The 55,661-nt window shown below is 46.3% G+C and carries 67 protein-coding genes and 1 tRNA gene; 43 read left to right on the forward strand and 25 right to left on the reverse strand.

The genetic code is table 11. From position 1 onward, the window contains the following. Positions 1-80: 80 nt before the first annotated feature. The 3 genes from GXP22_01130 to GXP22_01140 are packed head-to-tail and all read left to right on the forward strand — an operon-like array spanning position 81 to position 1,338. A complete protein-coding gene (locus GXP22_01130) occupies positions 81-317 on the forward strand; it encodes an antitoxin (protein NOX08088.1) in 237 nt (78 codons plus the stop codon). Then, positions 314-730, forward strand: a complete 417-nt coding sequence (locus GXP22_01135) for a PIN domain-containing protein (protein NOX08089.1) — start codon at positions 314-316, stop codon at positions 728-730. The genes GXP22_01130 and GXP22_01135 overlap by 4 nt, the downstream gene beginning before the upstream one ends. Continuing rightward, the gene (locus GXP22_01140; GenBank protein NOX08090.1) at positions 727-1,338 is read left to right on the forward strand and encodes a DNA-3-methyladenine glycosylase I; all 612 of its coding nucleotides are present in this window, start codon (positions 727-729) and stop codon (positions 1,336-1,338) included. Before GXP22_01135 ends, GXP22_01140 begins: the two co-directional genes overlap by 4 nt. Positions 1,339-1,358: 20 nt before the next feature. Here GXP22_01140 and mgtE read toward each other — a convergent pair whose 3' ends face one another. The 15 genes from mgtE to GXP22_01215 form a co-directional block, all read right to left on the reverse strand. After that, a complete protein-coding gene (mgtE, locus tag GXP22_01145; GenBank protein ID NOX08091.1) occupies positions 1,359-2,720 on the reverse strand; it encodes a magnesium transporter in 1,362 nt (453 codons plus the stop codon). Between the two features lie 12 nt (positions 2,721-2,732). Then, positions 2,733-4,466, reverse strand: coding sequence for a phosphoenolpyruvate--protein phosphotransferase (gene ptsP / locus GXP22_01150; protein NOX08092.1), 1,734 nt, complete (start codon positions 4,464-4,466; stop codon positions 2,733-2,735). Between the two features lie 10 nt (positions 4,467-4,476). Continuing rightward, positions 4,477-4,746 carry an HPr family phosphocarrier protein gene (locus tag GXP22_01155; GenBank protein ID NOX08093.1) on the reverse strand — a complete coding sequence of 90 codons (270 nt, stop codon included), beginning with the start codon at positions 4,744-4,746 and terminating at the stop codon, positions 4,477-4,479. 12 nt (positions 4,747-4,758) lie between these two features. Beyond that, positions 4,759-5,154: a PTS sugar transporter subunit IIA gene (locus GXP22_01160; GenBank protein NOX08094.1), complete on the reverse strand. Its 396-nt coding sequence runs from the start codon at positions 5,152-5,154 to the stop codon at positions 4,759-4,761. Beyond that, complete coding sequence (gene rapZ, locus GXP22_01165) at positions 5,151-6,032, reverse strand: RNase adapter RapZ (protein ID NOX08095.1); 882 nt, start codon at positions 6,030-6,032, stop codon at positions 5,151-5,153. Before rapZ ends, GXP22_01160 begins: the two co-directional genes overlap by 4 nt. After that, positions 6,029-6,976 carry an HPr(Ser) kinase/phosphatase gene (gene hprK / locus GXP22_01170; protein NOX08096.1) on the reverse strand — a complete coding sequence of 316 codons (948 nt, stop codon included), beginning with the start codon at positions 6,974-6,976 and terminating at the stop codon, positions 6,029-6,031. The genes rapZ and hprK overlap by 4 nt, the downstream gene beginning before the upstream one ends. Next, complete coding sequence (gene ptsN / locus GXP22_01175; protein NOX08097.1) at positions 6,973-7,443, reverse strand: PTS IIA-like nitrogen regulatory protein PtsN; 471 nt, start codon at positions 7,441-7,443, stop codon at positions 6,973-6,975. The genes hprK and ptsN overlap by 4 nt, the downstream gene beginning before the upstream one ends. A 22-nt stretch (positions 7,444-7,465) precedes the next feature. After that, entirely contained in the window at positions 7,466-7,819 is a 354-nt protein-coding gene (hpf, locus tag GXP22_01180; protein NOX08098.1) for a ribosome hibernation promoting factor, read from the reverse strand. Positions 7,820-7,844: 25 nt separating this feature from the next. Continuing rightward, positions 7,845-9,305 (reverse strand): RNA polymerase factor sigma-54, encoded by a 1,461-nt coding sequence (locus GXP22_01185; GenBank protein ID NOX08099.1) that lies wholly within the window; start codon positions 9,303-9,305, stop codon positions 7,845-7,847. Positions 9,306-9,413: 108 nt separating this feature from the next. Next, positions 9,414-10,139, reverse strand: a complete 726-nt coding sequence (gene lptB, locus GXP22_01190) for an LPS export ABC transporter ATP-binding protein (protein ID NOX08100.1) — start codon at positions 10,137-10,139, stop codon at positions 9,414-9,416. 11 nt (positions 10,140-10,150) lie between these two features. Next, positions 10,151-10,666: a lipopolysaccharide transport periplasmic protein LptA gene (lptA, locus tag GXP22_01195; protein ID NOX08101.1), complete on the reverse strand. Its 516-nt coding sequence runs from the start codon at positions 10,664-10,666 to the stop codon at positions 10,151-10,153. 5 nt (positions 10,667-10,671) lie between these two features. Continuing rightward, a complete protein-coding gene (gene lptC, locus GXP22_01200; protein NOX08102.1) occupies positions 10,672-11,253 on the reverse strand; it encodes an LPS export ABC transporter periplasmic protein LptC in 582 nt (193 codons plus the stop codon). Between the two features lie 2 nt (positions 11,254-11,255). Further along, entirely contained in the window at positions 11,256-11,792 is a 537-nt protein-coding gene (gene kdsC / locus GXP22_01205; protein ID NOX08103.1) for a 3-deoxy-manno-octulosonate-8-phosphatase KdsC, read from the reverse strand. Next, a complete protein-coding gene (locus GXP22_01210; GenBank protein NOX08104.1) occupies positions 11,793-12,764 on the reverse strand; it encodes a KpsF/GutQ family sugar-phosphate isomerase in 972 nt (323 codons plus the stop codon). Between the two features lie 20 nt (positions 12,765-12,784). Further along, positions 12,785-13,750 (reverse strand): calcium/sodium antiporter, encoded by a 966-nt coding sequence (locus GXP22_01215; GenBank protein NOX08105.1) that lies wholly within the window; start codon positions 13,748-13,750, stop codon positions 12,785-12,787. A gap of 107 nt (positions 13,751-13,857) precedes the next feature. Here GXP22_01215 and GXP22_01220 point away from each other — a divergent pair, with 107 nt between their 5' ends. The 12 genes from GXP22_01220 (at position 13,858) to GXP22_01275 (ending at position 24,631) form a co-directional block, all read left to right on the forward strand. Then, positions 13,858-14,664, forward strand: a complete 807-nt coding sequence (locus tag GXP22_01220) for an ATP-binding cassette domain-containing protein (GenBank protein NOX08106.1) — start codon at positions 13,858-13,860, stop codon at positions 14,662-14,664. 17 nt (positions 14,665-14,681) lie between these two features. Further along, entirely contained in the window at positions 14,682-15,464 is a 783-nt protein-coding gene (mlaE, locus tag GXP22_01225; GenBank protein NOX08107.1) for a lipid asymmetry maintenance ABC transporter permease subunit MlaE, read from the forward strand. Between the two features lie 6 nt (positions 15,465-15,470). Then, positions 15,471-15,935: an outer membrane lipid asymmetry maintenance protein MlaD gene (mlaD, locus tag GXP22_01230; GenBank protein NOX08108.1), complete on the forward strand. Its 465-nt coding sequence runs from the start codon at positions 15,471-15,473 to the stop codon at positions 15,933-15,935. 2 nt (positions 15,936-15,937) lie between these two features. Next, on the forward strand, positions 15,938-17,299 hold the full coding sequence (locus tag GXP22_01235; protein ID NOX08109.1) for a TolC family protein: 1,362 nt from the start codon (positions 15,938-15,940) through the stop codon (positions 17,297-17,299). After that, the gene (locus GXP22_01240) at positions 17,299-17,919 is read left to right on the forward strand and encodes an ABC transporter substrate-binding protein (protein ID NOX08110.1); all 621 of its coding nucleotides are present in this window, start codon (positions 17,299-17,301) and stop codon (positions 17,917-17,919) included. Before GXP22_01235 ends, GXP22_01240 begins: the two co-directional genes overlap by 1 nt. Further along, positions 17,903-18,229: an STAS domain-containing protein gene (locus tag GXP22_01245; protein NOX08111.1), complete on the forward strand. Its 327-nt coding sequence runs from the start codon at positions 17,903-17,905 to the stop codon at positions 18,227-18,229. Before GXP22_01240 ends, GXP22_01245 begins: the two co-directional genes overlap by 17 nt. A gap of 2 nt (positions 18,230-18,231) precedes the next feature. After that, positions 18,232-19,158: an ABC transporter ATP-binding protein gene (locus tag GXP22_01250; GenBank protein NOX08112.1), complete on the forward strand. Its 927-nt coding sequence runs from the start codon at positions 18,232-18,234 to the stop codon at positions 19,156-19,158. 1 nt (position 19,159) lies between these two features. After that, positions 19,160-19,924, forward strand: coding sequence for an ABC transporter permease (locus tag GXP22_01255; GenBank protein ID NOX08113.1), 765 nt, complete (start codon positions 19,160-19,162; stop codon positions 19,922-19,924). A 23-nt stretch (positions 19,925-19,947) separates the two neighbouring features. Next, positions 19,948-21,207: a UDP-N-acetylglucosamine 1-carboxyvinyltransferase gene (gene murA, locus GXP22_01260; protein ID NOX08114.1), complete on the forward strand. Its 1,260-nt coding sequence runs from the start codon at positions 19,948-19,950 to the stop codon at positions 21,205-21,207. Between the two features lie 116 nt (positions 21,208-21,323). Beyond that, positions 21,324-21,962 (forward strand): ATP phosphoribosyltransferase, encoded by a 639-nt coding sequence (locus GXP22_01265; GenBank protein ID NOX08115.1) that lies wholly within the window; start codon positions 21,324-21,326, stop codon positions 21,960-21,962. 238 nt (positions 21,963-22,200) lie between these two features. Beyond that, positions 22,201-23,505 (forward strand): histidinol dehydrogenase, encoded by a 1,305-nt coding sequence (gene hisD, locus GXP22_01270; GenBank protein ID NOX08116.1) that lies wholly within the window; start codon positions 22,201-22,203, stop codon positions 23,503-23,505. Continuing rightward, positions 23,495-24,631 carry a histidinol-phosphate transaminase gene (locus GXP22_01275; protein NOX08117.1) on the forward strand — a complete coding sequence of 379 codons (1,137 nt, stop codon included), beginning with the start codon at positions 23,495-23,497 and terminating at the stop codon, positions 24,629-24,631. The genes hisD and GXP22_01275 overlap by 11 nt, the downstream gene beginning before the upstream one ends. A gap of 23 nt (positions 24,632-24,654) precedes the next feature. Here GXP22_01275 and GXP22_01280 read toward each other — a convergent pair whose 3' ends face one another. Further along, positions 24,655-25,803: a trypsin-like serine protease gene (locus tag GXP22_01280; protein ID NOX08118.1), complete on the reverse strand. Its 1,149-nt coding sequence runs from the start codon at positions 25,801-25,803 to the stop codon at positions 24,655-24,657. Positions 25,804-25,893: 90 nt separating this feature from the next. On the opposite strand from GXP22_01280, the gene GXP22_01285 reads away from it, so the two are divergent. The 6 genes from GXP22_01285 to GXP22_01310 all read left to right on the forward strand — a co-directional run bounded on the left by GXP22_01285 (position 25,894) and on the right by GXP22_01310 (position 30,511). Continuing rightward, positions 25,894-26,637: a Nif3-like dinuclear metal center hexameric protein gene (locus GXP22_01285; protein NOX08119.1), complete on the forward strand. Its 744-nt coding sequence runs from the start codon at positions 25,894-25,896 to the stop codon at positions 26,635-26,637. Positions 26,638-26,953: 316 nt separating this feature from the next. Continuing rightward, positions 26,954-27,547, forward strand: coding sequence for a ubiquinol-cytochrome c reductase iron-sulfur subunit (gene petA, locus GXP22_01290; GenBank protein ID NOX08120.1), 594 nt, complete (start codon positions 26,954-26,956; stop codon positions 27,545-27,547). An 11-nt stretch (positions 27,548-27,558) separates the two neighbouring features. Continuing rightward, positions 27,559-28,773, forward strand: coding sequence for a cytochrome b (locus tag GXP22_01295; protein NOX08121.1), 1,215 nt, complete (start codon positions 27,559-27,561; stop codon positions 28,771-28,773). After that, positions 28,770-29,495: a cytochrome c1 gene (locus GXP22_01300; GenBank protein ID NOX08122.1), complete on the forward strand. Its 726-nt coding sequence runs from the start codon at positions 28,770-28,772 to the stop codon at positions 29,493-29,495. Before GXP22_01295 ends, GXP22_01300 begins: the two co-directional genes overlap by 4 nt. Then, entirely contained in the window at positions 29,495-30,121 is a 627-nt protein-coding gene (locus GXP22_01305; protein NOX08123.1) for a stringent starvation protein A, read from the forward strand. Before GXP22_01300 ends, GXP22_01305 begins: the two co-directional genes overlap by 1 nt. Then, entirely contained in the window at positions 30,122-30,511 is a 390-nt protein-coding gene (locus tag GXP22_01310) for a ClpXP protease specificity-enhancing factor (protein NOX08124.1), read from the forward strand. A 10-nt stretch (positions 30,512-30,521) separates the two neighbouring features. On the opposite strand, the gene GXP22_01315 is transcribed toward GXP22_01310, so the two are convergent. The 3 genes from GXP22_01315 to GXP22_01325 are packed head-to-tail and all read right to left on the reverse strand — an operon-like array spanning position 30,522 to position 32,585. Beyond that, on the reverse strand, positions 30,522-31,385 hold the full coding sequence (locus GXP22_01315) for an HDOD domain-containing protein (GenBank protein NOX08125.1): 864 nt from the start codon (positions 31,383-31,385) through the stop codon (positions 30,522-30,524). A gap of 10 nt (positions 31,386-31,395) precedes the next feature. Further along, positions 31,396-32,232, reverse strand: a complete 837-nt coding sequence (gene nadC / locus GXP22_01320) for a carboxylating nicotinate-nucleotide diphosphorylase (protein ID NOX08126.1) — start codon at positions 32,230-32,232, stop codon at positions 31,396-31,398. Next, positions 32,232-32,585 carry an FKBP-type peptidyl-prolyl cis-trans isomerase gene (locus tag GXP22_01325; GenBank protein NOX08127.1) on the reverse strand — a complete coding sequence of 118 codons (354 nt, stop codon included), beginning with the start codon at positions 32,583-32,585 and terminating at the stop codon, positions 32,232-32,234. The genes nadC and GXP22_01325 overlap by 1 nt, the downstream gene beginning before the upstream one ends. A gap of 168 nt (positions 32,586-32,753) precedes the next feature. Here GXP22_01325 and GXP22_01330 point away from each other — a divergent pair, with 168 nt between their 5' ends. The 6 genes from GXP22_01330 to arsC all read left to right on the forward strand — a co-directional run bounded on the left by GXP22_01330 (position 32,754) and on the right by arsC (position 36,083). Next, positions 32,754-33,455: a DUF1538 domain-containing protein gene (locus GXP22_01330; protein ID NOX08128.1), complete on the forward strand. Its 702-nt coding sequence runs from the start codon at positions 32,754-32,756 to the stop codon at positions 33,453-33,455. Continuing rightward, on the forward strand, positions 33,455-34,237 hold the full coding sequence (locus GXP22_01335; protein NOX08129.1) for a DUF1538 domain-containing protein: 783 nt from the start codon (positions 33,455-33,457) through the stop codon (positions 34,235-34,237). The genes GXP22_01330 and GXP22_01335 overlap by 1 nt, the downstream gene beginning before the upstream one ends. A 20-nt stretch (positions 34,238-34,257) precedes the next feature. After that, the gene (locus GXP22_01340; protein ID NOX08130.1) at positions 34,258-34,608 is read left to right on the forward strand and encodes a P-II family nitrogen regulator; all 351 of its coding nucleotides are present in this window, start codon (positions 34,258-34,260) and stop codon (positions 34,606-34,608) included. Further along, on the forward strand, positions 34,605-35,012 hold the full coding sequence (locus tag GXP22_01345) for a CBS domain-containing protein (GenBank protein NOX08131.1): 408 nt from the start codon (positions 34,605-34,607) through the stop codon (positions 35,010-35,012). Before GXP22_01340 ends, GXP22_01345 begins: the two co-directional genes overlap by 4 nt. Positions 35,013-35,161: 149 nt before the next feature. Continuing rightward, positions 35,162-35,725 carry an elongation factor P-like protein YeiP gene (gene yeiP / locus GXP22_01350; GenBank protein ID NOX08132.1) on the forward strand — a complete coding sequence of 188 codons (564 nt, stop codon included), beginning with the start codon at positions 35,162-35,164 and terminating at the stop codon, positions 35,723-35,725. Between the two features lie 7 nt (positions 35,726-35,732). Then, positions 35,733-36,083, forward strand: a complete 351-nt coding sequence (arsC, locus tag GXP22_01355) for an arsenate reductase (glutaredoxin) (GenBank protein NOX08133.1) — start codon at positions 35,733-35,735, stop codon at positions 36,081-36,083. Here arsC and GXP22_01360 read toward each other — a convergent pair. Beyond that, a complete protein-coding gene (locus GXP22_01360) occupies positions 36,076-36,615 on the reverse strand; it encodes a DNA mismatch repair protein MutS (GenBank protein ID NOX08134.1) in 540 nt (179 codons plus the stop codon). The genes arsC and GXP22_01360 overlap by 8 nt on opposite strands. Positions 36,616-36,677: 62 nt before the next feature. Between GXP22_01360 and surE the strand changes: the two genes are divergently transcribed. The 5 genes from surE to rpoS are packed head-to-tail and all read left to right on the forward strand — an operon-like array spanning position 36,678 to position 40,423. After that, positions 36,678-37,424: a 5'/3'-nucleotidase SurE gene (gene surE, locus GXP22_01365; protein NOX08135.1), complete on the forward strand. Its 747-nt coding sequence runs from the start codon at positions 36,678-36,680 to the stop codon at positions 37,422-37,424. Next, positions 37,424-38,083 (forward strand): protein-L-isoaspartate(D-aspartate) O-methyltransferase, encoded by a 660-nt coding sequence (locus tag GXP22_01370; protein ID NOX08136.1) that lies wholly within the window; start codon positions 37,424-37,426, stop codon positions 38,081-38,083. The genes surE and GXP22_01370 overlap by 1 nt, the downstream gene beginning before the upstream one ends. Before the next feature lie 18 nt (positions 38,084-38,101). Next, positions 38,102-38,677, forward strand: a complete 576-nt coding sequence (locus GXP22_01375; protein NOX08137.1) for a DedA family protein — start codon at positions 38,102-38,104, stop codon at positions 38,675-38,677. Between the two features lie 12 nt (positions 38,678-38,689). After that, the gene (locus GXP22_01380) at positions 38,690-39,490 is read left to right on the forward strand and encodes a peptidoglycan DD-metalloendopeptidase family protein (GenBank protein NOX08138.1); all 801 of its coding nucleotides are present in this window, start codon (positions 38,690-38,692) and stop codon (positions 39,488-39,490) included. 15 nt (positions 39,491-39,505) lie between these two features. After that, complete coding sequence (rpoS, locus tag GXP22_01385) at positions 39,506-40,423, forward strand: RNA polymerase sigma factor RpoS (GenBank protein ID NOX08139.1); 918 nt, start codon at positions 39,506-39,508, stop codon at positions 40,421-40,423. Here rpoS and GXP22_01390 read toward each other — a convergent pair. The 4 genes from GXP22_01390 to GXP22_01405 all read right to left on the reverse strand — a co-directional run bounded on the left by GXP22_01390 (position 40,412) and on the right by GXP22_01405 (position 43,162). Then, entirely contained in the window at positions 40,412-41,944 is a 1,533-nt protein-coding gene (locus tag GXP22_01390) for a hypothetical protein (protein NOX08140.1), read from the reverse strand. The two genes, rpoS and GXP22_01390, sit on opposite strands and share 12 nt — an antisense overlap. A 123-nt stretch (positions 41,945-42,067) precedes the next feature. Further along, positions 42,068-42,445: a type II toxin-antitoxin system death-on-curing family toxin gene (locus GXP22_01395; protein ID NOX08141.1), complete on the reverse strand. Its 378-nt coding sequence runs from the start codon at positions 42,443-42,445 to the stop codon at positions 42,068-42,070. Next, positions 42,442-42,654 carry a hypothetical protein gene (locus GXP22_01400; GenBank protein NOX08142.1) on the reverse strand — a complete coding sequence of 71 codons (213 nt, stop codon included), beginning with the start codon at positions 42,652-42,654 and terminating at the stop codon, positions 42,442-42,444. Before GXP22_01400 ends, GXP22_01395 begins: the two co-directional genes overlap by 4 nt. A gap of 112 nt (positions 42,655-42,766) precedes the next feature. Further along, on the reverse strand, positions 42,767-43,162 hold the full coding sequence (locus GXP22_01405) for a hypothetical protein (GenBank protein ID NOX08143.1): 396 nt from the start codon (positions 43,160-43,162) through the stop codon (positions 42,767-42,769). An 81-nt stretch (positions 43,163-43,243) separates the two neighbouring features. On the opposite strand from GXP22_01405, the gene alaC reads away from it, so the two are divergent. The 7 genes from alaC (at position 43,244) to recJ (ending at position 51,591) form a co-directional block, all read left to right on the forward strand. Continuing rightward, on the forward strand, positions 43,244-44,443 hold the full coding sequence (gene alaC, locus GXP22_01410) for an alanine transaminase (protein ID NOX08144.1): 1,200 nt from the start codon (positions 43,244-43,246) through the stop codon (positions 44,441-44,443). After that, on the forward strand, positions 44,440-45,750 hold the full coding sequence (locus GXP22_01415) for a homoserine dehydrogenase (GenBank protein ID NOX08145.1): 1,311 nt from the start codon (positions 44,440-44,442) through the stop codon (positions 45,748-45,750). Before alaC ends, GXP22_01415 begins: the two co-directional genes overlap by 4 nt. 58 nt (positions 45,751-45,808) lie before the next feature. After that, positions 45,809-47,002 (forward strand): GGDEF domain-containing protein, encoded by a 1,194-nt coding sequence (locus tag GXP22_01420; GenBank protein NOX08146.1) that lies wholly within the window; start codon positions 45,809-45,811, stop codon positions 47,000-47,002. A gap of 74 nt (positions 47,003-47,076) precedes the next feature. Beyond that, a complete protein-coding gene (locus GXP22_01425) occupies positions 47,077-48,303 on the forward strand; it encodes a hypothetical protein (GenBank protein ID NOX08147.1) in 1,227 nt (408 codons plus the stop codon). Then, positions 48,293-49,372: a hypothetical protein gene (locus tag GXP22_01430; GenBank protein ID NOX08148.1), complete on the forward strand. Its 1,080-nt coding sequence runs from the start codon at positions 48,293-48,295 to the stop codon at positions 49,370-49,372. The genes GXP22_01425 and GXP22_01430 overlap by 11 nt, the downstream gene beginning before the upstream one ends. A 269-nt stretch (positions 49,373-49,641) precedes the next feature. After that, complete coding sequence (locus GXP22_01435; protein ID NOX08149.1) at positions 49,642-49,851, forward strand: hypothetical protein; 210 nt, start codon at positions 49,642-49,644, stop codon at positions 49,849-49,851. Positions 49,852-49,872: 21 nt separating this feature from the next. Next, complete coding sequence (gene recJ / locus GXP22_01440) at positions 49,873-51,591, forward strand: single-stranded-DNA-specific exonuclease RecJ (GenBank protein NOX08150.1); 1,719 nt, start codon at positions 49,873-49,875, stop codon at positions 51,589-51,591. A gap of 49 nt (positions 51,592-51,640) precedes the next feature. Here recJ and GXP22_01445 read toward each other — a convergent pair whose 3' ends face one another. Beyond that, positions 51,641-53,287, reverse strand: a complete 1,647-nt coding sequence (locus GXP22_01445; protein ID NOX08151.1) for a LysM peptidoglycan-binding domain-containing protein — start codon at positions 53,285-53,287, stop codon at positions 51,641-51,643. Positions 53,288-53,352: 65 nt separating this feature from the next. Between GXP22_01445 and GXP22_01450 the strand changes: the two genes are divergently transcribed. The 4 genes from GXP22_01450 to GXP22_01465 all read left to right on the forward strand — a co-directional run bounded on the left by GXP22_01450 (position 53,353) and on the right by GXP22_01465 (position 55,587). Next, positions 53,353-54,132 carry a class I SAM-dependent methyltransferase gene (locus GXP22_01450; protein ID NOX08152.1) on the forward strand — a complete coding sequence of 260 codons (780 nt, stop codon included), beginning with the start codon at positions 53,353-53,355 and terminating at the stop codon, positions 54,130-54,132. Next, complete coding sequence (rnhA, locus tag GXP22_01455) at positions 54,125-54,571, forward strand: ribonuclease HI (GenBank protein ID NOX08153.1); 447 nt, start codon at positions 54,125-54,127, stop codon at positions 54,569-54,571. Before GXP22_01450 ends, rnhA begins: the two co-directional genes overlap by 8 nt. 116 nt (positions 54,572-54,687) lie before the next feature. Continuing rightward, the gene (gene dnaQ / locus GXP22_01460; GenBank protein NOX08154.1) at positions 54,688-55,407 is read left to right on the forward strand and encodes a DNA polymerase III subunit epsilon; all 720 of its coding nucleotides are present in this window, start codon (positions 54,688-54,690) and stop codon (positions 55,405-55,407) included. A 103-nt stretch (positions 55,408-55,510) separates the two neighbouring features. Continuing rightward, a tRNA-Val gene (locus tag GXP22_01465) sits at positions 55,511-55,587 on the forward strand. Positions 55,588-55,661 lie beyond the last annotated feature (74 nt).

Here is a 55,661-nt window from a genome sequence, read left to right on the forward strand (position 1 = left end):
CTAAAAATCATCGTATTATTGACGTGCAATCTATCAGGACGTATTATTAAATAATTAATATACGTCAAGAGGTTCGTGCTATGCAGACTAAATTAACGCTTCGATTAGAAAATACACTAATTAAACAAGCAAAAAGTTATGCAAAACAACATGATAAGTCTCTGTCTCAAGTTGTGTCTGATTATTTTCAAATATTGACACGGAAAGATAAAATAGCAGAAGTGCCACCTATTACCAGATCATTGATAGGGATACTCGAATCCAGCTACATTGAGGAAGATGATTATAAAAGGCACTTAGAGGAAAAATACCTTTGAGAATCTTATTCGACACAAATATTATCCTCGATGTTTTGCTAAACAGAAAAGAATTTGTTGAGACCTCTGCAAATCTTGTTGGAATGGTTGAAAATAATAATCTTGATGGTTATTTGTGTGCAACCACAATTACTACTCTGGATTATCTCATATCAAAAGCAATAAATAAAAAACAAGCAAAAATTGAAATTCAAAAATTGTTAACTCTTTTTGAAATTGCTGATGTCAATGCAGTCGTTCTAAAGTTATCGATAAACTCAGAGTTCGGTGATTTCGAAGATGCCGTTCAATACTATTCTGGTGAATGTTGTAAAGTTGAAGGTCTTGTAACTAGAAATATAAAAGATTACAAAAATACCGACTTTCCTGTTTACACCCCTGATGAGTTATGGGGAATTATTAAAATAAAATGAGTGAAAAAACAGTAAAGGGGGCTGATGAAAAATCGCGTTGTAGTTGGTGCAGTGTCGCGCCTGATTTCCTTGATTATCATGATAACGAATGGGGCTTTCCTGTTGATGATGACCAGCGCCTATTTGAAAAGATATGTCTGGAAAGTTTTCAGTCGGGTTTGAGCTGGCGCACAATACTGGCTAAGCGCGAGAACTTCCGCGAGGCTTTTCATGGTTTTAACTTTAATGAAATGGCTGGTTTTACTCAACAAGACGTTAATAGCTTGCTTGAAAATAAAGGTATCGTGCGTCATCGCGGTAAGATAGAAGCTGTTATTAATAATGCTAATCGCGCGAAGGAACTTGTCAAAAAGGAAGGTTCACTCGCTGCATTTTTCTGGCGTTATGAACCTGATGAAAAGAGGCTTGCGGAACCTCAAGCGGTATCAACTTCTGAAGAATCAGTGGCTCTCGCAAAAGAACTAAAAAAGCAAGGTTGGAAATTTGTCGGGCCAACAACGGCTTATGCTTTTATGCAAGCAATGGGATTAATAAATGACCATGTAAAGGGGTGCATCATCAGAAAAGAAGTCGAACTTGCCCGTAAAAATTTTAAGAGACCCTGTTGAGAGCAGCTCACAGATGATCTTTAACTGAGATACAATGCGCCGAGTCCGAGGAAGGTTAAAAAGCCAATCACATCTGTCACCGTGGTCAGTAATACCGTTCCAGCCAGTGCGGGATCAATCCCGGCACGTTGCAGGCCGAAGGGGATAAAAAATCCGGCAATCGCGGCAACCATCAGGTTGGTAATTAGGGCGGCCGCAATAATCAAACCAATATCCAGGCTCTGGAACCAGGCGATGGTGATGGCAGCAACGACTATGGCCCATATAATACCGTTTAGACTACTGACCAGTAATTCCTTGACCATTACCTGCCGTGCGTTACTGTTACCAATTTTTCCAAGCGCCATGCCGCGTATCACAATGGTTAATGTCTGACTCCCGGCAATGCCTCCCATACTTGCAACAATGGGCATTAGTACCGCGAGGGCGACGAATTTTTGCAAGGTCATTTCAAACTGTCCAATCACCCATGAGGCAAGAAAGGCGGTAAAGAGGTTGAGTCCAAGCCACAGGGCGCGGCGTTTGGTGCTGAGTACAACGGGGGCAAAGATATCATCCTCTTCATCCAGTCCGGCCATGCTCATTAGCGAGTGGTCGGCTTCATCCCTGATGACATCAACGACGTCATCAATGGTAATGCGACCTAAGAGCTTGCCCTTGTTATCAATAACCGCAGCGGAGACCAGGTCGCGTTTTTCAAATAGTTTGGCGACATCAACATCTGATATATCGGCATGAATGCCATCGGCATTGTGATCCATGACATCTTCAACGCTAACATCCTGATCGGATGTTAGCAGAACGGATAACGGGAGTAGTCCCAGATAGTGATCAAAGCGATCAACGACGATCAGACTATCTGTTGAGCGCGGGATGTTTCTGCGTTGGCGCAGATAACGCTGGACGACATCGAGGATGACATCGGCACGAACGGTGATCATATCCAGATTCATCAGACCACCGGCGGTATCTTCTGGATAGGTAAGAACCGATTCAAGGCGCTGCCGGTTCTGTTTGTCCATGGAGAGTAAAACTTCATGGATCACAGCGCCTGGCAGGTCACTGATCAGATCAGCCAGATCATCGGTCGCCAGTCCTTCGGTGGCAGCAATCAGTTCCTCGGTTTCCAGTTCGCTAATCAGGCCCGCTCGTACATCATCATTAACATGGAGCAGGATCTCACCATGCAGGTCTGCGTCAACGATCTCCCATAACAGTTCTCTGGGGCCGTGTGGAGTGGATTCCAGCAGGTGTGCAATCTCGGCAGCATGAAGACTGCTGGTTAACAGGCGAATTTGGTCAAAGGCACCCGCTTGTACCGCATCGGTTAATATCCTGAGATGATTTTGCGTGTCAATATTGTCAGGGCCGCTGGCTACCATGACGAACTTCCTTTATTCATTATTCAGAATTTCCTCTAACAGGGCGTTAATTCTATCCTGATTGTTGCTGCGTAACAATTTTCGAGTGAGTTTAGACAGGTGTTCGGTATCACTTTTGTTGATGATGGCCTTAACCTCAAGTAAAGAGGATGCAGGCATACTGAAGTGAGTCAGCCCGAGCCCTAATAATAGGCGTGTATAGTGTGGGTTACCTGCCATTTCCCCGCATAAGGCGACATTGGTTTTTGTTTTTTTGCCGGCACTGATAGTGCGATGAATTAATTCAAGTACGGCGGGATGGAGCGGGTCGTACAGGTAATTGACCTCATCATCAATACGGTCGATAGCAAGGGTGTATTGAATCAGGTCATTGGTGCCGATGGATAGAAAATCGAGTTGTTGGGCAAACATATGAGCGGATATTGCCGCAGCAGGTGTCTCTATCATGCCACCAATAGCCATATGTGGATCGAAACCAATACCCATGTTTTCCAGTTCTCGTTGGGTTTCCCTGATTAATTCCCGCACCTGCTGGACTTCATGGATGTTGGATAACATAGGGATCATAAGACGCACCGGGCCATACGCTGATGCTCTCATGATAGCGCGTAACTGGGGTTTGAACAGGGATGGATTGTTCAGACAGAGGCGAATTGCCCTTAGACCCAGGGCAGGGTTAGGACTGATTTTATCCGATATTTGCGTGTTTTCTACGTTTTTATCAGCACCCAGATCCAGTGTGCGTATGGTCAGTGGTAGGCCCTTTAATGATCGAATAACCTTTCGGTATTGGGATAACTGTTCCTCTTCATCAGGGATATCATCACGATTCATATAGAGAAATTCGGTACGATACAGGCCGACACCTTCAGCCATAACCTTATGAATGGTTTTGACATCCTCAGCTAACTCAATATTGGTTTGCAGATGAATAACCTGGCCATCACGGGTAATGGCGGGCTGTTTCTTTATCTGTTGCAGATTTTTTTTATATTGAATCAGTTCTTTCTGACGTTTATGGTAAAAATGTTTGATCGTGTCATCGATATCAGCGATAAGAACACCCTGCTGACCATCAATGATAATGGTGTCGTTATCCTTGATGTAGTGGCGTGCATTCTTGATGCCGACAATAGCAGGGATACCCAGGCTACGCGCAATAATTGCGGTGTGAGATAATGGGCCACCTGATTCGGTAATAAATCCGATGATACCCTGGTGTTGCATGAGTATGGTATCGGCTGGTGTAAGATCATCAGCCAGTAGTATACGGCCTTTAACATCTTCATCTTGCTGAGGAGTGTCCCGGTTAACCAGAACGCGTTGAATACGTTTGACGACATGGTGGATATCATCTTTGCGTTTGCAGAGATAAATATCATCCATTTCCTCAAATACCTGCGCCAGATTATTACCTTGTATCTGTAGTGCCCATTCCGCATTGCATCGACGTTGTTTGATAATGTCTTCGGTGGTATTTATCAGGGTAGAATCACTTATCATCAGGATATGTGCATCAATAAAGGCAATGACCTCAGCATTTTTCTGATCGATAATTTTTTGGCGAATACTGTTTAATTGATTTTTAGCGGTTATTGCTGCTTGTTTGAAGCGATGGATCTCATTATTAATATGTTGTTCCGGTATGGCATATTCAAGCACCTCAAGTTCATCCCGTTGTAGCACCAGAGCATCGCCAATAGCGATGCCTCGAGAAACACTGATACCTGATAATTGTAATGCCATAAGAGGGTTCCTATTGATCTTCTCCAAAACGATCCTTGATTAAGGCCTCAAGTTCTGACAAAGCCTTTTTTTCATCATTACCTTCTATTTTTAATGTGACACTACTCCCTTTCGATGCCGCCAGCATCATAATTCCCATGATGCTTTTTCCATTGATTTCGTTATTGTTTTTAATGACCTGGATATCACAGTTAAACTGCGAGGCTAAGGTAACAAATTTAGCCGCTGCACGTGCATGTAGTCCAAGCTTGTTTATGATCGTAATTTCTTTTTGTAACATAATTCCGGTTTTTTATTCGGTGGGACAGACGAATATACCTTGTTGTCCTCCGTTAGTCACTTTTTCAGCAAGTTGTTCAATGGGTAAGGTATTCGCATAGTTAAACGCCTTGATCAGCATGGACAGGTTAATTCCGGTAATAATGCGGATTCTTTTTTGTGCTGAAATACGATTAACAATATTGCACGGGGTGGCTCCGTAAAGATCAGTCATGATCAGGATATCATGTTTTTTATCAATACTTTCAATTAGTTTTGAAATTGTATCGAGGATTTTATCGGGGTTATCGTGGTGGGTGACGGAGATGTTATAGACAGGAATATCCTGTTTTCCCAGTATGGTACCGGTCGAATGTAATAATTCCTTGCCAATAAGGTCATGGGTGACAATAACCAGTGAGGTACTCACGTTAGATCCCGATGTCGAATCAGTATGGATGTCTTTGAATGTTTGTTTAATGTTTGTGTATTGGATGAAAAATATTTCCCCAGAGCTTCGACCAGGTAGACAGAACGATGTTTTCCTCCGGTGCAACCAATGGCAATACTCAGGTAGCTACGGTTTTCCTGTTGAAACTGGGGTATCCATTTGTCCATAAAATGGCAAATATCATTAAACAATTCATTAACCAGGCTCTTGCTGGAGAGATATTCAATCACTTCGTGATCCCTGCCTGTTTTTATGCGTAATTCAGGTTCCCAATGCGGGTTTGGCAGACAGCGCGCATCAAATACAAAATCGGTATCGCCGGGAACTCCATTCTTGAAACCGAATGATTGAAACAGGATGGACATGCCTTTTCCGCTACATCCATCAATTCGTTGGTGAATGATGTCTCGTAGTTGATGAATAGTCGTGTGGGTTGTATCTATGTTGAGGTCAGCCTGTTGTGCAATGGGGGCTAATAGTTTTATTTCATTTTTAATGGCATCGGCTAAAGCGGTGTTTTTATCACTCAGGGGGTGTCGACGACGCGTTTCGCTAAAGCGTTTTAGTAAGGTTGCCTCTTCAGTGTGAAGATATAATAATTCACAGTTGATACCTTGATGGTCGAGTTTTCTGAGGATGTCATTAAAACGCCTCAGATCATCGGGGACATTTCTGGCATCAATGCTTGCGGCAGCTTTTTGCTGTGACGGGTGTGATGAACGGGATAGTTGCAGGGCAAGATTTTCCAGCAAGCTAACAGGGAGATTGTCGATACAGTAATATCCCGAATCTTCCAGAGTATGCAAGGCGATACTTTTCCCTGATCCGGACAAGCCGCTGATAATAACAAGTTTCATGTGTTGTTTTGCTCAATAAATTTTTGTTGTTGTTCCATAAATGCAATGCCTGAATTATACCCTTTCATACGGAGTATATGGTTGCGTGCAGCGGCCTCTACCAGGACTGCAAGATTTCTTCCAGGTGCAACGGGTAGTATGATCTCCGGTATATCAACGTCCAGAATGTTGTTAATCTGCTGGCTACCCGTAAGACGATCAATCTCATCCATTTGCCAATTATTGATATCCTTAAGTTGGATGATCAGGCGCAAATATTTTCTTCTTTTAATCGCGCTGTCCCCGAACATGGCTCTGATATTGAGTATACCAAGTCCTCGAACCTCAAGAAAATCATGTAATATTTCGGGGCAGGTACCCAGAATTGTATCGGGTGATATGCGTGAAAATAGGGGCGCATCATCAGCAATCAAACGTTGCCCACGGTTGAGTAATTCAAGGGCCAGTTCACTCTTTCCAATGCTTGATTCACCCGTGATAAAGACACCANNGACACCAATACCCATAACTTCCATAAAAACCCCATGCAGGGTTGTTTTTGTAGCCAGTAGTTCATTGAGGTAATAGTGCAGGCTTTCAATTAATAATTCACTACTCAGACTGGAATTAAAGATAGGTATTTTTGTTTTTCTGGATTGTTCCAGCAATTCATCAGAGGGTATTTGTGATTTGCTGATAAGAATGAGTACTGCTTTACCAGAGAAAAGCTTTCGAAAGGCATCATGCCGGGCATCGTCATGCATGCCTTGTATATAAGTGAGTTCTGTTTCACCAAGCACTTGTATGACATTGGGTCTGATGAAGTTGACATGTCCTATTAACGATTGCTCCTGACTATTAATCGGATTGGTGTTAATAGTGGGGTATTCTTCCGCTTGTCCGGTAAGCCATTTAAGCCCCAGTTTTTTTTCCAGATCATGGAATATAGTATAGGCAGTGATCATGCCGGAACTTTATTATCTGCCCAGTCGGTGAATACGCTGAATAGTTCCTCACTGGAGGTGGTGTTGCGCAGATGGGTGCAGAAATCATTCTGACTAAGAAGGCTGGCTAGTTCAGCGAGTAAATCCAGATGTTCCTGATCAGATTCTTCGGGTACCAGTAAGGTAAACAGGATGTCAACAGGTTGATTGTCGATGGCATCAAAGTCAATCGGGGTATTGAGTTTGATCAGGCAGGCAATCGGCTTTTCCAGGTTTTTAATACGTCCATGTGGAATGGCAATGCCTTTACCTATGCCGGTGCTGCCTAATCGTTCTCGATCAATCAGGATATTGAAAATATGTTCTTCTGATAGATTAGCCTGACTACTGGATACGACCTGACTTATTTTTTCCAGCGTTCTCTTCTTACTGCTGGTGTTTGACCAGCAGTAAGTTCTGGAAGGTGTAATTAAATGGTTGATGCTCAATTTCAGGAACCTCTAAAATATCTTATTCTATTTCTGTTTCTATTTCTGTTTCTATTTCTTGTGTTTTCATACTGACTGCTTCACTGCGGTGATGATCTTTTAGTTTTTCTTTATGCTTTTTAACCTGTCGATCTAGTTTATCAATCAGTCCATCAATCGCCGCGTACATATCTTCCTGTTCGGCATCGGCAAATAATTTACTACCGGTTAGATGCACCGTTGCTTCAGCATTATGTCGGTTTTTTTCTACCGTTAGAACGACGTGAACATCGGTAACATTATCAAAATGGCGTTCCAGTCGTTCCATCTTGGAGTTTACATAATCACGTAGTGAATCAGTAATATCAATATGGTGTCCAGAGAGATTGATCTGCATATTATTTTCCTTTGTTTGTCCGGTGTTAGAGTAAATGTTTTCTTTCGTTAGATGGAGGAATATTCATTGCCTCCCGATACTTGGCTATCGTTCTCCGCGCGATATTGATGCCATCCTCGGATAGCATGTTTGCAAGTTTATTATCACTCAAAGGTTTTTGATGATTTTCTGTTGAAATTAACTTCTTGATTTTTTCATGTATTGCTGTGGAAGAGCATTCACCTCCTTCAACTGTATTGACGTGGCTGGAGAAAAAATACTTGAATTCAAAAATGCCTCTTGGCGTATGCATATATTTTTGTGTGGTGACCCTGGATATTGTTGATTCGTGCATTTCTACATCTTCAGCAATATCTCTTAGGATAAGGGGTTTCATTGCCTCCGGGCCATAATCAAGAAATGCCTTCTGGTGTTTAACGATGCAAGTGGCAACTTTGATTAGAGTTTCATTACGGCTTTGCATGCTCTTCAAAAACCAGCGTGCTTCTTGTAAGTGATTTTTCAGGCAATTATTATCCGAACTATTATCAGCACGTCGTATCATACCGGCATATTGGCTGTTGATTCTTAATCGGGGAGCGGCCTCTGCGTTCAGATGTACTTCCCATTGGCCTTTATTGCGGGTGATAAATACATCAGGGACAACATATTGGGTGTCGTTGGGTGCGATATCAGAGCCTGGGTGAGGTTTCATGGTCTGAATTAAAGAGATGGTCTTGTTCAGGTCCTTTTCATTCATACGCATTTTCTTCATTAAAGACTTGAAGTCATGAGAGGCCAGCAGGTTGATATGTTTTTCAACGAGGATGAGCGCTTTATCCCGCCATGGTGTATCTTGTGGTAATTGTTTTAATTGTATACTCATACACTCTGCCGGGTTCCTCGCACCAACACCTGCGGGATCAAATTGTTGTATGCGATGTAATACCGCTTCAACCTCATCATATTCAATATCATTTTTCCTATGAATGCCTTGATATAGATCATCTAAACTGACAGACATATAACCATCAGGGTTAATGGCATCAATAATGGATTCAGCAATCATGTGGTCGGTGTCGCTAAAGGGGCTTAGATCCAGTTGCCACATCAGGCGATCATGCAAGGTCTCCTCACCATTGCTTTGTGTGTCATAGTGTTCATTACCGCTATCGGGCGTAGAATGTTGGCTACTAACAGCATCGTATACGTCCTCCCAGGATGAATCGACAGCTAGTTCGTCGGGCAGGGTTGTTTCATTTTCATCGTAATTAACTTCCTGATCCGGGCTGGTCTCCTGCTGTGAATGCTCCTCAGTATTCTCTATATCCGATTTCTCGTTATTGATTTCGTCATCAACCGACTCAAGCATCAGATTTGAGTCCAATACCTGCCGCACTTCTAATTGTAGTTCGAGACTGGAGAGTTGCAGGAGTTTTATCGCCTGTTGTAACTGCGGAGTCATGGCCAGATGTTGGCCGATGCGTAATTGTATTGATTGCTTCATAAGACTTTGGGTAAGCGGACCTCATAACAGAGAACGTATGTTACTGCATTTATCGTGCCATCGGAACTTTTCTTAAGTTAAATATAGTTTTTATTGCTAACTGATTGTTCATAAAGAGAAATTTTCGCCAAGGTAAACCTCGCGTACCTGCTGATTCGCCATGATTTCAGTAGCTGTTCCGGCTGCCAGAATGTGACCGTTATTGAGAATATAGGCGCGATTACAAATACCCAATGTTTCACGTACATTGTGGTCGGTGATGAGGATGCCAATACCGCGTTCACGTAGATGTTTGATGATCTGTTGTATATCAAGAACGGAGATAGGATCAACTCCGGCAAAGGGTTCATCGAGTAAGATAAAATCCGGTTCAATCGCAAGGGTTCTGGCAATTTCCAGTCGTCGTCGTTCACCACCGGATAAACTGATAGCAAGCTGTTTTTTGAGGTGACTGATATGGAGGTCATGCAGAAGATTATCCAGTTGTTCTTCTCTTGCTGCAGAATTGAGTTCCGCACGGGTCTCAAGAATGGCCATTATATTATCAGCGACACTGAGTTTTTGAAAAATAGAAGGTTCTTGTGGCAGATACCCTAGTCCCTTGCGTGCACGAATATGTACCGGAGTGTTTTCAATGGATTGATCATTTAATAGAATATGACCGCTATCATTTTTTTCCAGTCCAACAATCATATAGAAACAGGTGGTCTTACCTGCACCATTAGGTCCTAGCAGGCCAACGACCTCACCACTGTTGATTTCAAATGACACATCATCAACAACGGAACGGCCATTAAAGTTTTTTTTCAGGTGACTAACAACAAGTTTGCTCACGTTACTTACTCTTAAGGAGTGTTCGGGGTAATGGTAATCTGGATTTGTTTGCCCGCAGGGGCACCATAGGCCTGGACATGATCTTTTTTAATATCATAGATGATTTTTTCACTATTGAATTGATTCTTGTTCTGTTGCAAGAAGGCATCGCCGGTCAGGGTGACCTGATCCTTGCGGGTTACATAGACAATGGTTTGTGCCTGTGCCATAACAGGGGAGGCTTGTGGCTTGGCCTGATACTGATAACGGGCGGGTGTTCCTTTAGCCGTTATTGATCTGATCTTGCCTTGAGGATGGTTAATAACAAGACGATCAGCCGATATTAGCAGACTGCCCTGGGTGATTTTTACATTGCCCTGATAGGTACTGACTTCACCCTTGTTATCAATATCGGCATTATCTGCCTGTATCGTTAGTGGTGTCTCTTTATCTTTTTCCAGGGCATAGGCATTACTGGAAAAGAGTATATAAATGAATATTAGAAGATAAAGCAGAGGAAGTCGTGGATGGGTATGATCAGTTGACATGATGATTAATCTTTTATTGTTGAGACAGGGTAATAGGTGCCCTGAACCTTTGATAACAAAGTCAGGTGTTCGTTATTAAAATCCAGATTCATGCCTAGGGAATGTATTTCAATCTGTTGACTATAATAGTAAATCATATCTTGAGTTTGTGCCTTCTGGCTTTGCAAATTGATTGATAAATTGTCAGTTTCAATACGGATGCCAGCCGGGGTATGTTGTGGCTTTTGTGTGATACGCACTGCACCTTGTAATTCAATTTGTTTCTGTTGTTCCTGAATGAGACCCTTGCTGGCGCGTATATGAGTGGATGATATATTGTTAGCGGGATAAAAATCCAGTTCAGGATTTAATAATTGCATTTTATTATCGTTGTACTGCTCCATTTTTTCTGATTGTATCCGGTGTTTAATGCGTCCACTATTATCCAGTTCAGAAACCGTAAAATTCTTGATGACGGTGATGGGCTGGCGCTCATCGGCCCGTTTAATCGAAACACTGTCTTTTTGTTGCAGTGAATAATAGATCCATCCGGTTATTAGTGCGATTGCAATTAAAAAAACAGTAAGCAAGTGACGATAGCTTTGCATTATTACGCGGAGCTTTTCGGTAAATACTTGCTGAATTCATCTTCAAGTTTGTCCTGAGCCTTGAGGATGAATTCGCAGACATCCCGTGCTGCACCTTCACCCCCGTTATGGGGTGTAACCCAGTCAGCGTGTTGTTTGACCAGGCTATGACCATCGGCAACGGTTACTGCAAAACCAGCCTGTAATAAAACGGGAAGGTCGACAATATCATCACCGACATAGGCAACCTGTTCCCGCTTTAAATTCAGTTTTTCCATGATCTCGATGAATGCTGGACGTTTATCCAACTTGCCCTGGTAGACATGCTGGATGCCGAGGTTTTTCATTCGGTGTTTGACAACATTCGATGTGCGGCCAGTGATAATAGCGATATCAATACCATTGTGTATCAGCATCTTCATGCCGTGACCATCACGGGAATGGAATGCCTTGTATTCCTGGCCATCATCACCAAAGATGAGCTGACCATTAGTTAATACACCATCGACATCAAAGATAACCAGTTTTATCTTGCTTGCTTTTGACAGAGCTGCTTCCATTTAGACGACTCCGGCACGTAATAGATCGTGCATGTTGAGTGCGCCCAGTAATTGTTTATCAGGGGTAGTGATTAACAGGGCACTAATCTTGTTTTGTTCCATCAGACTCAAGGCCTCTGCGGCCAGTTGTTGCGATGAAATGGTCAAGCAATCCTTTGTCATTACATCTGCGACCCGGGCTCGGTGAATATCAAGTTCATGATCCAGTGCTCGGCGTAGATCACCATCAGTAAATATACCCAGTACGTGGTCGTTATCATCAACTACAGCCGACATGCCCAGTCCTTTGTTAGATACTTCGAGCAGGGCATTGCGTAACAGGTCATCGGGCTTGACACGCGGAATAGCCTCTCCTGTGTGCATGATATCTTCGATCCTGAGTAGCAATCGCCGCCCCAGGCTACCGCCTGGATGAGCCAGTGCAAAATCCTCCTCGGTAAACCCGCGTGAGTCCAGCACAGCAATTGCCAGCGCATCACCCATTGCTAATGCGGCTGTGGTGCTGGCGGTAGGGGCTAGCCCAAGTGGGCAAGCCTCTTTTTGCACGCTGACATCGATATTGACAGAGGCGGTCTTTGCCAATGTTGAATCAGGTCTGCCAGTTAATGCGATCAGAGGGACATTCTGACGTTTGATGAGTGGCAGAATGGTGAGTATCTCTTGTGTTTCACCGGAGTTAGACAGGGCAATAACAACATCTTGCGGGGTGATCATACCGAGATCACCATGACTGGCCTCGCCGGGATGAACAAAGAATGAGGGGGTTCCTGTACTTGCCATGGTGGCGGCAATCTTACTACCGATATGGCCTGATTTACCCATGCCAGTGATAACGACCCGCCCTGTACATTGCAGGATATAGTGACAAGCTTGGACAAATTTATCGTCAATGTGTTGCTTGAGCTGAACCAGTGCCTCGGTTTCAATATCAATAACTGCGAGTCCCAGTGCTTGCAGGTTCTTGTCAATCATGGTCTGGTCTCATTTACTATTTATTGAGCATTGAAGTATAACAGGGTCTGGTAAGCACCATAAGCGAATAATAAAAGAGCCCCTTCTACACGAGTAATACAGCCATTTTTCCTGTAGCCATAGGACAATGCGATCAGCACAATGGTCAGGATCAGCATAATGGGGTAGTCGCGACTGATGACTACACTGGCAAAGCCGCCTGGGTTGATTAGGCCGGGGATACTGAGTACGGCAAGAATATTGAATATGTTGGAGCCAATAATATTGCCAATAGCAATATCGGGCTCATTTTTAAGGGCACTGGCGATGGATGCTGCCAGTTCAGGCAGACTGGTGCCCAGAGCGATGATAGTCAGACCGATAATAAGGTCACTAACCCCTAATGTGGTGGCGATTTCGACTGCGGCCCATACCAGTAGTTTGGAGCTAAGGAGCAAGACGATCATACCAATAACGAGCCAGAACAGGGCGCGACCTGTACTCATATCGGTAGGGATTTCTTCACTGAATTCCTGTTCAATGACATCCGTTTTTCGTTGCTGCAGACTGCTGATGATCAGCCAACTGAGGAATAGTATGAGTGTGGCTATCAGGATTAATCCATCGATAAAACCCAGTTCACCATCAATCAGTAATACATAACCTAGAATTGTTATCGCTAACAGCACAGGGAGTTCACGTTTAATGATGCTGGAATTAACGATAAGAGGTGTAGTTAATGCGGTAATGCCAAGAATAAGACCGATATTGGCAATGTTGGAGCCAATGGCATTACCAATTGCCAGACCGGTATTGTCCTGCATGGCTGCTACCGCAGAAACCAGCATTTCAGGGGCTGATGTGCCCAGACCAACAACAGTCAGGCCTATTATTAACGGGGAAATGCCCAGGTTATTTGCACAGGCAGCAGCACCGTGAACAAAACGTTCTGCACCCCAAACCAATAGAATAAAACCGCCAATCAGGGTGGCTATGTAAAGTATCACTATTTATTTTCTCTTGTTAATGCCACGACCGGATTTTACATCAAAATAGGGAGCGGAGGGATTAAATAATAATCCCTCCGTCCCCATTTTAGATATAATGCCTAGCTATGGATAGCAATAGCATCGTAGATGTCAAAAATGTAAGCTTCTCCCGTGGACAACGGCGGATATTCGAGGATATCAGCTTTTCCATTCCACGCGGGAAAATAACAGCGATTATGGGTCCCAGTGGAACCGGTAAGACGACCTTGTTACGCCTAATGGGTGGGCAGTTACGGCCTTCTTCGGGTAGTGTCCATGTGCTGGGTGAGGATGTTGCCCGTTTGAATACCCGTCGTTTGTATCAATTGCGTCAGCGTATGGGGATGTTGTTTCAAAGCGGTGCCTTGTTAACAGATTTAAGTGTGTTTGAGAATGTAGCTTTTCCCTTGCGTGAACACACAGATCTTGCAGAAATAATGATTCGTGATCTGGTGTTGATGAAGTTACAGGCAGTGGGCTTGCGTGGTGCACGAGATTTGATGCCGGAAGAACTGTCCGGGGGTATGGCGCGGCGGGTTGCTCTGGCGCGGGCGATTGTCCTTGATCCGACCATGGTGATGTATGATGAGCCTTTTACTGGGCAAGATCCGATCTCGATGGGTATTTTGGTGCAATTGATTCACAGTCTGAATCAAGCGTTGGATATTACCTCGATTATTGTGACCCATGACGTGCGCGAGGCTCTGGCTATCGCTGATCATATTATCCTGATCTCTGAGGGTCGGGTTGTTGAGCAGGGTAAATCCGATCAACTCGGTGATTCAGGTTCACCCTGGGTTAAACAATTTTTACAGGGTATGCCGGATGGCCCCGTGCCTTTTCATTATCCTGCGCCTGACTTTTCTACTGAGTTATTTGCATCAGAGACATGAATAAATCGCTATCTCATTTGCTGGATGCTTTTGCCTGGATGGGGCGCAAAGGATTAAATTTTTTTATGCGTCTGGGGCGTGCTCACCTGTTCTTGTTTAAAATTCTGTGGGGGCTGGGTTACGTCCTTGGCAGAGGTCGCCTGGTTATTGCTCAGGTACATAATCTGGGTGTCTTATCGTTACTGATTACTATTGTTTCGGGTCTGTTTGTTGGTATGGTTCTGGGCTTACAAGGTTATAATACCCTGGTCGATTTTGGTGCAGAGGAGTCGCTGGGTGTGCTGGTGGCGTTATCACTGGTGCGTGAGTTAGGTCCGGTGGTTGCGGGTTTATTATTTGCCGGTCGGGCAGGTTCTGCACTAACGGCTGAAATTGGCTTGATGAAGGCCACTGAACAGTTGTCAGGGATGGAGATGATGGCGGTTGATCCCATCAAACGCGTAATTGCCCCAAGGTTGATAGCGGGTTTTATTTCATTACCTCTGTTAACAGCTATATTTGCCGCAGTCGGGGTGTTTGGTGGGTATTTTGTCGCGATTGGTCTGCTGGGTGTCGATAGTGGTGCCTTTTGGTCACAGATGCAGGCCAAAGTTGATTTGTATGAAGATGTTTATAATGGGATAATCAAGAGTGTTGTGTTTGGTTTTGTGGTGACCTGGATTGCGGTTTTTGAGGGTTACGACAGCGTGCCAACCTCTCAGGGTGTCAGTGCTGCAACTACACGTACTGTGGTGCATAGTTCGCTGGCAGTATTAGCACTGGATTTTGTTCTGACTGCGCTGATGTTCGGGGATTATTAATAGATTATGGATAGAGAACGATTATTAGAGATTACTGTGGGGATGTTTGTGGCAGCGGGTTTGGCTGGCTTGCTGGTACTTGCTTTACAGGTTAGTAATCTGGGTTCATTGATCGAAAATAATGGCTATCAGATATCGGCCAATTTCGAGAATATTGGTGGTTTGAAGGTGCGAGCACCGGTGACTGTATCCGGTGTCAAGATTGGTAAGGTGACTGCTATTAATTATAATGATGAAGATTTTGAAGCGGTGGTAATCATGGAAATTAACGACCGTTTTCGACGTTTTCCAATTGATACCTCAGCAATGATTTATACCTCGGGTTTATTAGGCGAGCAGTATATTGCGCTTGATCCAGGAGGGGAAGATGCCGTCCTGGTTGATGGCAGCCATCTGTCCATGACTCAATCGGCAATAGTGCTGGAAAAGATGATTGGTCAATTTCTGTTTAAGCAGGCAGAGGGTCAATAGGGTTGAAAGTTTTTTTTATTTTTTTACTGGCCTTTTTGTTGCCTGTTACGCCATCAGTTGCTGAGAAATTCACTCTGCAACAGGCTATTGACCGCGCCCTGCAACAAGATCCCCGAATTCAGGAACGTAAGCACAATGTTGCAGCCGCCCGCGCTTTGTTGAAAGAGGCATTGGGTAGTGATGATTTCTTTATCGATGCTAATGCTTTTATGGGCATTGTGCCCGGAGTGGAGGGTGGCTTATATCAGAATGGTGCTAAGACCTGTGTTTCTCCCTGCCCCTTGCGCAGGGATGTCTATGATTTTAATGATGGTCTTTCATTATGGACCTCGGTTCAGGTCAAACTCATTAAACCGTTGTATACCTTTGGTAAGGTCTCTAACTATGCTGAGGCTGCCCAGGGTAACGTTGATGTGAAACGAGGCGATGTGTCTTTGCAAAGAAATCAGACCCGACTTGATGTGGCAACGGCCTATTATGGCTATCTTGCGGCACGTGATACGCGTTATCTATTGCAGGATGTCAGTAAGCGTTTGGATAAGGCGCTGGATCTGGTGAATAGCTGGCTGGATTCTGATAGTGGGCAAGTCAAGCAATCGGACAAGTTTGCTCTGGAGACAGGGATTGCAACATTGAATCGTTATCTGGCCGAAGCCCAGGCAATTGAGAATATTGCCATGTCGGGTTTACACTTGTTGTTGGGCGTGGCGCATGATGAAACGCTGGAACTGGTTGATCGCAAAATTCGTCCCTTACCCTTACCGGATATGGATCTGGATGAATTGCGTGACAAGGCCTTGACGCAGCGCCCTGAGATTGATCAGTTAAAGGCAGGTTTACGTGCCCGCCGTGCCTTGGTGCTGGCAAAGAAAGCCGACAAAATGCCGAATATATACACTGGTATTATTGCCTCATTTGCTAATGCAACCAATCGTGATGAATTAAAAAACCCTTATGTGATTGACCCGTTTAATCATTATGCGGCTACTCCTGTGTTGGGTCTCAAGTGGGACTGGTCAGATGGTGTGCAGTCGGCTAGAGTTGCGCGTGCCCAGGCTGAGTTGGATGCGTTGATAGCCAAACGTTCCTATGCCCGTATCGGGATTCCGTTTGAGGTTGAAGAGCAATATTACCAGGTGCTTGCACATTATCGTGCGGTGGAAGAGATGCGCCTTGCCAGTCGTGCGGGGAGACGCTGGATGATCAGTAGTTATTCGGACTTTGAAGCTGGGTTTGAAGAGTCGACCAAGGTCATTGAGGCATTTAAATCCTATGTGTTGGCACATAGTGAATATCTGAAAATGGTGAATGATTATAATATCTATGTCCTGCGCCTGGATAATGTGACAGGGGTTCAGCATTGATGTCTCTTGTACAGGGTAAATTGTTTTTTTTAGGTCTATTGATGATGGCTCTGCATGTCAACGTCCATGCTGCACAGATGGAACCTGTCCCGCAGAAAATAATAAGAGAGGCAACAGATCAGTTGCTTGAGCGATTCAGGCAGGAGGAGATGTTAATTCGGACTCAACCGGGTAAGCTTTATGACCTGGTGGTGGATGTCGTTGTTCCTACCTTTGATTTCTGGCGTATGTCACGTTGGGTGCTGGGAAAATACTGGCGTAAGGCAAGTGTCAAACAACGGCAACGTTTTGTTGTTGAATTTCAGCAGATGTTGGTGCGAACCTATAGCGCAGCCTTACTGGAATATAAGGGTCAGGAACTGGTTTTTTTGCCGATGAAAGGGCCATCAAAAAGGGGGGAGGTCACGGTTCGGGTCGAGATAGAGCAGGCCGGGGCATTTCCTATCCCAATATCCTATCGTCTTTATCAAAAGGACAATGAATGGAAGATCTTTGATGTCAAGATTGATGAGATCAGTATGGTCTCCAATTACCGTACAACCTTTGGTTCCGAGATCCGTAAGCATGGCATCGACTGGCTTATTCGTGAGTTAGCAGCCAAGAATGGTAAGAAGAATTGATATGACCCTGGCTGGGCTGGAATCAATCTCTGAGTATCGTTTCAGGCTTACCGGTGGGTTAACCCTGTCGTCAGTGGCGGAGCTGAATCAGTTGTTTTACGCACAGGTGCCCGTTATCGATGGCGTGAGCATTGAGCTGGATGCGGTCAGGCGGGTGGATAGCGCCGGGTTGGTTTTACTGTTGAGCTGGATGCGTCTATTCAAGACGCAGGGCATCGCTATTCGTTTTCTTGATCCGAGCGCACAAATGCGATCAATTGCCGAGCTAAGTGATCTTGATAGTATCCTATTTTCAGACACAGGATCATAGGCATGTCTAGCGCTATTCAGTTTAGTCATTTATCAAAACGATTTGACCATCTTCAAGCACTGGATGATATTGATTTTGTGATTAATGAAGGTGAGTTTTTTGGCTTATTGGGTATGAATGGGGCAGGAAAATCAACCTTGATTCATATTATGGCGGGTCTGTTGCGAGCTAGTTCGGGTAGCATCAAGGTGTTTGGTCAGGATGTGGTGCAGGACTATCGTGCCACGCGCCAGATGTTGGGTGTGGTGCCTCAGGAAATTGCCTATGACCCGTTTTTTACTGTGCAGGAGATATTACATCTGCAATCCGGGTATTTTGGTTTTGGTCAGGAAAATCATGCCTGGATTGGTGAATTGCTAGAGACATTGAGTCTGTCAGATAAGGCCGATGAGAATATTAGTCGCCTTTCCGGTGGTATGAAGCGTCGTGTCTTGATTGCCCAGGCACTTGTTCATCATCCGCGCGTTATTGTGCTGGATGAACCAACTGCCGGTGTTGATGTTGATTTGCGCAAGGCCTTGTGGGAGTTCTCTCAACGTCTACATCAGCAGGGGCACACGGTGTTGCTAACCACCCATTATCTGGAAGAGGCAGAACATTTATGTGAGCGTATAGCCATTCTTGATCAAGGTCACCTGTGTGCATTGGATGATACTAAAAACTTGTTATCACAGTATCCTTATCGTCTGCTATGTCTGACGTTAAAGAATAAGAATGATGTGTTGCCACCGGAACTACAGAAAAAACAACTGGAGTCCAGTGGTGATCAAAGGGTGCTACGTATACACCGGACGGAAGATCCCATCCTGCAGGTGCTCGATACGATTAAGGAAGCCGGCATTGAAATCCTTGATCTAAAGATGAAGGAACCGACACTGGAAGATGTCTTTCTTAAACTGACCCACGGACATCGTGCGGAGCGCATTTGATATGAATCACTGGCGTGGTGTTTATACCCTGTTTTCCAAGGAAGTCTTGCGCTTCATGAAGGTGACTGTGCAGACCATATTGACACCGGTGATTACAGCGCTGTTATACCTGTTGATCTTTTCCCATGTGATGGAAGAACGTGTGCAGGTCTATCCGGGTATATCCTATGGTGAATTTCTGGTGCCGGGTTTGATTATGATGAGCGTTATTCAAAATGCCTTTGCCAACAGTTCATCCAGCCTGATCCAGTCCAAGATGACCCGCAATCTGATTTTTTTATTGTTGTCACCTATATCAGTGAGTGGTTTTTATCTGGCGTTTGTTGCGGCTGCGGTGATGCGTGGTTTGTTGGTTGGTGCCGGGATATGTCTAGTATCGGTGTTTTTTGTTAGCCTACCTTACTATAGTATTTTATGGTTATTGGTGTTTTCTATCATCGGTAGCGCGGTATTAGGCGCATTAGGCATTATTGCCGGGATATGGGCAGAGAAGTTTGATCAATTGGCGGCGTTTCAGAATTTCGTTATTCTGCCATTGTCATTTTTGAGTGGGGTATTTTATTCCATTCATAGTTTGCCCGAAATATGGGCGGATATCTCCCGTTTTAATCCATTTTTCTATATGATAGATGGTTTTAGATATGGTGTTTTGGGTGTGTCAGATATATCACCATGGTTAAGTTTTTCTGTGGTGTTTGGGTTTTTTATTTTAATATCAGTCGCTTGCCTTATAATGTTGCGTAGTGGCTATAAACTTCGAGATTAAATGAGTGTCTTTGCAGGTGTTTTGTGGATAAATTAATTATCAGTGGTGGTGTGAGTCTAGACGGTGAGATACGTATCTCCGGGGCTAAAAATGCGGTATTGCCAATTATGGCAGCAACTTTGTTGGTGGACGGCCCGGTGCGTGTTGAGAATATTCCTCACCTGCACGATGTAACAACAACCATGGAGTTATTGGGTGGTATGGGTGTGAGCCTGGTGCTGGGTGAACGTATGAGCATTGAGGTTAATTCATCAACTATTAAAACCTTTCATGCCCCTTACGAACTGGTACGAACAATGCGTTCTTCCATCCTGGTACTGGGGCCGTTATTAAGCCGTTATGGTCGTGCTGATGTATCTTTACCCGGTGGTTGTGCGATTGGTTCACGTCCTGTTAATGTGCATATTAAAGGGCTACGAGCCCTGGGTGCCGAGATCGAGGTTGAAGCAGGCTATATCCGGGCGCGTTCTGGCAGACTTAAAGGCACCCGTATTGTTATGGATATTATTACGGTGACGGGTACCGAGAATCTGATGATGGCCGCCTGTTTGGCCGAGGGTGATACGGTGATCGAGAATGCCGCGCGTGAACCCGAGGTCGTGGATCTGGCTGATTTCCTGAATGCTATGGGCGCGAAGATTGGTGGTGCCGGTACGGATCGTATTGAGATTGAGGGTGTTGATAGCCTGTCGGGATCCAGTTATGAGGTGTTGCCGGATCGTATTGAGACCGGAACCTATCTGGTGGCAGCAGCAATGACCGGAGGGCGTGTTAAGTTGAAGGATACACGCCCGGACATTATGGATTCTGTATTACAGACACTGGTAGAGGCGGGTGCTGATATTACATTGGGGGATGACTGGATTGAGTTGGATATGAAGGGTAAGCGCCCACAGGCGGTTGATATTCATACTGCGCCGTATCCCGCCTTTCCGACTGATATGCAGGCGCAGTTTACTGCCTTGAATAGTATCGCTGAGGGTACCGGTATGATTACTGAAACGGTCTTTGAAAATCGTTTCATGCATGTGCAGGAGATGCAGCGTATGGGGGCTAATATTCGTGTGGAAGGTAATACTGCGATTACTCAGGGTATTGAACGCCTGACAGCGGCTCCCGTGATGGCAACCGATCTGCGTGCATCGGCAAGTCTGGTGCTGGCAGGTCTAGTGGCTGATGGTGATACGGTAGTGGATCGCATCTATCATATTGATCGTGGTTATGAGTGTATTGAAGAAAAATTATCTCAGCTGGGTGCGACTATTCGTCGGGTGCCGGGATGATATGCTTTTAACTGAAAAAATGTGCTTGATAAGTTCGAGCCATGAATCGCCCTTCTCTTGAGTTTAAGGGGGTGGTGGTGGTGATAATTAATTAGACTTTTCTAAAGTGAATAAATATGAAAGATCAACTAACAATTGCGGTTTCCAAGGGCAGAATATTTAAGGATACACTGCCATTACTGGCACATGCCGGTATTGTCCCACTGGATGATCCCGAGAAGTGTCGCAAACTGATTCTGGATACCAATCACGATGATATTAAGCTAGTGATTATTCGTGCCTCGGATGTGCCCGTGTTCGTGCAATATGGTGCGGCGGATGTCGGTGTGGCAGGTAAGGATGTCTTGATGGAACATGGTGGTGCCGGTCTGTATGAGCCGCTGGATCTAAATATTGCCTGTTGCCGTCTGATGGTGGCGGTGCCCGAAGGCAAACCGGAACCGCGTGCGCCGATGCGAGTGGCGACCAAATATGTGGAGAGTGCCAAACGTTATTATGCCTCGTTGGGGCAGCAGGTTGAGATCATCAAGTTATATGGTTCGATGGAGTTGGCTCCTCTGGTTGGTTTGTCTGATTGTATTGTGGATGTGGTTGATACGGGTAATACCTTGAAGGCTAATGGTCTGGCAGCAACCGAATTAATTGCGAATATTAGCTCACGCCTGATTGTGAACAAGGCATCGATGAAGATGAAGCATGAGCGGGTGGTTAAGTTGATTGAGCAGCTTGAAGAGGCAGTTACAGCTAGAAGGTAGGGTGCGTATTACGCACCAGAAACAAATGGTAGGGTGCGTACCACGCACCAAAGAAATGCTGTGAGTTCGAGGCATGAATCGCTCCTCTTTATCAGAGACACGCCGTGAATACGTCCGTGTAGGCTCCATGCCCGCATCCCTGCGGGCAAGGGTCTCTGCTAAAGAGGAGCAATCCCTGCCTCTTGTGGTTATTGGTAACGGTAGGGTGCGTATTACGCACCATGAAACAGGAACAGGTATGAATATCAAACGGTTAAACGCAAACCAGGATGACTTCCAAAGCCGTCTGGATAATTTATTATCCTGGGAGGCGAGTGCCGATGACCAAATTAATCAGACGGTCAGATCAATCATTGCTGATATCAAGAAGCGAGGTGATGTGGCATTGCTGGAATACACTACGCGTTTTGATCAATTGAAAGTGAATGCGGTGGCAGATCTGGAAATATCGCCACAACGGATTCAGCAGGCATTGAAAAATATTCCTGTTGAACAGCGTGAGGCACTGGAGTTATCGGCACAACGTTTGCGTGCCTACGCAGAACATCAAAAGATAGAATCATGGTCTTATACCGAGGCGGATGGTACTTTGTTGGGACAGAAGATTACCCCGCTGGATCGGGTCGGTCTTTATGTGCCGGGTGGCAAGGCAGCCTACCCATCTTCTGTATTGATGAATGCAATTCCAGCCAGGGTGGCGGGGGTCGCTGAGTTGATTATGGTGGTGCCGACACCCGGTGGTGTGGTGAATGAACTGGTTCTGGCGGCGGCAGCAGTAGCAGATGTTGATCGTGTCTTTACCATTGGTGGGGCACAGGCCGTGGCGGCACTAGCCTATGGGACGGATACCATCCCGCAGGTAGACAAGATTGTTGGGCCGGGTAATATCTATGTGGCAACCGCCAAGGGGCTGGTATTTGGTGATGTCGGTATTGATATGATTGCCGGGCCTTCGGAGATCCTGGTGATCTGTGATGGTGATACTGACCCGGACTGGATTGCGATGGATCTATTCTCACAGGCGGAGCATGATGAGGATGCACAGGCGATTCTGTTATCACCGGATGAGGGTTTTCTGGATAAGGTTGAGGCAAGTATTCAACGCCTGATCAAGACCATGCCAAGGGCAGTCATTATTGAACAGTCGATTAGTACGCGCGGTGCCCTGATCCTGGTGAAAGATTTGCAGCAGGCGGTTGAGATATCCAATTATATTGCCCCTGAACATTTGGAATTATCGGTAGCTGATCCAGAATCACTGGAACAGGATATTCGTCATGCGGGTGCAATCTTTATGGGACGTTATACGGCTGAGGCACTGGGTGATTATTGTGCCGGGCCTAACCATGTATTACCCACCTCGCGTACCGCACGTTTCTCATCACCACTGGGGGTCTATGATTTCCAGAAGCGTAGTAGCCTGATTAATTGTTCAGCGTTAGGTGCGGCAACACTGGGTAAGACGGCGGTGGTGTTGGCGGAAGGCGAGGGGTTGGTGGCTCATGCCCGTTCAGCGGCCTATCGTGTCGAAGATGCGAAATAAAGAGGGTGTAATATTGACCACGAGTAAGGATATTATTCAGCGCATTATCTCACCGCAGATACGGGCACTATCAGCCTATTCTGTTGCCTCGGCTGAGGGTTACATCAAACTGGATGCAATGGAAAACCCTTATCAGTGGTCGAGTGATTTGCGTGATGTCTGGTTGCAACGTCTGCACGATGCCCCGATTAACCGTTATCCCGATCCTTCAGCTAAAAACTTAATGAAGCAACTAGCGGCAGTGATGGCAGTGCCGGATGGCATGTCGCTGGTGCTGGGTAATGGCTCTGATGAATTGATACAGATGTTGATTATGGCGGTTGCCGGGCAGGGTGCGGTAATGAGTCCAGAGCCGGGTTTTGTCATGTACAAGATGCTGGCAACTATGCTGGATGTTGAATACATCGGTGTGCCATTACAAGATGATGACTTTCAACTGGATATGTCTGCGATGCTGGCGGCGATTAAGCAACATCAACCGGCACTAATTTTTCTTGCTTATCCCAATAATCCAACCGGTAACTTGTATCATGAGGGTGATATTGAACAAATCATTCAGCAGGCACCGGGGTTGGTGGTGATTGATGAGGCCTATGCCGCATTTACCGAGCACAGTTATATGTCTCGATTGGGGCAATATAATAATGTGCTGGTGATGCGTACCGTATCCAAGATGGGTCTGGCAGGTCTGCGCCTGGGTCTGTTGGCCGGTGCCCCCGAGTGGATACAGGAAATCAACAAGATTCGCCTGCCCTACAATATTAATGTATTAACCCAGATAAGCGCCGAGTTTGCCCTTGAACATCATCAGGTGCTGGATCAGCAGACCGCGATGATTCGTAATGATCGTGCCGGATTATTCGAACAGTTGGGCGATCTTCCTGGACTGCATGCCTTTCCCAGTGAGGCTAATTTTATTCTGCTACGTGTTCCACAAAGTGCTGCCGATAAGATCCACCAGGCCCTACGTGATGAGCACAAGATCCTGATCAAGAATCTACATGGTAGCCACCCCCTGTTACAGGATTGTCTGCGTGTTACGGTGGGGACAGTTGATGAGAACAAGGCATTTGTGCAGGCGTTGAAGATGGTTTTGGTGCGTAATACGCACCCTACCCCTTCGTAGCACCCTAGCTGTGATTTTTTTATTTATTCCTGCTGCGGGCGACGAATTAAACGAACCTGTTTTTCAAACTCATTACCCATGCGCACAATGCGTAGCTGAATGGTGGTTCCCGGTTTCAGGCGTGAGTTCTGGTTCATGGTATTGCGTGCATTACTGACCGCTTTATTGTTGATATGGGTAATAATATCGCCCGGTTGAAGACCGGCCAGATGAGCCGGGCCATTACGAAAAATACCGGAGATCAGTACACCATGATTACCCTTGAACGAGAGTGATCTTGCCAGTTCGGCATTCAGATCCTGTGCCTCAATGCCGAGCCATCCACGCACCACACTGCCATGTTCAATGATCTGTTTCATGATGTCTTTGGCAAGGTTGACCGGGATGGCAAAACCAATGCCCTGTGATCCCCCGGACTTGCTGAAGATGGCGGTGTTGATACCAATTAATTCACCATAGGCATTGATTAATGCACCACCGGAATTACCGGGGTTGATGGCGGCATCAGTCTGGATGAAGTCTTCAAAGGCATTGATGCCGAGCTGATTTCTGCCCTTGGCACTAACAATGCCGAGAGTGACGGTTTGTCCCACCCCGAATGGGTTGCCGATGGCAAGGGTGACATCGCCAACACGCAGGCTATTGGATTCACCAATAATGATGCTGGGTAGATTATCGAGATTAATCTGTAAAACCGATAGATCGGTATCAGGATCGCTACCGACAACACTGGCTTGCACGGTACGACCATCGGCGAGTAGGATCTTAATTTGATCGGCACCGGCAATGACGTGATTATTGGTCAGGATGTAACCTTGTGTGCTAATAATAACGCCTGATCCGAGACTGGTTTGTAGACGTTGGCGTTGTTGTGAGAGATTCTTGCCAAAGAAATATTGCATGATCGGGTTGTTGAACATTAACTGTCGACGTTCGGTGACCAATTTGCGAGTATAGATGTTGACCACGGCGGGTTTTGCGATAGCGACGGCATCGGCGTAGGATACCGGGCCGCTACCGGCGGGTCGGGTATGCGGTGCCACTTGCTGGATCTCAACCAATTCAGGGGGGCGAGAGATAAGTTCAGGCCATAACAGTAGCAGGAGACCTGCTGTAGCGAGTCCGGTCAGGATGGACTGGATAATAAAACCTGAATAGAATTGTTTTTTCATAGAGCGCCCGGTTGTTGAGGGTGATTGTTGGTTGATAGGGGTTATAATTACAAAAATTGAATTAATTAACCAGAGGTTCCTTGCCTAATGATTACCTTGCATGAAATGCTGCATCACCTGGATGATCTGCTGGCGGTGGGTCAATTTAATGATTATTGCCCTAATGGGCTACAAATAGAGGGGCGATCCGAGATCAAGACCCTGGTGACGGGGGTTACGGCGAGCCAGGCATTGATTGATGAGGCGGTTGCTATGGGTGCCGATGCATTGCTGGTTCATCATGGTTACTTCTGGAAAGGTGAGGATGCGAGGATTACAGGTATAAAACGTCGTCGAATTGCCAGTCTATTGGCCGCAGATGTCAGTTTACTGGCCTATCATCTGCCACTGGATGCGCATCCCCGCCTGGGTAACAACGTTCAGTTGGCTGAACGCCTGGGGTTTATCCGGCAGGCTACGGCTGCGGATGGCTTGCTGATGAGTGGGTGTCTGGAGCATAAGATGTCGATTGAGCAGTTGGCTGACCATATTGGTCAGAGTCTGGAAAGGGATGTTTTGTGTGTCGGCGACGGGCCGGCACAGATTGAATCGCTTGCCTGGTGTAGTGGTGCGGCCCAGTCTTATATTGATCAGGCGGCCGATCTGGGGGTTGATGCCTTCATTAGTGGTGAGATATCAGAGCCAACGGTGCATATTGCGCGGGAACGTGGAATTCACTACTTATCTTGCGGTCACCATGCCACTGAACGCTATGGTGTGCAGGCTCTGGGTGAGTATCTGGCGCAACATTTTTCACTGACTCACTACTTTATTGATATTGATAATCCAGTCTGAGACCTTTGCATGATAGAGGCAGGAAACGCAGTTAATATCTGGATATTGACAAGTTTTCTAACGAAAAGCAGCAGGGTTTAAGCTGTTTTTACTTGTGAATCTATTATGCAAAGATCTCAGTTTGACTGATATTTATCATGAAATTATAATTTTTTTCCTTTAATAACATTAATTTTATGTGCTAAATCCTGTATGATGTGCCCCCAAGCTCGGATCTGTTGTGTGGATTCGAATTTTACAGGATTTGTGGATTCGGCGTGGTACGGGTCTGTTTGTTTTATCGTATAGTTGTTCAATCGAGTGGAGAAAATCCCCCATGAGTACAGATGGTGTAGATAATAGCCGACGTCGGTTTTTAACCGTGGCTGCTACCGTCGTAGGTGGCGTAGGAGCTGCATTTGTTGCCGTTCCTTTCGTTGCCTCGATGCAACCCAGTGCGCGTGCCAAGGCCGCAGGCGCCCCCGTAGAAGCTGATATCAGCAAGATTGAGCCGGGGCAAATGATCCGTGTTAAATGGCGTGGCAAGCCGGTCTGGATTCTGCGCCGTACGCCAGAGATGCTGGCAGGCATGAAGGCCATTGAGTCCTCATTGCGTGATCCGGCATCCAATGAGTCGATTCAGCCTGAATATACGAAGAATGAGTTCCGTGCTATTAAGACAGAGTATCTGGTTGCGATTGGTATCTGTACGCACCTGGGTTGTTCGCCAACCTATCGTCCAGAGGTGGCTTCGGCTGATCTTGGGCCTGAGTGGAAGGGGGGTTTCTTCTGTCCTTGTCATGGTTCACGTTTTGATCTTGCCGGTCGCGTATACAGCGGTGTGCCTGCGCCAACTAATCTGGTCATCCCTGCGCACTATTATATGGGTGATAGCAGAATCCTGATTGGTCAAGATAAAGGAGTCGCATAATGAGTAATAAAATGACGGATTTACTCGGTTGGGTTGATGCACGTTTCCCTCTAAGCAAGTTGTGGAATGAACACCTGGCTGAATATTATGCGCCCAAGAATTTCAATTTCTGGTATTTTTTCGGTTCATTGGCACTGTTAGTGCTGGTTAATCAGATCATTACCGGTATCTGGCTGACGATGAACTACAAACCGGATGCTGAGCTGGCCTTTGCCTCGGTTGAATACATCATGCGTGATGTTGAGTGGGGCTGGTTATTGCGTTATATGCACTCGACCGGTGCTTCGGCCTTCTTTGTTGTGATCTATTTGCACATGTTCCGTGGTCTGTTGTACGGCTCTTACCGTAAGCCACGTGAATTGATATGGATCTTTGGTATGTTCCTTTATGTTGCCTTGATGGCAGAGGCCTTTATGGGGTACCTGTTACCTTGGGGTCAGATGTCTTACTGGGGTGCACAGGTGATTATTTCCCTGTTTGGTGCTATCCCGGGTATTGGTGATGCGCTGGCATTATGGATTCGTGGTGATTTCGTTGTATCGGATGTTACCCTGAACCGTTTCTTTGCCTTCCATGTTATCGCTGTGCCGATTGTTCTGTTGGGTCTGGTTGTTGCTCACATCCTGGCATTACACGAAGTCGGTTCTAATAACCCGGATGGTGTAGAGATCAAGAAGCACAAGGACGAAAATGGTATCCCTCTGGATGGCATTCCATTCCACCCCTATTATTCGGTTAAGGATATTGTCGGTGTGGTTGTCTTCCTGATGTTCTTCTCGCTGATTATCTTCTTCATGCCGGAAATGGGTGGTTACTTCCTGGAGAAGGATAACTTTGTTCCTGCTAATCCGCTGAAGACACCGGAGCATATTGCGCCTTTATGGTATTTCACGCCATTCTATGCGATCTTGCGTGCAGTGCCTGATAAGTTCCTGGGTGTTGTTGCTATGGGTGCTGCCATTGTGGTGTTGTTCTTCCTGCCATGGCTGGATCGTAGTCCTGTGAAGTCTATTCGTTATCGTGGTGGTATTTACAAGACGGCGTTGGCCTTGTTTGTGGTCAGCTTCTTCATCCTGGGTTGGTTAGGTATGCAAGCACCTAATCCAACGCTAACGATGATCTCACGCATTTGTTCTATTATCTATTTTGCCTTCTTCCTGTTGATGCCAATTTACACGAAGATGGACAAGACCAAGCCTGTTCCAGAAAGGGTGACATTCAAATGAAAAGTAAAATTTTATTAGCTTTTGTGAGCCTGTTTTTTTCAGCCGCCAGCCTTGCGTCCGCCGGTGGACACCTGGATCATGCCAAGGTGGATGTCTCCGATCAACAGTCACTGCAACGTGGTGCAACGATGTTTGTTAACTACTGCATGGGCTGTCATTCTGCGGGTTATATGCGTTATAACCAGATGTCAGCGGGTCTGGGTCTGAGTGAGACCGAGATTATGGATACCCTGATGCCGGCCAATGCGAAGATTGCAGAACATATGAATTCTGCTATGCCTGCTGCTGATGCAACCGTTTGGTTTGGTACTGCACCCCCTGACTTGAGCTTGGTTGCCCGTTCACGCGGGGTTGATTGGTTGTACACCTATCTGCGTTCCTTCTATAAGGATGATTCACGTCCGTTTGGTGTTAATAATCGTGTGTTTGCTGATGTGGGTATGCCTAATGTCCTGTGGGAACTACAGGGTATACAGGTTCCTGTCTATGAGACGGTTAATGGTATACAGGTGATTGAGAAACTGGCACTTGAAACACCCGGTACAATGAGTCCTGAGGAGTATGATGCAGCAGTGTTGGATCTGGTGAGTTTTCTGTCTTATATCGCCGAACCGATACAGTTAGAACGTCAGGCATTGGGTATAAAGGTCTTGATCTTTCTTGCCATATTCCTTGTTATTGCCTATTTGTTGAAGAAAGAGTACTGGAAGGATATTCATTAATGGCTGTTGTAGCGAGTCGTCGATCGATAATGACGTTATTTTCCGAGGCGAGTTGTCCTTATAGCCATCGGGTTCGATTAGTGTTGGCTGTTAAGGGTATCACGGTTGAGATTAATGATGTTGATCTGGATAATCCACCGGAGGATCTGATTGATCTGAATCCTTACCGTACGGTGCCAACCCTGGTTGACCGGGATCTGGTGCTATATGGTTCTCAGGTTATTATGGAATATCTAGATGAACGTTTTCCACATCCGCCATTGATGGCAGTTGATCCGGTATCTAGAGCAAAGTCTCGATTGATGATTTACCGAATTAACAAGGATTGGTATGGTCTGCTGGAGGCATTGACCGGGAAAAATGAGAAGGCTGCAAACAAGGCTCGTAAGATGTTGCGTGATAGCCTGACCTCTAGTGCAGAAGTTTTTGCCGCTAAGCCTTATTTTCTTAATGATGATCTCAGTCTGGTTGATTGTTGTCTGGCACCGTTGTTGTGGCGTTTGAGATCATACGATATTGAGCTGCCCAAACAGGCGCGGGCTGTGCTTGAATATGCCAATCGAGTGTTTGATCGGGAAGATTTTCAAGAAAGTCTGACAGAGATCGAAGAAGAGATGATGGACTAAATGACCTCGAGTCGTCCCTATTTAATCCGTGCTCTTTATGAGTGGATTATGGATAACGAGTATACCCCTTATATCCTGGTGAACACCGGGGTTGATGGGGTAGAGGTGCCGAGTGCGCATATCAAGGATGAACAATTAACTCTGAATATTAATCCGTTAGCCGTACAAAATCTTTCTATGGGTAATGAATTTATTAGTTTTAGTGCGCGTTTTTCAGGTAAAACAACCGATATTTTCTTGCCAATCGCCTCGATCCTTGCAGTCTATGCGCAGGAGAATGGTAAGGGAATGGTTTTTTCCATAGAAGAGAATGAAAATCCTGTGCCACCAGAACCAGGGCCTGATGCTAGTAAAAAGCCCGGTAAGCCGCAACTAACCGTGGTTAAATAGCTTATCGACCTTATTCGGCAAGGGATTGAGCCATTGTTCGGTTCTTTTTATCCTGCATACAGAGCTTGCTGATTTCCTTGAGTATGCGTTCCTTTTTTAATTCCTTGATATTAATGTCTTCAATCAAATCTTCATTCTCAAAGATCACTTCCGGGTTGTGATACATCAGGTTTGATACATTGGAGCAATAACGGATTAATGTAGCCTCTTTCCAGTGATCTCCCCGGTATGCGGGATCAGACTGATATTCAATCATACAAATAATATCTTCGGGCAATTCCCAGGACTTCACCAGAGAGGTGATTGCCTGGTATTCGTTGATTCCGATTTCTATAGATTCCATGTTAATAATGACATCTTCATCCATGTTGCTACAACTGGATAAAATCTTGTCCATCTGTTGAGGAAAGCTATGTGCCAATATCAGTCGGCCAAGGTTATGGATTAAACCGGCGAGATAAACACTGTGAATCTGTTCTTTAGAACGGCCAATGTAAGGTGCTAGACCGGCACATAACGAGGCGGTCTCTATGGATTGATACCAATAGTGGTCAATATGAAAGTGTTGGCACTTTTTACTATTGAAGGGTTTATTCAAGGCGATACCGAGGGCGAGATTTTTAACCAGATTCAGACCTAATACACGAATAATGGCATCAACAATGGTATATATCTTATCGCGATAACCAAAATAGGCTGAGTTGGCTAAACCGATGATGCGGGTCGTGAGTCCGGGGTCAAGTTGAATGATGGTCGCTAGTTCGTGGATATTAATGTCTTCACGCCCAGCCTCATAGATGAGTCTTTGTGCCACAGCGGGAAGAGGTGGCACTTGCAGGATTTCAGAATATTTGTCGTCAGGTATTTTATTCACGGTTCCCGCACTACTCGAATAGCATCGAAAGATCGACAGCCTGTATGTTTTTGGTCAGGCTACCGGTTGAGATCCAGTCAACTCCGGTAGCGGCAACCGCAGATATGTTTTCCAGCGTAATACCGCCGGATGCCTCTAATGAGGCTTTATTATCATTGATTTTAACTGCATCTTCCAGTTGTGCCAGGCTAAAATTGTCTAATAACAGACGTTCAGCCCCATTATCAATGGCGATACGGAGCTCATCCAGTGACTCAACCTCGACCTCTATGAAGAGTCCTGTCTTCAGTTTTTGAGCCTGCTGTATGGCCTTCACGATACCCCCTGCTGCCTGGATATGATTTTCCTTGATAAGGATGCCATCGTACAGTCCAGTGCGATGGTTTTTACAGCCTCCTGTTTTAACTGCATATTTTAGCTCCAGTCGGAGGCCGGGAATAGTCTTGCGGGTGTCCAGTATCTGCGTTTTTGTATCGGATACCTGATCAGCATAACGTCTTGATAAGGTTGCTACGCCGGACAGGGTTTGCAGGAAATTCAGGGCAGTTCGCTCACCGCTTAACAAATTCCTGGAATTCCCCTGTAGTGTGCATAGCATTTCATTTTTTGCGATGATATCTCCATCCTGATAGTGCCAGTGAATAGCTATCGTCTCATCAATCTCTTGCAGTGTTTGCTCAAACCATTCACAACCACAGAGAACAATGGGTTCACGGGTAATGACCCTGGCCTGGCTGATGTGATCGGCAGGGATGAGTGCCGCAGTAACGTCTCCGGAGCCAATATCTTCCTGCAAGGCTCGGGTGACACTATTTGAAATATATTCTTTATCTGCTTGAGAATGCATTATTCAGAAATGGCAAGTAACTCAATTTCGAAGATCAAGGTTGCATTGGCTGGAATGGCACCACCACCAGCACCTTGTGGTCCATAGCCAAGATCTGAAGGGATGGTTAATTTTCGTTTGCCACCAATCTTCATACCCTTAACACCTTCATCCCAGCCGCGAATAACATAACCCACATCAAGAGGGAAATTAAAAGGTTCATTACGCGCTACGCTGGAATCAAACTCGGTACCATCTTCCAACCAGCCGGTATAATGCACCGTTACCGTCTGTCCGGCACCGGTTGCCAGTTGACCGTCACCTAAAGTGAGATCGTCATATTGCAGTCCTGATTCTGTGGTATGTTCAGACATGGATATTCCTTCGATGATTAGATTTCTTGTAGATAGATTGAGATTGTAGCAAGTGTATTCAGTCTTGTCTTGAAAGAAAATCTGATTCATGCAAAGCTTCCATGCTATTAATACTTAAGGGATATAGAAGCCTCTGTGAAAAAGCAATTTTTAGCCTTGTTTTTATCAATGCGCGGTAGTATTGCGGATCTTTTACCGATAATTCTGGTGATTGCATTCTTTCAGTTGCTTGTGATTCAACAGCCGATTCCTGATTTGTTGGATATTGTAATGGGTGTGGTTTTTGTGGTGATCGGATTGAGCCTGTTTGTACGAGGTCTTGAACTGGGTCTGTTCCCGATTGGTGAATCCATGGCCTATGCCTTTTCTAAAAAAGGAAGTTTGTTCTGGTTGCTGTGTTTTTCATTTGCCCTTGGTTTTGGTACTACAGTGGCAGAACCGGCATTAATTGCTGTGGCTAATGAGGCGGCAGCGGTTGCCGCTGATGCCGGGGTTATTGCTGGCAGTGATGAGGCAACAAAGGCTTATGCCTCAGGTCTACGTTTTACCGTGGCAATATCCGTTGGTTTTTCCCTGATACTGGGTGTGTTTCGTATTGTCATGGGCTGGCCAGTGCATTATTTTATTATGGCAGGTTATACGCTGGTCGTTATTATGACCGGGTTTGCACCTAAAGAGATTATTGGTATTGCCTATGACTCCGGTGGGGTAACAACCTCGACGATTACTGTCCCGCTGGTGACTGCATTAGGGGTGGGTCTGGCGCTATCGATCAAGGGGCGTAACCCGATGGTTGATGGTTTTGGTCTGATTGCCTTTGCCTCCTTGATGCCGATTATCTTTGTGCTTGCTTACGGGATGATTATGTAATGCAGTCGCTTATCGAGTTACTCATGGTTTTTTGGCAGACGGTACAGGATGTGTTGCCGATTGCCGTTATTATCTTTGGTTTTCAACTGCTGGTTATTCGTCGTCCGATACCTAATCTGGGCAAGGTGTGTGTCGGCTTTGTCTATGTGTTGATTGGTTTAACCTTTTTTCTTGAAGGGTTGGAACATGCCTTATTTCCACTAGGTAAACTTATGGCAAAGCAGTTAACGGATACCCGTTTTCTCCTGGGTGATGATCATTTGCCGAGTTATATTCTGCACTGGTCTGATTATACGTGGGTCTATCTGTTTGCTGCAGCGATTGGTTTTGCTACGACAGTGGCTGAACCGGCATTATTGGCGGTAGCCATCAAGGCAAAGGATGTCTCGGGTGGTGTCATTGGTGTCTGGGGGCTGCGTATTGCCGTGGCGGTTGGTGTTTCTTTTGGTCTTACCCTGGGCGTGTTCAGGATTATTACCGGAACCCCATTACATTATTATATTATTACCGGTTATGTCATTGTGATTATCCAGACCTTTTATGCACCACGTATGATTATCCCTCTTGCCTATGATTCCGGTGGTGTAACGACCTCGACGGTAACCGTGCCTTTGGTTGCTGCCCTCGGTCTGGGTTTGGCAAGTACAGTACCTGGACGAAGCCCCCTGCTGGATGGTTTTGGTTTGATTGCCTTTGCCAGTCTATTTCCGATTATTTCGGTGATGGTCTATGCGCAATTAAGCGAATGGTGGTCAAGAAGGAATAAAAATCTTAATGAGTAATAAAACTTGCGGAGAAAGATATGCATTTTAAATTATTGATAGCATTGATTGAGGATGATAAGACGGAAGATGTTCTTGATGCAGCTAGAAAGGCGGGAGCAACGGGTTCTACGGTGATTAATCACGCTCGGGGTGAAGGGTTGGAAAAGACCAAGACCTTTTTAGGTTTAAGCCTGGAGACACAACGCGATATGTTGTTATTCCTGGTTGAAGAACATTTAAGTCGAACCATTCTGGAGACTATTTCAGAGATTGGTGAGTTTGAAAGTAAACCGGGGACAGGAATTGCCTTTCAAATTGATGTGGAAGATGCGGTGGGTGTGAGTCATCAGATAAATAGTCTTACCGAGAAAGTAGAGGAACAACTATGAATGATAAAAAACGATTCTGTGTGCGTGATGTCATGAAGGCTAAATATGACATGGTTGATGGTATGACGACTGTCAGTGAAGCCTTGAACAAGATGAAGTATATTGAGACCAAGAGTTTGATTGTGGATAAACGCGATGAAGATGATGAGTATGGTATGGTGATGCTGGCTGATATTGCCCGACAGGTGTTGGCACAGGATCGTTCGCCGGAGCGTATTAATATCTACGAGGTGATGAGTAAGCCCGTGCTTACGGTTCATCCTGATATGGATATTCGCTATTGTGCACGTTTATTTGATCGTTTTGGTCTGTCTCGGGCACCTGTAGTGAGTGGGAATCATATTATTGGTATTGTTAGTCTGACTGATATGGTGCTGAAAGGCATGTGTAATGAGGATGAGTAGACAGGGATTGCTCTTCTCTAACAGAGACACGCCGTGAAACCATCCATGGTGCTCCATGCCCGCGTCCATGCGGGCAAGGGTCTCTGTTAGAGAAGAACAATCCCTGTCTCTTGAGTGTTCAATAAAAGAAAACAGGATGAGTAATTGGTATGAAGGCAAATGAAATAAAAAGGGGCATGGTGTTTTTGTATGATGGTCGTAACATCATGGTTAAACATGTGCAGGTGCAATCACCGTCATCGCGCAGTGGTAACACCCTGTATAAGGTTGCAGGCAGGGATATTGTCTCGCGGCAGAAGTTTGAACGTAGTTTCAAAGGCGATGAGGTGGTTGAGGCGATTGATGTACAGCGACGGGATGTTCAATTGTCGTATCGGGATGGTGATGGCTGTACCTTTATGGATATTGATAGCTATGAGCAGTATACCCTGGCTGATGAAGTGGTGGAGGATGAATTGCTGTTTTTGACCGATGGTCTGGAGGGTATTAAGGCGCTGGTTCATGATGATGCGATTCTGGGTATTGAACTGCCCGCTACGGTGAATCTTGTTATTGAAGAATGTGCACCGGGTATGAAGACAGCATCTTCTTCTGCACGCACTAAACCGGCAACCTTGAGCACGGGTTTAGTGGTGCTGGTACCGGAATATCTAACCCCGGGAGAAAATATCAAGGTGAATACCGAAACCCGGGAATTCATGTCCAGGAGTTGATGATCTTATGACTGTATCAATATTACATAATCCGCGTTGTAGCAAGAGCAGAGCGACCCTGGCACTATTGGATGAGCATGATGTCAAGGTGGACGTTATCCTCTATCTTGAGGATACCCCTTCTGTTGATGAGTTAAAATCGATTATCAGCAAGCTGGGGATTGAGGCACATGAGCTTATTCGCTTCAATGAATCGGTGGCAGGTGACCTGGGTATTAAGACAACTGATGAACGTTCGCAACAGGAATGGATTGAATTAATGGTTAATAATCCGATCCTGATTGAACGACCGGTGGTTATTAGCAGTGACAAGGCAGCCATTGGTCGACCGCCAGAGAATGTGCTGGATATTATCTAGTCCTCAATAACACATTAACCGCTCCAGTACCGCCGTGGGCTCGATCCGTGGAGCAAAAGGCGAGCACCTCATGGCATTGGCGTAGCCAGTTATCGACCTTGTGTTTTAATTTCGCTTGTCCGTTATGAGAATGATGTCCCTTGCCGTGAATAATACGGATAAATCGTAGCTCTAGTCGGTAGCAGTGATTGAGAAACTCCAGCAGTGTCTGACGTGCATCAGGCACGGTTAATCCATGCAGATCCAGCGTGGCTGTGTTATTAAATCGCCCGCTTTTTAGTCGCCGCAGGGTGTTGTGCTGTATGCCTGTGCGTGAGAACCATAATTCATTAGGATGGGCATCGGCAGGTTCGTATTCATCCGAGAATCGATCCTGTATGATGTCACTTATAAAGTGTTCTACGGGTCTTGGTCGAGGGCTGGGCGGTTTTCGGAAAGGTGCTATGTGGTCTTGTTTGACCGGTTTGACCTGACCAATGTTCTCACGAAACAGGCGGCTATCCTCGATACTGATTTTGTTGCGTTTGGACATAATGAATATGAAACCTCGGTTGCCTATATTGTAAAACCTTTTTTGCGGTGATAGTAGATGTAATGAAGATATTGATAAGTAATGATGATGGTTATCAGTCCGAGGGAATTGCTATATTAAGTAAAAGCCTTGCGGATATGGCTGAGATCTTTGTGGTGGCACCGGATCGGGATCGTAGTGGTGCCAGTAACTCCCTGACCCTGGATTACCCATTGCGAGCCAGACAGATCAGTGAGGGTGTGATGTGCGTGGATGGTACGCCAACGGATTGTGTGCATCTTGCCATTACCGGTTTGCTGGATGATGAACCGGATATTGTTGTATCCGGTATTAATGCCGGGGCTAATTTGGGTGATGATGTGTTGTACTCAGGTACCGTGGCGGCTGCAACAGAAGGACGTTTTTTAGGTTTGCCAGCAATGGCTATCTCTCTGGTGACGGATGGTAACAAGACTCATTATGATACCGCCGGACGTGTGGCTCGGGATCTGTTGCAACGTTTGCTGGAACAACCTCTGCCAGTTGATACCATACTGAATGTGAATGTGCCTAATCGACCCTGGTCTGAGTTATCTGGTTTTAAGGTTACTCGTCTTGGCAATCGACATAAGGCGGAACCGGTGGTGCGTGAACATGATCCTCGTGGTAAACCGATTTATTGGGTCGGCCCACCCGGTAAAGAGGCCGATGCAGGCGCTGGAACTGATTTTCATGCAGTGAAAGAGGGTTTCGTCTCGATCACGCCTATTCATACCGATTTGACGCAACATGATGCTATTCATATCCTGAATACCTGGGTGGAGCGGTGATGAATAATGTCATGCGCGGGATGGGTATGACCTCACAACGGACGCGAGATCGTATGATAACGCGTCTACAGGATAAGGGGATCAAGGACCAACGGGTCCTGGCAGCCATGCGTGAGTTGCCACGTCATTGCTTTGTTGATGAGGCGCTGGCAACCCGTGCTTATGAGGACACCGCCTTGCCGATTGGTCATAGTCAGACTATATCGCATCCCTATACCGTGGCACGCATGACGGAGTTATTGATTAATGGTGATCTACCGGAACGGGTGCTGGAGATTGGTACCGGATCGGGTTATCAGGCAGCGCTGTTGTCAAAAATTGTCCCCATGCTCTATACCGTTGAACGCATATCAGTATTACAGCAACAGGCGAGAAGACGTTTTCGTGAACTGAACCTGCCTAACATTCGTTGTAAACATAGTGATGGTTCCTGGGGTTGGGTCGAGCAGGGTCCTTTTGATGCTATCCTGGTGACAGCGGCTCCGCAGGAGGTGCCTAATGCCTTGCTGGAACAATTGGCAATCGGTGCGCGGCTTATCTTGCCGTTGGGTGATCAGGTGCAGCGGCTGGCTATTGTGACGCGCAAGAGTGCCGATGCTTATGAACGAGAAGATTTTGAAGATGTGAAATTTGTACCGCTGTTAACGGGTGCGAGTTAGGGGAGTTCTGATTTAGCAATGTTTACACGTTTGTATAATTTTATGATGCTTTGGGCGCAGAAGCCCCAGGCCCCCTGGTATCTTGCCGGGCTTAGTTTTGCTGAATCATCGTTTTTTCCTATACCCCCTGATGTGATGTTGGCGCCGATGTGTCTGGCAAAACCTGCTGCGGCATGGCGTTATGCTTTTTTGACCACGATAGCCTCGGTAGCGGGTGGTTTATTGGGTTATGTGCTGGGTTATTTTGCTTTTGAGATGATGCAGGCGATTATTGTTTCGGCGGGTTACGAAGCAGCTTATCTGCATGCCAAACACTGGTTTTCTGAATGGGGTTTCTGGGCTATCTTTCTGGCGGGTTTTTCGCCGATCCCCTATAAGGTTTTTACGATTACGGCAGGGAGTCTATCGATGGGCCTGTTTCCCTTTGTTCTTGCTTCTGTGATTGGACGTGGCCTGCGCTTTTATCTGGTGGCGGGGTTGCTGGTATGGAAGGGGGAACGGATGGCTCAGTTATTACCACAATATGTAGAACGAATAGGTTGGGGCGTGATTGTGCTTGTGGTGACTCTTTATTTTTTAATTCAATGGACCTGATGAGTCCAGTATATGAATTGGCTGCCTGTTTTATTACTGTTTTTAATCACAGCCTGTAGTGCTCCTGTGGTTCGGCCACCCGTTGTTGATCATGGTATTAAACCACTGTGGGTGCCAAAGTATCATCGGGTTAAAAAGGGCGACACATTATATTCAATTGCCTGGCAACATGGGCGGGATATTGCTCAAATTGCCCGCTGGAATAATATCAAGGCACCTTATACGATCTATGTTAATCAGAAATTGTTATTACAGGCAGGGAAAACACGGGTAACGATAGCGACAGCAAGTAATAAACAGGCATCGAACAAGGCGGTAATAAAGAACAAGCCAGCAGCAAAGAGTAAGGTTACCTATATTAAACCTTCTAATCATGCTTTATCAAATAACAAAAATACAAATAAAAAACGTATTAAAAACAATGAATTTAATCATGTTGGTAAGATAAGATGGCAGTGGCCGGTAGAAGGTCGTTTGTTACGCAAGTTTAATAAAAAAACCTCGGGTAAGAAGGGGATTGCAATTGCCGGTCAGTCTGGTACCGTGATTCAGGCAGCAGCGGCGGGCAAGGTGGTTTATAGTGGCAGTGGACTTGTAGGCTATGGTCGCCTTATTATCATCATGCATAGTAAGACCTATTTAAGTGCTTACGCACATAATAGTCGGTTACTGGTCGGTGAAGGGGATCTGATCAAGGCGGGGCAAAGGATCGCCTTGATGGGGAATAGTGGTACACAACGTACGATGTTACATTTTGAGATAAGACGTAATGGTAAGCCAGTTGATCCATTGCGTTATCTTCCTCGACGTTAGGGGGCAGGGAGATACATGAGCGATAGTAGTGACAATAAGAAGGATAAAAAATCTCAGTCTGAGGGTGATGTCTCCAGGATGGCAGGTAAGACCACGCGTGAACAACTGGATGCGACGCGTCTTTATCTGAATGAAATTGGTTTTTCAGCATTATTGTCAGCAGAGGAAGAGGTCGCATACTCACGTAAGGCGCAGAAAGGTGATGAAGAGGCTCGCAATCACATGATTGAGAGCAATCTGCGTCTGGTGGTCAAGATTGCTCGTCGCTATCTGCATCGTGGCCTTGCCTTACTGGATTTGATTGAGGAGGGTAATCTGGGTCTTATTCGTGCGGTTGAGAAGTTTGATCCGGAACGTGGCTTTCGTTTTTCAACCTATGCAACCTGGTGGATACGTCAGAATATTGAGCGTGGCATCATGAACCAGACGCGCACCATTCGTCTGCCCATCCATGTGGTTAAGGGTATCAATGTCTATCTGCGTGCGGCAAGGAATCTATCGCAGGCATTGAATCGAGAACCGACAGCAGAAGAGATCAGTGAGCTACTGGACAAGCCGGTTGCAGATGTAAAGAAAATGCTCAAGTTGAATGAACGTACTTCGTCACTGGATGCCGTGAGTCATTATGGTTCCGAACACTCGGTGTTGGACACTATCCCGGATGAGCATGATGTTGATCCCTCCAGCCTGCTGGAGCATGAGGATGTGCAGGTTAATATTGATCATTGGTTATCGATGCTCAATCCCAAACAGCGTCAGGTGGTAGAACGACGTTTTGGTCTGCATGGATCCCGTGTCTGTACCCTGGAAGAGGTCGGTAAGGAGATTGGGGTAACGCGTGAACGTGTGCGTCAGATTCAGTTAGATGCCCTGCACAAGCTGAAGCGTATCCTTGAGAGTGAGGGGTTTTGTAGCGATACCTTATTGCACTGATAAGCTTGTAGTATTGGTTGCACTGCCACTGATAAGCATTGATGCCCCAGTATTGATGGTAACGGTGCTTGTTCTTACCGGGATCGTTGTACCAATAGTCAAAGACGTTAAGGCACTATCTATAGTGGTTGTGTTGGTGATTGGGGGTGTCAGATTGCCAGTTGTAAGAAATGATCCAGGATTGACCCTGAGTGTAACTTCATTAAGGGGTCGACTGGGATTGATGCGCAGACCACTTCCTCCTGTAATTCCCGGGGTTAGACCGATGACATTCGTTACGCTGGATGCTGCTCCAGACCATGAAACTACTGTACTAGACCATGAGCTGGCATTTGAGGGGGGTGGTGTTCCCATTCTTGTACTGAGAGTTATGATTATCCCTGTTTCCAAACCAGGATTTATGGTTGTTATAGTGCCTTCGCCTGTTAGGCTTGTTACATCTGTGACGCTCTTGACGTCATAGTTATAGTCGGTAGTAACGGGTGTGAAATACCCCAGGAGATTGCCATTGCTATCGGTGAGATCGAACTGGTAATTAAACAATAAGGTGTAGTCGATAGTGTTATTGCTGTTAGACCAGACATATTGCCCGAGTGAATCAAGGTTGAAGTCACTAGCGATAATAGTGGCAGAATTATCGAAGGAATTATCCGTGAGGGAGGCCATATCAAGCTGATCGGTTACTAACAAGGTGCCATCACGACGCATAATGAACAAGGCCTGATCTCCGTTGTTGTAGGGAGAATCTGTGCTGGCCTCGCTGTACGTCATGGTCAGGATAATAACTGCTTCATAATTTCCTGGATGTCTTATACCACCGATCTCCTCGGTATTTATCCTGCTAAGATCGACGTTATCGTAAAAGAGAACAAATGCATTATTATTTTCTCTAATATTAAATGATCCTGCATACATATTGATGTTGACTTGCAATGTATCTAGCAGCTCATCGAAGCCGGATCCATCTGCATTAAATGCGGCTGAAAAAAAGTTATAGCTGCTGGGATCAAGCCCGATGCGGGTAAAATAATTATAGAAGTTGGCATTGATTTTAGCCTGAGCGATGGTTAAGCCCCATGCGGTAATCGTGCCAGACCGGTTTGCCCAATTGGTTCTAAGTGTATCCAGATCTTCCTGGTTATTGGCGAGGAACAGAGCCAGGCTGGTTAGAGGTGTGATGTTGACAGTTCCTGATGCCGTAGCATAGGAGTATTGTACGGGTAGATTGCTATCATTGGGTATGGCTCGAAGTATAAAGGGAGCCGTCATGCCGGAGACATCAATTGAATAGCTTCCATCCGCTTGTATGGGGACGTTGATTTCAATGCCATTGATATCCGTGATGTAGACATATCCCGCGATAGGAGCACCAGTCGCTGCAGTACCGGACAGGACGTTTGCTACTGAACTACTGCTACCACCACCACCGCCACCACATGCACTGAGTAGCATGATAGTGAATATTAGCAGACTCGCTCTTAGTGTCTGCAATCTGCATAGCTGATGAGTTGAGTTATCCATAGCATCTTCCCCTGATTCATTATTATGTACCTGATATGCGCTGAGTACATTTATTATGTGGTTGAGTATACCCTGAAGCAGGGGGGAGGCGCTACTTTACTGGATTTCGTTAAACTATCAGCGCTATAGCGACCTGACTGTCCTGGTAATCCATGGCTGCAGGTGTGCCATATCGCAGCTATCAGTTTCAAATAGATTCATGAGAAATCCATGTGCGGTCTTTGCCCCTACAACAAAGTGGTAACCATTCATACGCAGGAAGACATCGGTGGCAAAAAAGGCAACGCGTTTATTACCATCGATAAAGGGATGATTCTTGATTAATGACTCGAATAGCGCCGCAGCCATTTCAAACAGACTATGGTAATAACCGGTTTGTGGACGATATAATGCACTCTCCAGCAGGCCTAAATCCCGTACACCCTCGGCACCACCGAATCGTTTAAGTAGTACAGAGTGCATCTCCAGTACTTCATCCAGGGTGAGAAAGTGATTACTCATTTAGCCAAGAGCTCACCCAGTTCTTCATTGTCTCGAATGGAATCATTCAGGTGTGATAATACGGCAGGACGCACGCGTCGACGTTGCAAATACTCCGTAATGGCTTCATTGACCATGCCAGATATATTTTGATGGGACTCGTGGGCTGCAACCTTGAGTTCTTCCCAGACGGCCTCATCAACCTTTGAACTGATTTTTATATTTGCCATACGGTCAGGTTAGTTGACATAACCTGACATGTCAAACCAGGGTATGGGGGCTACGCTATTACCCGAAAGGTAGGGTGCGTATCACGCACCATGGTTTTGGTGCGCAGGCACCCTACGGGACTATCAGTGCTACGGCGACCTGACGACCCTCGGATAACAAAATGTTATAGGTGCGGCTGGCGGCGGCGCTACCCATTACCTCAACGCCAATACCTTTTAATAGAAAGTGTTTAAGCAGGGTGGTGGATAATATCTGTTGCTGGCTGCCGGTGCCTATCAGCAAGACCTCAGTGGTCGGGCTAATGGCATCAAGGATAGCCTCTGCCTCGATGTTATCTGCTGTCTGGATATCCCAGGGTTGAATCTGTCCAGCACTGATGATAATGCTGTGTGTGAACTGTTTATTGTTGATGCGTACGCAGCCGGGCTCATAGGCCCGAATGAGGGTCTGTTGTGAATCGTCCAGTTCAGAAAAGCGCATAGCCATATTATAAACGACTATATTCATTAAAAAAATAGAACTATCCCTGCTAATTAAGTATTATTAGGGATTATTAGCTGATTATAACTATTTTGGATTTGATACGCTGTGCTTGACGAGTTCCCGAGAATAAAAAGACTACCCCCCTATGTATTCAATATCGTCAATGATTTGAAGGCTCAGGCGCGTGCGCGGGGGGAAGATATTATTGATTTTGGTATGGGTAATCCGGATCGACCGACACCGGATCATATCGTGCAGAAACTGGTCGAGGCGGCACAACGGCCTGATACCCATCGTTATTCGGTTTCCAGAGGTATCCCACGGCTACGCAAGGCGATTTGTGACTGGTATGCTCGACGCTATGATGTTGAGCTTGATCCGGAGACCGAGGCCATTGTCACCATTGGCTCGAAAGAGGGGTTGGCGCATCTGGCATTGGCGACGGTGGGGCCGGGTGATGCGGTACTGGTGCCCAACCCTGCCTATCCGATTCACCCCTATGGTTTTGTTATAGCCGGGGCAGATATTCGCCATGTGCCATTAGTGCCGGGGGGCGACTTCTTCTCTGAACTGGAAAAGGCGATTAAAGACTCCTGGCCTAAACCCAAGATGTTGGTGCTGAATTTTCCCGGAAATCCAACCACTCAGTGCGTGGACCTGGATTTCTTTGAAAAGGTGGTGGCGATTGCGCGCGAACACAAGATCTGGGTGGTGCATGATATTGCCTATGCTGATCTGGTGTTTGATGGTTACAAAGCCCCCTCTATTCTACAGGTTGAGGGTGCAACTGAAGTGGCAGTGGAATTCTATTCACTCTCCAAGAGTTATAATATGCCGGGTTGGCGGGTCGGTTTTATGTGTGGTAACAAGACCCTGGTGGCGGCACTGGCACGAATAAAATCTTATCTGGATTATGGTATGTTTACCCCGATACAAGTGGCGGCTATTCATGCGCTGGAGGGGCCGCAGGATTGTGTGCAGGAGATTTGTGATACCTATCGTTGTCGTCGTGATGTGCTGTGTGATGGACTGAATTCGCTCGGCTGGGTAGTCGAGAAACCGAAGGCAACCATGTTTGTTTGGGCACCTATTCCTGAGCGTTACAAGGCGATGGGTTCGTTGGAATTCACTAAGAAATTATTGACTGAGGCGAAAGTGGCCGTATCACCAGGCATTGGTTTTGGTGCCTATGGGGATGATCATGTGCGTTTTGGTTTGATTGAGAATGAACATCGTACACGTCAGGCCATTCGTGGTATTCGTGATATGTTTCGTAAAGATGAAGAGCAAGGGGTAACTTTTTGAAACCGGTAAATATTGGTGTGTTAGGGTTGGGTACTGTTGGTGGTGGTACAGTTAATGTGCTGCAACGTAATGCAGAAGAAATTGAACGTCGTGCGGGTCGTCGTATCCATGTGTCACATGCCTCTGCACGTGATCTGAAACGTGCCAGGATCTGTAGCACTGAGGGTATTAAGCTGAGTGCAGATCCCCATGACGTGGTTAATGATCCGGAAGTGGATGTCATTGTTGAACTGATTGGCGGCTGTGATCTGGCACTGGAGCTGGTATTACAGGCAATTGCCAATGGCAAACATGTGGTAACGGCTAACAAGGCTCTGATTGCCTTGCATGGTAACGATATCTTTGCCGCCGCACAGAAACAGGGTGTGATGGTGGCGTTTGAGGCCGCTGTGGCGGGTGGTATCCCTATTATTAAGGCACTGCGTGAGGGGCTGGCGGGGAACCGTATTGAATGGTTGGCGGGTATTATCAATGGTACCGGTAATTTTATCCTGACTGAGATGCGTGACAAGGGTCGTGACTTTTCTGATGTGCTGAAAGAGGCACAGGAACTTGGTTATGCTGAGGCCGATCCCACCTTTGATGTTGAAGGTATTGACGCGGGGCACAAGCTGGCAATTCTTGCCTCACTTGCTTTTGGTATCCCCTTGCAGTTTGATAAGCTCTATGCCGAAGGCATTACAAAAATTACTCGTGAGGATGTCAGTTATGCCGAGGAACTGGGTTATCGTATTAAACACCTGGGTATCTCGCGACGTACCGATAAAGGCATTGAATTACGCGTCCATCCAACCCTGATTCCACATCGCCGTCTGATTGCCAATGTTGATGGTGTGATGAATGCAGTGCTGATTCAGGGCGATGCTGTGGGGCCAACCCTGTATTATGGTGCGGGTGCGGGTGCCGAGCCAACCGCCTCTGCTGTGGTGGCTGATTTGGTTGATGTGGTTCGAGTGCTGACGGCTGATCCAGAAAATCGTGTGCCACACCTGGCGTTCCAGCCGGATGCCTTGTCGGATATCCCAATCTTGTCTATGGATGAGGTGGAAACGGCCTATTATTTGAGAATCCAGGTTGCTGATCAGCCGGGGGTGTTGGCAGATATTACGCAGATTCTGGGCACGCTGGGTATTAGCATTGAGGCGATGGTACAGAAGGAGCCCGGTCTCAATGCAGACAACGTGACTATTATCCTGCTGACGCATCAGGTGCGTGAAGGTCAGATGAATGATGCTATTAAGCAGATTGAAGCACTCACTACGGTGCAGGGTTCAGTTAATCGTATTCGAGTAGAAAACCTGGGTTAGAACCGGGTACAGTGCGGGCACCCATATCCTGTCGTTCATTCGTGTTGTTTTAGGGGGAATGATTATTCGAGCTTTATTATATCTGTTGTTGCCTGTCCTGTTTTTGGGCGGGGCTTTATTGTTTTATCAGAAGGTGCCGTATCCGGCGCAGCATTATCGTGATGTTCTGGGCCTTATCCCCTACTTGTTATTAATCGCTGGCCTGGTGCTGGCATTTCAGTTTAATCGCGCACGTTTATTCTTTATTCAGGTTTTGTTCGCGCTGGTTTATCTGATGCCTCTGGTTTTACCGCAGGCCATAACGGGGTTGACGATATTACTGTCTGTGCTGGTGTTCCCGTTAGTGCTATTGCTTGTCTTGTTGCCAGAGCGGGGGATATTCACCCGCATGGCGCTGTTTCATTATATCGCCTTGTTATTGGGGGGATTACTGGTCGCCTGGTTGTCTATCGGGCAACCCACCTTGCCAATGAGTTGGATTGAACATAGCTATGTGCCTGTGCGTTATATGGATTGGACGACACTGGCTCAGACCGGTGTGTTGTCGATGTTTGTCAGTTTTATTTTACTATTGGCCTTTTATATTGCCTGGCCTTCGATGGATGTTGCCGGGATACTTGGGGCACTGGCATCTTTTGCTATCCTGTTTCATTATCAGTTTGAAGGTCTGGTTATCGTTTATGTGGCGATTGCCTTTGCCTTGATGTTTATCTTCCTGATCCTTCAGGAAACGTATCGTATGGCTTATATTGATGAGTTGACGGAGCTTCCGGGACGGCGTGCGCTGAAGGAAAAGTTACAGAATATATCGGGAAAATACAGTGTTGCGATGCTGGATATTGATCATTTCAAGAAGTTTAATGATACCTACGGACATGACGCGGGTGATAGTGTATTGCGTATGGTAGGTGGCCGCCTTCGATCTGCTGAAGGAAGTAAAGCCTATCGTTATGGTGGTGAAGAGTTTACTATCCTGTTTAGTGGTAAAAAAGTACCGGAAACAGTGGCCTTATGTGAAAATATACGGCATTCCATTGAATCGGCTGATTTTGTAATCAGACGACAGGATCGACGCAAGGACAAGAAAGGCGCGAAAAAGGCCCGTTTCACCAATAAAAAGGTGACAGTAACTGTGAGTATTGGTTTGGCAGAGAATACCGCGCACATGGCGAATGCATGGGATGTAGTGAAGGCGGCAGACAAGGCGCTTTACCGCGCCAAGAGAAAGGGACGAAATTGCACTTCAAAATGACTGCTTTTTTAGGTAAAATGGCGAGGATGACTGTGAATAATAACGATAAATATCTATATGGGTATGGGAGTTGAGTGTTGATATCTAAAACGCCATTAAAGAAAGAAGATATAAAGCTGGGTGAACCTATTCCCTGGGCAATATACAGTTCTACCGGCATTTTGCGTTTAAAAGCCGGTCTCTCTATTTATTCAGAAAAAAATCTGGATATACTCATTGATTCCGAGATGTTACGTGATGATGGACCAGGCATGAATGATGATAAACTGGAATCTGTCAAAGAGGATGTGGCTGAGGTAAAGGATGATTTTGATGATCAATTTGATCCCTCGGAATTTCAGCCTGCCGATATGGCCATTATCGAACATAACTCAGAACGTCCCTTTACTCACATTGATCAGTTTATTCGTAGTATAAAACCCCTGCTGGAAGATATTGTTGCGGGTGTTGAAGGGACCGATGGGCGAGTGATTATTCTAGCGAAGAATATCCAGGTCTTTATGGAAAGCTATTCCGATGCCGCCATTGGTGCTATCCATCTTTATTATCCACATCCCTATTCCATTACTCAGCCTATCTATGCGGCCTTTCTGGTTGATCTGGCCTGCCAGGCTATGAACTACAGTGGTGAGGATCGTCTGTCTACGGTGGCTGCTGGGCTGACGGCAAACCTGGGTATGTATAGTATTCAGGATGACCTGAATAATCAGGTTGCTCCGCTGACAGATGAGCAACGTAAACAAATTGAGCATCACCCCCTGATGAGCGTGCATATGCTGAAGAAGATTGGCGTCAGTAATCATCTGTGGATGGATGCTATTCTGGGACATCATGAGCGTGCTGATGGCTCGGGTTATCCTACGGGTGTCGGTGCGGATATGATCCCGGAGGCATCACGCCTGCTGGGGATTGCCGATAGTTATCTGGCGATGATTACCAAACGTGCCTATAACGATTTATTACAGCCCAGACTCGCCTTGCAACAAATATATAGCTTGGCAACGGCCGAGGATAAGTCGACTTTTATGTCCTTTATAAAACAATTAGGTATCTATCCTCCGGGTACTTATGTGCGTCTGGCCAGTGATGAGATTGCCATTGTAATCAGCAAGACCAAAAAGGATTCATTGTCTTGTGTGGTGGCCTGTGTGCTGAGCCAGAATGGCCTGCGTCTACCCAAGGTGCTATTCAGGAATACCCATGATCCCTCTTATAAGATTGTTGACTTCTTGCCGGCAGATGATCTGCCTAATGTTGATCCATTTGAATTGTGGTCCAGCGCTAATCTGAATGTCTCGTAGTTCTTTGGGAAACGCGCAACGAATTCATCTTATAGTGCCAGAGTTATTATCCAGACCGATGCTGGATATGGCCTCTTGCCATCCTTATAATCCTGATCAGCATTCACTGCATACTTTGTTATCGAGGGCATCATCTGTCCAGCATACTGCGCTAAATTTCGATCATGCGTTATTTTCATTATTAGGTGTAGAGACAACAACGCAGCAGGATCTGCCGCTGGCTGCCTGTGCGGCCAGGGTGGAGCTAAAGCAGAATGACAGCGACTGGTTGTTACTTGAGCCTGTTCACTTGCGTGCCGATCAGGCAACATTGCGTTTATTTGATGCTCAGGTATTAGGGCTTGAGGCTGAGGAGATAAATGCCTTGTTTGCCGCCTGCCAGGCTTTTTTTGCAGAACATGGTCTGGTGCTGGAACGAGGTGAAGGGCAATACTGGTATCTTCAGTTTTCACAATGCACTGCTATTACAACAACCTCTTTATATGAGGTGATAGGGCAGAGTATTGATCCCTTGTTACCCGTGGGGGACGATGCCATGTATTGGCATCGACTGATGAATGAGTTGCAGATGATGCTGCATACACACCCGGTTAATGTTGAGCGCGAAGATAAGCGTCAGCCTATGGTGAATAGTGTCTGGCTCTGGGGTGGCGGTTCATTGCCAACGATAAAAAACAGCACGTTTTCCAGCGTTTGGGGCGGTGCAGTTGAGGCGAGGGGATTGGCGCAGGCGGTGGGTGTTGTTCATGCCCCTTTACCCAGTGGGCTATCTGAGATTAACTTGCAACAATTATCTGCGGGTGATCATTTGCTGATTATAGATAGTTTGCTGCGTCATGCGGCTTATCAGGATGTGGATGACTGGTTTGATGCCCAGGTGCAATTGTGTAGAGATTGGTTTCAACCGTTGCTGGAGGCTTTGCGTGAGAGACGGGTTGATGAACTTGTGATTTATCCGGTTAATGGTCGTTGTTATCGGGTGGGTCGTCGGCATTTGTATTGTTTTTGGCGACGGGTAAAGAACCTGAGTGCGTTTAAAGAAAATGTACCTGGTAGGTTCGAGACATGAATCGCTCTTCTCTTGCAAATACGAGTTTTGACTCGTGCCATCTCTCACATTGGCCTACATGAGAGACAAGTTCAACATACAAATGACAGAGATAGGGTGCGTACCACGCACCATCCCAGACTACCCGTGTAAGCGGGATGTGTGGCCGGTGGGATGTCAGTGTGGTACCTGTGGTACGTGCTTAAGGGGACACAGCAGATAAAGCCTTGCTATGTCCCCTCGAAGAGTTCCACGAACTTCAACCATCGTGCGGAAATAGGTGATTTTCTATGGCACGTTATGGTTTTCCTGTGCAGCAGGTTAGTAAAAATCTGGCAGTATTATTATCACTGGATGTTGGAGTGATTTTAATGGGTGAACAACCGAAAATCGCTAATCCAACCTACATCTTTTATGTCATCCTCGCGCATGCGGGGATCTATAAAACTTTGATATACTACTCAGGATGGATTCCCGCCTGCGCGGGAATGACAGATTAATGGGGCAGCAGTGGAATAGTAATGAAGATTAGATCATTTCCAGTTAATAATATTGAGGATGATTTATCACAGGATCTTCATCCCATGCTCAGAGCAATTTTTTTGCATCGTAATATTAGTTGCCATGAACAGTTGAATACCGGCATGGATGCGCTTGCCAATTTTCATTCATTAAAAGGAATCGGTGATGCGGTGGCGTTATTGGAGACGGCTCTGCGTGAACAACAGCGTATTCTAATAGTGGCGGATTTTGATGCGGATGGTGCGACCTCTTGTGCTCTTGCCCTGCGTGCCCTGGCGATGATGGGGGCAAGCGATGTTCATTATGTGGTGCCGAATCGTTTTGAATATGGTTATGGGCTGACCCCGGAGATCGTTGAGGTAGCGGCGGGTTATCAGCCGGATCTCCTGGTTACAGTGGATAACGGAATATCCAGTATTGATGGCGTAGCCGCTGCGCGTGCCAAGGGAATACGTGTGTTGATTACCGATCACCATCTACCGGCACAGCAATTACCGGATGCTAATGCCATTGTGAATCCGAATCAGCCGGGGGATGAGTTCGTGAGTAAGAACCTCGCCGGGGTGGGTGTTATTTTTTATGTGTTACTGGCACTACGATCTTCCTTGCGTGATAGGGGTTGGTTTGATCAACAGGGGATTGAATGCCCTAATTTGGCAACCTTACTGGATATTGTTGCGCTGGGTACGGTTGCTGATGTGGTGCCGCTGGATCAGAACAACCGGGTGCTGGTGAGTCAGGGGATTAAACGGATTCGTGCTGGTCGTTGTGTGGCAGGCATCAAGGCCTTGCTGGAGGTGGCGAATCGTCCTTGGCAGACCTTGGTGGCAGGTGATCTTGGTTTTACCGTTGGTCCACGTTTGAATGCGGCGGGTCGTCTGGAAGATATGTCGTTAGGGATTGAATGTCTGTTAACCGATGATCCACAACGTGCCAGGGAGTTGGCACAACAATTACAAGATCTTAATTTACAACGTCGACAGATTGAGGGTGATATGAAGGTGCAGGCAGAAGAGATCCTGTCACATCTCAATATGGTGCAGGCATCGGCCCCTCGGGGTCTGTGTCTATATGATAAAGACTGGCACCAGGGTGTGATTGGTATCCTTGCCTCCAGGATCAAGGAACAATATCACCGGCCAGTAATTATCTTTGCCGATGGCGATGAAGGTATGATCAAGGGTTCGGCGCGTTCGATTGCTGGTTTTCATATCCGTGATGCACTGGATCAGGTGGCAAGTCGCCATCCTGATTTGATTAGCAAGTTCGGTGGGCATGCGATGGCGGCAGGTCTCAGTATTCGTTATGCCGAGCTGGATCGCTTTACCTGTGTCTTTAATGAAATTGCCTGTGAACACTTAAAAAGTGAAGACCTTGAAGGCCATATTCTTAGTGATGGTCACCTGGATATCGCAGACCTGGATATCAATTTTGCTGAGCAACTGGAACAAGCGGGGCCATGGGGACAATGTTTTAGTGAACCGTGTTTTGATAATGACTTTATTATTCTGAATCAGCGGGTAGTGGGTGAGAAACACCTTAAACTGGTCGTCGCCCATCCTGATCACCCGGCACAGGCAATTGATGCCATCGCTTTTAATCAGGCACCAATGCCAACGAATGTGCAACAGGCTCGATTAGCCTATCGGCTGACGGTTAATGAATTTCGTGGTGTTAGAAAAGTGCAGTTGAATGTTGAAGCTGTTTTATTAGGTTGATTGCATGTATAGGAAGAGTCATTCCCGCATACGCGGGAATGATAATAAGTTACCCCTCAGCCTGTTTGGTGATATCAATCATAATCTTCAGCCGCTGTCCAGGTTGTAGATATTTGTCTCTTGAAATCTTGTTCCAGCGACAGACATCGCGAGTTAATACCTTGAAGCGTTGACTGATCCTGGCGAGTGAATCCCCACGCCGAACGGTATAACGAATGGTGCGCAGGCGCGTACTCTTTGGAGTGATAGTAAAGGGGTTGTTACGCACCACGGTAGTTTTTTGAGTATCAAGGATGATGATTTTTTGTCCTTGTCGCAATATATCCCTTGGTGCCATGTTATTCCATGCCGCCAGTCGGCGCACGGACACCTTGTATTTGCGTGCCAGATCCCATAGGGAATCACCCGCTTGTACGATGAGGGTGGTTTTTATGCGGCTACTAGACTGGGCAATCTTGCGGTTATGACGTTGACTCAGGCTCAGACTGTATTGATCAAGATTCTTTTGTGCCACCGGTATCAACAGGTGTTTACCCGCACGGATCTGACTACTGCTGATATTATTGGTGTCCTTAAGTAAGCGGGTGGTGGTGTGGTAACGCTGGGCAATATGTCCTAAGGTCTCGCCGGACTTGATCTTATGACGTTTCCACTGGATGCGATCTCCTGGATCAAGTGCTGTAATTTGTTGGTGGAAATGTTGTGCCTGGGCAATGGGTAACACTAAGTGATGAGGCCCGTTGGGGTCTGTCGCCCAACGATTAAAGCCGGCATTTAGCTTATAGAGTTGTTCCAGTTTAACATCGGCCAGTCTTGCTGCCAGTGCCAGATCAATCTGTCCCTGGGTATCAATGACTTGAATAGCCGCTTCATTTTTGATCTCGGGCAGTTTAATATTATATTGTGCGGGATCTTTTATGATACGGCTCAGAGCAAGCAGTTTAGGCACGTAGTGACGTGTCTCCCGGGGTAGATCAAGATCCCAGAATTGCATACTGCGACCTTTTTTCTTGTTGCGTTGCAGAGCCTTGTTAACGGTGCCGGAGCCTGAATTATAGGCCGCCAGGGCGAGTAGCCAGTCACCATTAAATTCTTTATGGAGTTCTTTGAGATAACGAATGGCTGCACGGGTGGAGGCAATGGCATCGCGTCTGCCATCGTACCACCAGTTTTGTTTGAGGCCGTACATGCGACCAGTGGAGGGGATAAATTGCCACAGACCTGCGGCTCTGCCATGGGAGTAGGCGAAGGGATCGTAGGCACTCTCGACGATGGGTAGCAGGGCAATCTCGGCGGGGACTTGTTGTTGTTCGAGTTCGGTCAGAATCCAGTGTAGCCAAGGTTTGGCACGGTTGAATACGCGTGCAAGATAGGCCGGGTGGCGGGTGTACCAGTCAAGATGTCCGTTAATGCGTGGGTGCGTGGATGGTTCCAGACGAGAATTCCCCCGCAGTCTTGACCATATATCATGTTTGTCGATGGTTGGCGGTTTAATCGCTGCAGATACGACGGTATCTGTTACTTCGACAGCGACGACATCGGGTGTCTTTGTTTCCTTGATCGGCTCACGTTCGGTTGCCAGAACAATGGTGTTGTTTGGTTGGGCTTTGGTTGGTTTAGTCTGCTGTTGCAGAGCACTACAACCCGTGATAAGCCAGAGCATCAATAAAAATGGAATCAAACGTCGTTGTGTCATAGTGTATTTACGGTGTATCACGGTAGGGTGCGCATCGCACACCAAAAAAAGGTATTATCTCATACATGAAAGTAGATACCACTGGAACTGACCTTCATTATACCTCAGGTCGCCGCCTGTGTGACTGGTATCGGCAGCCATTGGGGCAACTGTTGGCTCAATGTGAGCATCAGGCGCTGGATGATGTTATTGGCGAGTTGTTTGGTTATCAGCAGCTAACAATTGCCTCACCCTGGGACTATGATTACCGCAATAAGGGGCGGATTCAGTATCAATATCATCTCGGGCTGGGGTCGATGCGCGTGCGTGATATGGATATCGTGGGTGCCGCCGAGGCATTACCAATTATGACCGATAGTGTTGATCTGCTGGTTTTACCTCATCTGCTGGAACGGAGTGATGATCCGCATCAGGTCTTGCGTGAGGCAAATCGTTGCCTGGTGTCCGGCGGGCATCTGATTATCTTTGGTTTTAACCCCTTTAGTCTCTGGGGGGGGTGGCGCAAACTGGTTAGCTGGCGTGGTCTGGCACCCTGGAACAAACGTTTTTATTCGGTGTTTCGGGTTAAGGACTGGTTATCATTATTGGGTTTTGATGTGTTGCAGGAACAGCGCATGTTTTATCGCCCACCGATTAATCACGAGCCGATTATGCGTTATCTGGGGGTGATGGAAAAGATTGCCTGGCCCCTGCCAACAGCGACTTATATGTTGTTGGCACAAAAACGGGATATTAGCTTTACTCCGATTAAGCCGACCTGGGCTCGGGTGCCGGGCATGTTACCCACGGGACTGGTTGAACCTTCTACCCGAGGGATGCAAAGAAAGGGGATTGTAGATGAATGAACAAGTTGTTGAAATTTATACCGATGGAGGTTGCCGTGGTAATCCGGGTATCGGTGCCTGGGGAGTTTTGTTGCGCTACAACGGCACAGAAAAACAGTTTTCAGGGTCAGTACAGGAGACCACGAATAACCGCATGGAGTTGACAGCAGCGATTAAGGGGCTGGAAAGCCTGACTAGAGGCTGCAAGGTTCGTCTGACCACCGATTCACAATATGTGCAAAAAGGTATTACTGAGTGGATTATCGGGTGGAAGGCAAGGGGTTGGAAGACAGCAGCAAAGAAACCGGTTAAGAATGTTGATCTATGGCAACAACTGGATAAGTTGGCAGCGAATCATGATGTTGAATGGCATTGGGTGCGCGGTCACAGTGGACATGCCGAGAATGAGTTAGTCGATCAACTCTGTAATCAGGCGATGGATCAACTGGAGAATAAATAGATGACCTGTCATTCTCGCGCAGGCGGGGATCTGTGGGTAGGGTGCGTACTACGCACCAATAGCTTTAAGTTATCCTCGCGTAGGCGGGGATCTGTAATTAATTAGAGGTTCCTTAAATGCGTCAAATTGTACTTGATACAGAAACCACTGGCCTGAGTCCAAAGCAGGGTCATCGCATTATCGAGATCGGTTGTGTTGAGCTGATTAATCGCCGTCTGACGGGTAATAACTGGCATCAATACCTGCAACCGGATCGAGAGATTGATGCTGGGGCGATGAATGTACATGGCATTACTAACGAATTTCTGATTGATAAACCTCGTTTTGAAGATGTTGTTGAAGAATTTATTGAGTTTATCGGTGATGCCGAGCTGGTGATCCACAATGCACCCTTTGATACGGGCTTTCTGAATCATGAACTGGAACGATTAAGAGCCGGTTGGGGCAAGGTATCGGATCGTTGTGGCATCCTGGATACCTTAAAATTGGCGCGTGACAAACATCCCGGTCGAAAGAATGATTTGGATAGCCTGTGTAAACGTTACGAGATAAATACCGAGCGAGAGTTACACGGTGCCTTGCTTGATGCCGAGATCCTGGCTGAGGTCTATCTGGCAATGACCGGCGGGCAAAGTTCTCTCCTGGCTGATGCGCAGGAAGAGGGTGCCGAGAATTCCGCTGGTCGCTCATTAGGCAAGGTACAACGGGATGGATTGGAACTCGTTATTATTCGTGCCAATGAGCAGGAAAGCGAGGCTCATCAACAGACCCTTGAGCGTCTAAAAAAGGCGAGTGGTGCAGAATCCGTCTGGGCACAATGCGAGAATAAGACGTAGCAGGTAGGGTGCGCACTGCGCACCATTCTGTGGAAATCCATAGCTATTATTTACAAAACGAGTTTACTAACGTCCCCCATTGCTGTATCTTTGCGCACTCAACAGGCGCGTAGCTCAGTTGGTTAGAGCACCACCTTGACATGGTGGGGGTCGTTGGTTCGAATCCGATCGCGCCTACCAAAATTAATCGTAAAACCGGGGACAGACCCCAATTAAATAAGGGCAGACCTAAGGTCTGCCCTTATTTAATTGGG

This window comes from Gammaproteobacteria bacterium (assembly GCA_013151035.1).
Taxonomy (GTDB): Bacteria; Pseudomonadota; Gammaproteobacteria; order JAADJB01; family JAADJB01; genus JAADJB01.

Excerpts from the sequence above, each read along its gene's own strand:
- GXP22_01265 (NOX08115.1), top strand. The coding sequence starts at position 21,324 with ATGAAAGATCAACTAACAATTGCGGTTTCCAAGGGCAGAATATTTAAG.
- GXP22_01345 (NOX08131.1), top strand. The coding sequence starts at position 34,605 with ATGAATGATAAAAAACGATTCTGTGTGCGTGATGTCATGAAGGCTAAA.
- arsC (NOX08133.1), top strand. The coding sequence starts at position 35,733 with ATGACTGTATCAATATTACATAATCCGCGTTGTAGCAAGAGCAGAGCG.
- recJ (NOX08150.1), top strand. The coding sequence starts at position 49,873 with ATGAAGATTAGATCATTTCCAGTTAATAATATTGAGGATGATTTATCA.
- GXP22_01370 (NOX08136.1), top strand. The coding sequence starts at position 37,424 with ATGAATAATGTCATGCGCGGGATGGGTATGACCTCACAACGGACGCGA.
- GXP22_01430 (NOX08148.1), top strand. The coding sequence starts at position 48,293 with ATGTCTCGTAGTTCTTTGGGAAACGCGCAACGAATTCATCTTATAGTG.
- GXP22_01445 (NOX08151.1), bottom strand. The coding sequence starts at position 53,287 with ATGACACAACGACGTTTGATTCCATTTTTATTGATGCTCTGGCTTATC.
- lptC (NOX08102.1), bottom strand. The coding sequence starts at position 11,253 with ATGCAAAGCTATCGTCACTTGCTTACTGTTTTTTTAATTGCAATCGCA.
- GXP22_01450 (NOX08152.1), top strand. The coding sequence starts at position 53,353 with ATGAAAGTAGATACCACTGGAACTGACCTTCATTATACCTCAGGTCGC.
- nadC (NOX08126.1), bottom strand. The coding sequence starts at position 32,232 with ATGCATTCTCAAGCAGATAAAGAATATATTTCAAATAGTGTCACCCGA.
- GXP22_01405 (NOX08143.1), bottom strand. The coding sequence starts at position 43,162 with ATGAATATAGTCGTTTATAATATGGCTATGCGCTTTTCTGAACTGGAC.
- GXP22_01390 (NOX08140.1), bottom strand. The coding sequence starts at position 41,944 with ATGGATAACTCAACTCATCAGCTATGCAGATTGCAGACACTAAGAGCG.
- mlaD (NOX08108.1), top strand. The coding sequence starts at position 15,471 with ATGGATAGAGAACGATTATTAGAGATTACTGTGGGGATGTTTGTGGCA.
- GXP22_01375 (NOX08137.1), top strand. The coding sequence starts at position 38,102 with ATGTTTACACGTTTGTATAATTTTATGATGCTTTGGGCGCAGAAGCCC.
- ptsP (NOX08092.1), bottom strand. The coding sequence starts at position 4,466 with ATGGCATTACAATTATCAGGTATCAGTGTTTCTCGAGGCATCGCTATT.
- GXP22_01275 (NOX08117.1), top strand. The coding sequence starts at position 23,495 with ATGCGAAATAAAGAGGGTGTAATATTGACCACGAGTAAGGATATTATT.
- GXP22_01155 (NOX08093.1), bottom strand. The coding sequence starts at position 4,746 with ATGTTACAAAAAGAAATTACGATCATAAACAAGCTTGGACTACATGCA.
- GXP22_01395 (NOX08141.1), bottom strand. The coding sequence starts at position 42,445 with ATGAGTAATCACTTTCTCACCCTGGATGAAGTACTGGAGATGCACTCT.
- hpf (NOX08098.1), bottom strand. The coding sequence starts at position 7,819 with ATGCAGATCAATCTCTCTGGACACCATATTGATATTACTGATTCACTA.
- GXP22_01340 (NOX08130.1), top strand. The coding sequence starts at position 34,258 with ATGCATTTTAAATTATTGATAGCATTGATTGAGGATGATAAGACGGAA.
- petA (NOX08120.1), top strand. The coding sequence starts at position 26,954 with ATGAGTACAGATGGTGTAGATAATAGCCGACGTCGGTTTTTAACCGTG.
- GXP22_01250 (NOX08112.1), top strand. The coding sequence starts at position 18,232 with ATGTCTAGCGCTATTCAGTTTAGTCATTTATCAAAACGATTTGACCAT.
- mgtE (NOX08091.1), bottom strand. The coding sequence starts at position 2,720 with ATGGTAGCCAGCGGCCCTGACAATATTGACACGCAAAATCATCTCAGG.
- GXP22_01325 (NOX08127.1), bottom strand. The coding sequence starts at position 32,585 with ATGTCTGAACATACCACAGAATCAGGACTGCAATATGACGATCTCACT.
- GXP22_01310 (NOX08124.1), top strand. The coding sequence starts at position 30,122 with ATGACCTCGAGTCGTCCCTATTTAATCCGTGCTCTTTATGAGTGGATT.
- rapZ (NOX08095.1), bottom strand. The coding sequence starts at position 6,032 with ATGAAACTTGTTATTATCAGCGGCTTGTCCGGATCAGGGAAAAGTATC.
- GXP22_01130 (NOX08088.1), top strand. The coding sequence starts at position 81 with ATGCAGACTAAATTAACGCTTCGATTAGAAAATACACTAATTAAACAA.
- surE (NOX08135.1), top strand. The coding sequence starts at position 36,678 with ATGAAGATATTGATAAGTAATGATGATGGTTATCAGTCCGAGGGAATT.
- rpoS (NOX08139.1), top strand. The coding sequence starts at position 39,506 with ATGAGCGATAGTAGTGACAATAAGAAGGATAAAAAATCTCAGTCTGAG.
- hisD (NOX08116.1), top strand. The coding sequence starts at position 22,201 with ATGAATATCAAACGGTTAAACGCAAACCAGGATGACTTCCAAAGCCGT.
- rnhA (NOX08153.1), top strand. The coding sequence starts at position 54,125 with ATGAATGAACAAGTTGTTGAAATTTATACCGATGGAGGTTGCCGTGGT.
- GXP22_01255 (NOX08113.1), top strand. The coding sequence starts at position 19,160 with ATGAATCACTGGCGTGGTGTTTATACCCTGTTTTCCAAGGAAGTCTTG.
- GXP22_01420 (NOX08146.1), top strand. The coding sequence starts at position 45,809 with ATGATTATTCGAGCTTTATTATATCTGTTGTTGCCTGTCCTGTTTTTG.
- GXP22_01295 (NOX08121.1), top strand. The coding sequence starts at position 27,559 with ATGACGGATTTACTCGGTTGGGTTGATGCACGTTTCCCTCTAAGCAAG.
- GXP22_01240 (NOX08110.1), top strand. The coding sequence starts at position 17,299 with ATGTCTCTTGTACAGGGTAAATTGTTTTTTTTAGGTCTATTGATGATG.
- GXP22_01360 (NOX08134.1), bottom strand. The coding sequence starts at position 36,615 with ATGTCCAAACGCAACAAAATCAGTATCGAGGATAGCCGCCTGTTTCGT.
- GXP22_01305 (NOX08123.1), top strand. The coding sequence starts at position 29,495 with ATGGCTGTTGTAGCGAGTCGTCGATCGATAATGACGTTATTTTCCGAG.
- GXP22_01330 (NOX08128.1), top strand. The coding sequence starts at position 32,754 with ATGCGCGGTAGTATTGCGGATCTTTTACCGATAATTCTGGTGATTGCA.
- GXP22_01335 (NOX08129.1), top strand. The coding sequence starts at position 33,455 with ATGCAGTCGCTTATCGAGTTACTCATGGTTTTTTGGCAGACGGTACAG.
- kdsC (NOX08103.1), bottom strand. The coding sequence starts at position 11,792 with ATGGAAGCAGCTCTGTCAAAAGCAAGCAAGATAAAACTGGTTATCTTT.
- dnaQ (NOX08154.1), top strand. The coding sequence starts at position 54,688 with ATGCGTCAAATTGTACTTGATACAGAAACCACTGGCCTGAGTCCAAAG.
- lptA (NOX08101.1), bottom strand. The coding sequence starts at position 10,666 with ATGTCAACTGATCATACCCATCCACGACTTCCTCTGCTTTATCTTCTA.
- GXP22_01245 (NOX08111.1), top strand. The coding sequence starts at position 17,903 with ATGGTAAGAAGAATTGATATGACCCTGGCTGGGCTGGAATCAATCTCT.
- GXP22_01300 (NOX08122.1), top strand. The coding sequence starts at position 28,770 with ATGAAAAGTAAAATTTTATTAGCTTTTGTGAGCCTGTTTTTTTCAGCC.
- GXP22_01400 (NOX08142.1), bottom strand. The coding sequence starts at position 42,654 with ATGGCAAATATAAAAATCAGTTCAAAGGTTGATGAGGCCGTCTGGGAA.
- GXP22_01220 (NOX08106.1), top strand. The coding sequence starts at position 13,858 with ATGGATAGCAATAGCATCGTAGATGTCAAAAATGTAAGCTTCTCCCGT.
- GXP22_01435 (NOX08149.1), top strand. The coding sequence starts at position 49,642 with ATGGCACGTTATGGTTTTCCTGTGCAGCAGGTTAGTAAAAATCTGGCA.
- GXP22_01185 (NOX08099.1), bottom strand. The coding sequence starts at position 9,305 with ATGAAGCAATCAATACAATTACGCATCGGCCAACATCTGGCCATGACT.
- GXP22_01380 (NOX08138.1), top strand. The coding sequence starts at position 38,690 with ATGAATTGGCTGCCTGTTTTATTACTGTTTTTAATCACAGCCTGTAGT.
- yeiP (NOX08132.1), top strand. The coding sequence starts at position 35,162 with ATGAAGGCAAATGAAATAAAAAGGGGCATGGTGTTTTTGTATGATGGT.
- GXP22_01210 (NOX08104.1), bottom strand. The coding sequence starts at position 12,764 with ATGATTGACAAGAACCTGCAAGCACTGGGACTCGCAGTTATTGATATT.
- GXP22_01140 (NOX08090.1), top strand. The coding sequence starts at position 727 with ATGAGTGAAAAAACAGTAAAGGGGGCTGATGAAAAATCGCGTTGTAGT.
- GXP22_01280 (NOX08118.1), bottom strand. The coding sequence starts at position 25,803 with ATGAAAAAACAATTCTATTCAGGTTTTATTATCCAGTCCATCCTGACC.